This is a genomic window from Acinetobacter sp. WCHAc010052 (assembly GCF_002165295.2).
Taxonomy (GTDB): Bacteria; Pseudomonadota; Gammaproteobacteria; order Pseudomonadales; family Moraxellaceae; genus Acinetobacter; species Acinetobacter chinensis.
On record NZ_CP032143.1, the window covers coordinates 2,589,697 to 2,647,367 of the forward strand.

The window sequence follows — 57,671 nt, forward strand, 5'->3', positions numbered from 1 at the left end:
AACTCATCCCTAAAAATGCAGTAAACCACATCCAGAAAACAGCACCGGGGCCACCTATTGCAATCGCAATTGCAACACCTACAACATTCCCAACTCCCACCCGACTGGCAAGTCCGGTCACAAAGGCCTGAAACGGTGTGATCCCATGATCATCATCTGTCTCTTTACGACTGGATTTCATCACCTTAATACTGTGCAGAAACAGTCTGAACTGAACAACGCCAGTGATGGTGGTATAAAAAACACCAACAATTACAAGAAAAACTACCAGAAAATCCCAAAGCGGGTCATTGAAAAATTTGACCCATGACATCAATGTTGTACTTAATTGTTCATTCATTTTGATTCCCATCAATTAAAAAAGAAAAAAGCCTGATTCGGCTTTTTTCTTTTTCTTTTCGTTTTAAGCAACAAATTTCAGAATCATCTGAATCACTGTTGCGTTGATTAAATCAACAAAGAATGCACCACACAGCGGCACAATCAGAAATGCCTTGTGCGATGGTCCATACATGTTGGTAATCGCCTGCATGTTCGCAACCGCTGTTGGCGTTGCCCCCATACCGAAACCACAATGACCCGCTGAAAGTACAGCAGCATCGTAGTTTTTACCCATCACTCTGAATGTTACAAATGCAGCATACAGCGCCATTGTAATGGTCTGAGCCCCTAAAATTACAACCAGTGGACCTGCCAGGTCAGCCAGTTGCCATAATTTCAGCGACAGTAATGCCATTGCCAGGTAAAGTGACAGTGACGCATTACCAAAGACATCAATTGCACGGTCAAAAATACTGACCTTAAATACACCTTCCAGGACATTACGTAAAATAACCCCACCGCCAAGTGTCCAGACAAATGTAGGAAGTTCAAACCAGGTTCCTTTACTGAAGCCCGTCATAAATTCAGCAAAAGCAAGACAGGCTGCGAACATACCCAGAGTCGTAATCGCATTATCAGCTGTAATCAGACGAACCTGATGCGGATATTCAAAAGGAACAAATTCCTGTCCTTCCTGTTCAGCTGTGTGAAGATTATGGTCATCAGTCTGCTGATCTGTACGCGCAGTCGCAAGAGAATACTTTTTAATCAGAAGTCGTGCCAGTGGACCACCGATCAGACCACCAATGATCAGACCGAATGTTGCGCTCGCCATCCCCAGTGCGAGTGCACCCTGAATACCATGCTCAACTTCCAGAATTTCACCCCAGGCACCTGCAGTACCATGACCACCAGTCAGAGTAATCGAACCTGCGATCAGACCAATTAATGGATCAATGCCCAGTAAGGTTGCCAGGCTCATCCCCACGAAGTTCTGTACCACAATAAACGACGCAACACAGACCAGGAAAATAACCAGACCAATACCACCTTCACGCAGTTTTGCAAAATTGGCACTCAGACCAATGGATGCAAAGAAAATCAGCATGAAACTGGTTTGCAGTTCACTGCTGGTGGTAATGCTGTATCCCCATAAATTATGGACAAGCAATGAAATCACTGCTGCAACAAGACCACCGGCAACAGGTTCAGGAATATTGTATTTTTTAAGAAATTCAATATTGTTGACAAGAAAACGTCCAAGTAGAAGGACAATAACCGCTGCTATCAGCGTATAAAACGCGTTAAAAGTGAATTCCATGGGAAAGTCCCTTGTATATCATGAATACTTTTTGTTTCACAGTTTGACCAAATATGATTTCAGATGATCGTCCCTGTACTGCTTTTAATCACTTATGTACAGATTCAAATCTAAGTTATTCAGTGCATTCTGCAATTAGAATAATGTAAATCAGATCACATTTTAAATTTCTGTGAACAGATCAATTATTCCGTCATCAATTGAAAATATTTAATTTTTCCAGCTAAGTACTGACAAAAAAGTAAACGCTTTTACGCATATTGAGGAAGATGCGATACAGCAGTTTCAGTGCATGGGTATTCACTGTTCTTTGCTGTACAGGCTTAAAACTGAGGGATAATCTCATTATAAGCTCCTTACAAGTAAGATCCTTTTCAGTCTTGATTCGACTTAAGCAGGATAAATCTGAGGGTTAAAAAAGGTGTAAAAGGGCGACATTATGCAGTTTTTTTTCAAATTGTCTTCATTTTTTTACATTTTTTATTATAAATCTGACTTATTCATTTTTAATCTTAATACTTTTGCGAAATACTCTGCATTTGCATAAAAGTGACAGCCTGTACGTCCATCACTGTTTTCCAGATATAAAAAAGGAGTGACTGATCACCCCTTTTTTTGAACTTTAAAACTGCGGCAGCTTATTAGAAGCTATATTTAGCCATCAAGCCTACACGGTTATCCTTATAAGATTTACCCGCAAATGTTTCACGCTTACCATTGATATATTCAACGCCTAAGTCAATCGGTTTAGCTGGTGAATAAATCACGTTTAGCCATGCCTGTTGAACTTTTTCATTACCTAACTGATTTGCTTTTGCATAACCATTGTCATCATCAGCAAACATACCACCATAAGCCAGTGTTGTACGTAAGTTAGGCAGCACTTTATAAGTTGCGCCAACCTGAGCTGCATTAAACTCATTCTGTTTAATATTATTGTTTGCATCAACTACATAAGCCGAGTTACTGCCATACATATAATTGCTGTTACCTTTTACATGTGTAAAATCAGCAAATACTTTTAATGGATCTGTCAGCTGGTAATTTGCACCAACTGCAATACCCCAACCAGTTTTGTCATCCTTTGCAGTTTCTGACTTATAGTTTTCAGCCAGTACGCGCGCAGTTGCTGTACCTTTTCCATCTGCAAAGCCCTGAGTAAGCTTAGCAGTAAGTACAGGTAAACGATATTTCAAATCAGCTGCAGCTCCTTCGACATCAGCAAGAGTTGCCATGCCTGCCTTACTGTTACCTTCTTCGGCAGCAATAAATAACTGAGTTTGTGGCGCAAGATTAAGTCCATAACGAACCTGAGGAATACGCGTAGTACCACCACCAATGTTAGTTGCGAAGTCAATCATTTCAGGTGCATGACCTGCAAGGAAGTTCGACGTTGTCTGACCGAATAACCAGTTGTTTAAAGTTAAATAAGCGTGACGGATACGCAGATTTTCATTCGCACCGTTACCCGCAAAATCCACTTCAACCTTACCACCAACTTTGTCATCGCCTACTGGAGTGTTAAAATCAAGACCTAAACGGGTCGTTTTTGCTGTTGCACGTAATTTATCTTTTGTTGCACCAGTACTTTTGTGAACAGAGCCGAAGTCATCGTCTGCACCTTCAATGATGTAGTTTGCATCACCACGTACAAAACCGTACAGGTTAACTTCTGCACCGCCTTTAGATTTCATTGAAAACGGTGATGCAGGCTTAGTTGAAGGTGCTATAACCTGTGGCTGTGCTTTAACTTCAGCAATCTGAACCTGTTGCTGCTGCTGAACCTGATTCTGCTGTTGAACCATACTTTTCAGAGATTCAATTTCCTTACGCAGTTGCTGAATCTGCTCCTGCTCAGTTTTACCTGCATGAGCACCAGTTACCATCACAGCTGATACAGCAAGCGCAAGACCCTGCGCGATAAATTTACCGTTAAGTAAGTGACCCATTTTTGTCTCCAGAATTATAATCTTCGCATCCGTGCTTGATGACTTTTTGCTCTAAAATTAAATGAAAATTCACGATTAAATAAAAAATCCACCAACAAAAACCATCGCACTTTATGCATAACAGAACAGTGAAAAAGTTTTTAAAATTTGCTAAAAAAACACATCATGTGATCTACACACCCGTCAAATCTAACAACTTCCATTAATAATTAAAATCAGTTTTACCGAACAAAAATAAATAATTAATCCATTTTTCAGATTAATATTACAAAAATATTAATATATTCTGTAACTTATATTTTCTGTACAATTCTCTTAAAGTACATTTATTAGACTATTGTATATATTACAAACAGCTAAAAAACTCATTTTTAAAGGATTTTTTATGAATCTGGATCAGGTTCGTCTTGTCGACAACGCAATTTCATCCCGTCATTCTGTACGCGCTTTTTTAAATACCCCTGTCAGTTCTGAGACCATTAAAGACATTCTGACCGTTGCCAGCCGTGCTCCATCGGGAACAAATACCCAGCCATGGAAAGTCTATGTTGTCACCGGTCAAAAAAGGGCTGAAATGATCGAAAGAGTCTGTGCAGCTCAGATTGAATTATTTAATAACCCTGCCCTGGCATCAGAATATAAAGAGACTTTTTCCTATTATCCTGAAACATGGATTTCTCCGTATATCGACCGTCGTCGTGAAAATGGATGGGGACTGTATGGGTTACTGAACATCCAGAAAGGTGAAAAAGAAAAAATGGCTGCACAACAGTTACGAAATTATCAACTGTTTGATGCACCTGTCGCGCTGTTTTTTACGGTTAATAAAGCAATGGGAATCGGTTCAAAAATGGACATTTCCATGATGATTCAGAATGTCATGACTGCGGCTAAAGCCCGCGGACTGGATACCTGTCCACAAGCTGCATGGAACCATTTTCATCCGATTGTTATGGATGTACTGCAAGCACCTGAAGATGAAGAACTCGTCTGTGCTGTGGCACTGGGCTTTGCAGATCCTGACCATATTGTAAATACTTTTATCACTCCGCGGGTACCTGTTGAAGACTTTGCTGTTTTTCTGGATGAATAGATTCTGAGCCTGTTTTAGAACTTCATCAAAAATCCCCCTGCAGATAAAGGGGGATTTTTACTTTCAGATACAGTCTGATGAACTCATAAAACGGTTCCTTGCTGCTGATATCTTAAATTCAGTCTATATATGGCGTACAGTCCCGCTGAAATAAACAGCAGCATCAGCAGTCCCATATTGAACAACGCACTCCAGACCAGAAAATTCAGAATCACACCGCCCATTAATCCGCAGGCAAACTGAAAACTTCCCATAATGGCACTCGCTGTCCCTGCTCTTGCACCCTGCTCTGACATTGCCAGTGCCATGGCATTAGGTCCTGTAAATCCAATTCCTGATACAGCCAGAAACAGTCCACCCATTACAATCCACAAAGGAGCTGCCGGCAATACACCTGCAATGATCAGAGTCACTGCGCCACTCATCTGAATCGCACCGCCTGTTTTTAAACGCTGCAATATGCCAAATTTCCCTGCTAATTTTTTATTGAGGGTTGAAAGCAGCATGATACCAAAAGCATTGACACCAAATGCAATTGCAAAGTGCTGCTGACTCATACCATAACCGTCCATCAGTACAGCAGAAGACGAGCTGATATAACAGAACATTGCCCCACCGGTGAAACAGCCTGCAAGCATAGGCCATCTGAATCCAGGATCTTTTAAAATTGCAGCATAAAGCGTCAGTACCTGATTCAGGTTTAAATGCAGGCGACGTTCTGGTACCAGAGTTTCTTTAAAAAAGAAGTGGACACAGAACAGACAGACTGCTCCCATTACAATCAGAAATACAAAAATGGCATGCCAGCTGAAAAAGTTCAGTACCAGTGCGCCCAGACTCGGTGCAATCACAGGAGCTATCCCCATCACAATCATCATACTGGCAAAAGCCTGAGCAGATGCCTGTACATCCAGCCGGTCACGGATTGCAGCACGTGCAATCACCACACCAACACAGCCTCCCAGAGCCTGAAGAATACGGGCTGCAATCAGACTCCATTCATGACTTGCCATAAGGCACAGCAGACTGGCTGTAATATAGAGTATCAGCCCAAAATAGAGCGGTTTCTTCCGCCCGATTCTGTCACTGACCGGACCATAGATCAGCTGTCCCAGTGCAAGCCCCAGGAAATATGCGGGCAGCGTATTTGCCATCATCTGGGTACTGACACCGAAATCTGTTGCCATCTGCGGCAATGCAGGCAGATACATATCAATGGACAATGGTCCAAGTGATGTCAGTAATGCCAGCAACATGATCCATGATGTGGAATATTGTCTGTTCGGGCGTTGATCTGCTATATCCATATTTCTTTTTTAAATGGCTCTTGTGCAGACAAGATTACATTGTCCAGCGTATTATTTCTGCATACTCTAAGTGAAGTTTCACATATTCACAGACAAGCGCATAATTTACATACAGCCTAACACGAAGGATCTCTGGTGAAACCCTGGCTAAAAAGACTGAAACAGGCGACCTACAATACCACTTTCATGTATAACATCCGCATGATCATTGCCTTCTCAGGAACTGCTTTTGTCCCTTATTTCATGGGATATCAGCTGGCAACCATCCCACTGACTCTGGGCGTGGTAGCTGCTGGATTAAGTGATATTGATGACCGATTTTCGGTCAGGATCATGAACCTGATCTATACCTATATCGGCTTTTTTGTCACAGCCGCTTCCATTCAGTTTCTGTTTCCTTACCCTGTTCTTTTTGCTTTTGGTCTGATTGTTTCCTGTATTGGATGGATTCTGCTGGGGTCTCTGGGCAGGCGTTATGCCACGATTGCCTATGGCTGTCTGGTCATTTCTGTTTATTCCATGCTGGGGGTACATCTGTTTGATCAATGGTATGTACAGCCCACCCTGCTGGTTACGGGTGCAGCATGGTACGGACTGATCTCCACCATCAGTTTTCTGCTGTTTCCTGTCCGTCAGGTACAGGACAAACTGTCACAGTGTTATTCCTCACTGGGCGATTTTCTGTTTGCAAAATCCAACCTGTTTGATGTTGATATGACACCGGACAGTTATCAAAAAAGCATGATTGAGCTGTCCATGGAAAATGGTCGGTTGATCGGCATTTATAATGAAATGAAAACTGCACTGCTGACCCGACTGAAAGGTGACCGTGGGCAGAAAGATACCCGTCGCAGTCTTCAGTATTATTTTGTTGCTCAGGATATTCATGAACGGGCAGACTCTGCTCATATTGATTATCAGAAACTGGCAAAAATCTTTGAGCACAGCGATATTCTGTTCCGCTTTCAGCGCATTCTGTCCATCCAGGGGAAAGCCTGTAAAGATTTGAGCGAGAGCATCTTAAACCGAGAGATTTATCAGCATAATCATCGCTTTAAACACGCCTTTGAAAACCTGAAATATTCACTTGAAAGATTGAGAAAAGATCCTCAGTACGATCAGGTTTGGGTCAATGCCCTGTTTTCACTGTACCAGAACCTGAAATCTGTCGATGCCCAACTCAGAAACCTGGAAACTGAACGCAATATCAGTGCAGACAAAACCCGACATATTGAACACCAGCTCAAAGACGATGACTTAAAAGGCTGGGATGATATTGTCATCCGTATCAAACAGAATCTGAGTCCAGAATCCGTACTGTTCCGACATGCAATACGGGTATCCATTGTGCTGTTCATCGGCTATATTTTTGTACAGCTGACCAGTATTGAATATGGTTACTGGATTCTCCTGACTGCCCTGTTTGTCAGCCAGCCAAACTTCAATGCAACAAAACGCCGGTTAAGACTGCGGATTACCGGAACACTGTCCGGCATTATTATTGGTTATGCCATTCTGTATTTTGTACCTTCCATCGAAGGTCAGCTGGTGATTCTGATTTTAAGTGGCGTGCTGTTTTTTGAATTACGCAGTAAACAGTATGCCCAGGCAACAGCATTCATCACCATTCTGGCATTAATCAACTTTAATCTGGATGGACTGGGTTTTGCTGCGGCATTCCCGCGTATGCTCGATACACTGATTGGTTGTGCACTGGCCTGGTTCGGTGTCAGCTTTATCTTTCCAGACTGGAAATTCCGCAGATTGCCACGAACCATCCGTCGCTCTCTGACAGCTCAGTGCGACTATCTTGCTGAAGTGATTGAACAGTATAAAAATGGCAGAAATAATGGTCTGAAATACCGTATTGTCCGTCGTGCTGCACATAACACCGATGCCGAAGTTGCCTCACTGATTTCCACACTGGCGACTGAACCTGATTTTGATCCCGTTCAGAAAACCCATGCTTTTGAATTTCTGTGCCTGAATCACACCCTGATCAGTTATATAGCCGCATTAGGCGCACATCGTGAAAAAATTGAAGACACTGAAATTCTGCAATTACTCGATCAAGCCTTTGAGGATATCAAAGGAGCACTGCTGAATGATGAAGTCCCTGATCTGAGTGCGCAGAACATGCTGCAGACCATTCGCCAGCAGCTCAGCCAGAACCATGCCGAAGACCAGAAGTCACTGATTATTCTGCAACAGTTATCGCTGATGCTCGGCATACTGAATCAACTGAGTCAGCTGAAGCAGAATCTGAGTCATGAACGCGATCTGGATGCGACCGAATTTGCCTCATTGTAATCTGGGTAATTTTGGAACAATATACTCACTGAATTGCTGTATTTAATGCTAAACTTTTTAAAGTTATAAATTTGTTAGTTTACTATGACCACCAAGACCCAATACGCCTATACTTTACAGCCTGTTTCTTATGAAGTTTCTGAAGAAGAACAGCGCAATGCCCAGCTGGTACTGTCCCGCAGCAACTACAAAATTGGAAATAAAGCCTGGATGATCATGGGCGCAGTTGTTGCCCTGGCTCTGCTCGGACTGATTTTTATTAAAAACTATTCGACAGTTTTCTGTTGGGTAGCCCTCGTCTGTGTGGCTATTTATTTTCTGGTTCGTAAATTCGGTATCGAATGGTACGTCAAACGCAAAATTAAAGAAGTTCCTGTTCAGGAAATTAAAGGCATCCGCTTAGGCGTTCAACCTCACGGTTTATCCATGCAGCAACAGGTTGGTATGCAGCAAGGCACAATGACTGTGGGCTGGAAAGACATTTACGAATGGTACAACACGCCTGAATTCATCCTGGTCAATTTCAAAGTGAAAGGTCAGCAAGGTGCATATATTCTGCCAAAACGTATGGACTCCAAAAACTTTCCATTCACCACGATCCGCAAACATTTAAAAGAAACTGTAGGCGAACCGAAACAGGCTTAAACCTGCTTGCAGACTCTTTAAAAAGCCTCCTTCGGGAGGTTTTTTGTTTTCCGGTCAGCCCTGCTTAATAAAAATGATAATGAGAATACATATTACCTACAAAATCCACATTATCTTCTGATTCTTCGTTTATAATTCACCGCATTCCTCATTCTCAGTCATATTGTGTCATCATGCTGAAAAAAATATTCTTCCAGATTCACTGGTTTCTCGGCATTACAGCTGGTCTCATTCTTTCCATTATGGGTGTAACCGGTGCCATTTATTCTTATGAACAACCCATTCAGAAATGGATGAACCCCGCGAGCTATACTGTTCAGGCAGAAAGTCATGCCAAACTGAGCCCTGCACAGATTTATCAGCATTTTCAGACCACACAGCCTGAGATGAAAATCAACAGCATCACCATTGCAAGCAGCCCAACTGAATCTTCCAGTATCAACATTGAAAAAGAAGGTGCACGTAAGGGCTACAATATGATGATCAACCCTTATTCAGCAGAAATTTTACCGGAAATCAAGGGACGTGATTTTTTCCAGTTTATACAGCAGCTGCATCGCAATCTGACTGTAGGACCTGTAGGAAAACAGATTACAGGGGCATGTACCCTGATTCTGATCTTTTTTGTTCTGAGTGGTTTATATCTTCGCTGGCCAAAAAAACATTCCATAAAACAATGGCTCGCAGTCAAACCTAAACTTAAAGGTCGTAACTTCCTATGGGATCTGCATGCTGTTGCAGGCACCTGGGTCATTATTTTTTATCTGATACTGGCATGTACTGGTCTTTACTGGTCTTACGACTGGTGGCGCAACGGTATGTTTGCTGTACTTGGGGTTGAGAAACCTCAGGCTGAAATGCAAGCTAAAGGCGGTAAGGAAAATAAAAAAACGGATCAGCACAAACAACAGAATCATGAAAAAGACAAAAAAGGACTGGAGCCAGAACAGATCAGCTATGCTCTTACCCAGTCCTGGACAGGATTTAATGCACAGATTCAGCGTCCATACTCAACACTGACCCTGAATATTCCCAAAAAACCGGATGGCAATGTTGAGCTCAGCTTCGTCGATGCTGTTCCACAGCATGAACGTGCCCGTAACAAGGCAACTTATAACTATCAAAGCTCATCTGTTCAGAAAATTGAACTGTACGAAGACAAACAGCTGAATGAAAAAATCATGAGCAGTATGTTACCTGTACACCGTGGCAGCTTCTTCGGTCCTGTCTACCAGTTCCTGGCAGCCGTAGCCGCTCTGATCATGCCTTTGTTCTTTGTCACGGGGTGGATGCTTTATCTGAAACGACGCAAACAGAAAAAACTGACTCTTGCTGCCAGAAACAGCTCTGCTGCCGTTATGGTTGATCCAAACGCCAAGGCATGGCTGATTGCGTATGCCACACAGACCGGTGTTTCTGAACAGCTTGCATGGCGTACCGCAACCAGTCTTCAGGAAGCCCGCCAGCCTGTAACGGTCAAATCTGTCCAGCATCTGACCACTGATGATCTGAAGAATACTCAGCAGCTGCTGATCATTGCCAGTACTTATGGCACAGGTGAAGCACCTGATCTTGCATCGGGTTTTGTACGAAAAGTAATGAACCAGTCTGTAGATTTAAGCCATCTTCAATATGCAGTACTCGCACTGGGTTCAAAAGAATATGCAGACACTTTCTGCAGTTTTGGACACAGCATCGACCAGTGGTTAAGTCAGCAAGGTGCATCTGCATTCTTTCCTGCTATTGAAGTTGACAATGGGGACCCTGAAGCCATTCAACAATGGAATCTGGCATTAGCCAAAGTCAGTAAATTGGAACTTCAATCCATGCAGATCAGTAAAACGTTTGATCCATGGATTTTAAAACAGCGTACATTGTTGAATCCTGACAGCCTGGGTGCTCCTGCATTCAACATCGAACTGACGCCACAACACGAAGTCAGCTGGCAGGCTGGTGATATTGCTGAAATTCAACCTGGTAACAGTACAGAACGTATTCAGCAGTTCATGTTGCGCTATCAGATTTCATCGGGTCAGATGGTTGAGCCACTGAATATCAGCATCGAACAGGCACTCTGGGACAAAGATCTGACAGTAGAGATTGAACCTTTTGCCAATATGGAACACCTGCTGGAGCAATTACCTGCCTTGCCATCACGTGAATATTCCATTGCAAGCATTCCTGCTCAGCAGATTTTACGTCTCGTGGTTCGTCAGCAGTCCGACTCAAAAGGAAACACCGGTTTAGGTTCAGGCTGGTTAACCCAGCATGCAGCCGTCAACCAGCCTGTTGCACTGCGAATCCGCACCAATGAATCTTTCCACCTGATTCACGATAACCGTCCGGTTATCCTGATTGGTAATGGAACAGGCATTGCAGGACTCATGAGTCTGCTCAGTGCCCGTATCAGAGCGGATTACACCGATAACTGGCTGATCTTTGGCGAACGTCAGCGTGAACATGACTTTTTCTATCAGAGCACTATTGAGGCATGGCAGACTACAGGTATGCTGAAACATCTGGATCTGGCATTTTCACGTGATCAGGATGAAAAAATCTATGTGCACCATAAACTGCGTGAACAGGCTGCTGAACTGAAACAGTGGATTGATCAGGATGCTGTTATCTATGTCTGTGGCAGTATCAACGGTATGGCAAGTGATGTTGATCAGGCACTGATTGATATTCTGGGTGCGACACTGGTCGATCAGCTCCGTAATGACGGACGATACCGTCGGGATGTGTATTAACACCAATCACTGAACAACAAAATCCAGATAAAAAACCAGGCTTAGACCTGGTTTTTTATTATCCATATTCAGCATATCATCAATGCCAAAGCAGATTGATCAAATGATTAAGGTACAGGATGAAGTTTTTCCATTCACAGCATTCACGATTCAGACAGATAAGTTGCCTGCTCACAGGTCTTCTCCTGTTTGCAAATGGGACATATATGCTGATGCTGAAAAAAGTCCATCTAGGCACCCTGTTACCTTTATTCATCGGTATTTTTCTGATTGGATATGCTGTGTTTTATTCGATTATTCAGAAACAGCTGAACAGCAATAAAAAGCTCCGATCAACAGTTAAATCCTTATGGATACTGTTTTATCTGTGGATATTCAGTGTGCTGTGCTTCTTCAGTTATATTGCATTAAATATTGAGAACGCCAGTGAAATCCCCCCCTTGAAAGCCATTATCATACTGGGGAGTGGCACTGAAAATGGAAAACCGACACCAACCCTGGCTAAACGGCTGGACAGTGCTGCAGCAGTTGCTCTGAAACAGCCTCGGACGATTTTAATTCCCAGTGGCGGGCAGGATTTCGGAGAGAAATATACAGAAGCTGAAGTCATGCAGAATTATCTGATACAACAGTACCAGATCAGTCCCACACGAATTTTTCAGGAAAATAAAAGTACCAGTACAGAGCTGAACCTGAAAAACAGTCAATCCATTCTGCAACAGCAACAGATTTCAATGCACAGCCCTATTGGAATAGTCACCAGTGACTTTCACACCTTGCGAGCACGGGCAATTGCCCATAAACAGGGATACAGCAACACCGTGATGATTGCTGCTCCTACTCCCCTGTATAATCGCTATAACGCATGGCTCAGAGAATATTTTGCCTATATCAGTGGATGGGTTCTGAATGAATACTGATGAAATCAGTTAATACGGATTGAGCGTGGCAAAGGTAAACTGCCATCTTTGAACAGTTCAGGTTTCTGCACATACAGTTCATAAAGATAATTTTTAATATCCAGCAGTAACCGTTCAGGTGCAACTAAAATATTCTGCCCTTCAGGTGTCAGATCCAGAGACAGAACCGTGTTTTCCTGACGCAGATAAGGAATAACTTTTAACAGAAAACTGTTCAGGGCGATTTCCTGAATCTCATAACTCTCCCAGTTATCACGGATCAGTAATTTAGCCAGACCTTTATTCTGCCATACCGAAAATGCAGCCTGCCCCGTTGGAGTTGCACATAATGCCCACCCCTCTTTAAATAAAGCGGTTAAATACCCCTGGGCGACAATGACTTCAATAAATTTTTTATATAATTCCTGGGCACTTAAAGTGTTGGCCTGAGATCTGGTCGCAGCCTTTCGTTGATACGGATTTCTCATAAATCTGCAATATTTTAAAATTATTATAGAAAAGGGATTCTATGCAATTGAGAGTGTTTTAGCAAGGAGGATATGGTGGGCGCTGACGGGATCGAACCGCCGACATTCTGCTTGTAAGGCAGACGCTCTACCAACTGAGCTAAGCGCCCTGAACATGGAATAACAAAGCATGGCTTTGCTCAAATCGTTAAAAATAATTTTTAAGATTTGATTTTCTGAACAGAGTTTTGAAGTTTTTATATTTGGTATGGCGCAGCGGACGGGACTCGAACCCGCGACCCTCGGCGTGACAGGCCGATATTCTAACCAACTGAACTACCGCTGCATCACAAAATATGGTGGGCGCTGACGGGATCGAACCGCCGACATTCTGCTTGTAAGGCAGACGCTCTACCAACTGAGCTAAGCGCCCTCACTGAGGAACAAAGTAAACTTTGTCTGAAATGGTATCTGAAACACCACCCCTCTTTCAGAGGATTATTCTTTGAAATGGCGCAGCGGACGGGACTCGAACCCGCGACCCTCGGCGTGACAGGCCGATATTCTAACCAACTGAACTACCGCTGCATTTCAAAAAATGGTGGGCGCTGACGGGATCGAACCGCCGACATTCTGCTTGTAAGGCAGACGCTCTACCAACTGAGCTAAGCGCCCTCAAAAGATCTATCATGTAAATGGCGCAGCGGACGGGACTCGAACCCGCGACCCTCGGCGTGACAGGCCGATATTCTAACCAACTGAACTACCGCTGCATTACACAATGTCTCTATTGTGGTACAAACAACTTATTAAGATTTAAAGTGGCGCAGCGGACGGGACTCGAACCCGCGACCCTCGGCGTGACAGGCCGATATTCTAACCAACTGAACTACCGCTGCACTTAAATCTTAACGTAAAGGCTTGGTGGGCGCTGACGGGATCGAACCGCCGACATTCTGCTTGTAAGGCAGACGCTCTACCAACTGAGCTAAGCGCCCTTAACGTCTTCATCGTTTGTGAGGTGCATTATAGAGAATCTGTACCGCCTGTCAAACGCTTTTATGACTGTTTTCCACTTTTTACGATTGAGTGATTAAAAAATAGTTTATTCGATATAAAAACAAACAAATTCTGTATGTTATTTTATCTGTGAATGTAAAAAATATCTTTTTCAGAGGCTCTCTGAACTGTTTTCATGACCTGCGTGACACATTTATTTCACTGAACCATCCATTCAGACTGTTCAGAATCCTGTTTATGGATTTATTTTATGCTCAGAAATAAAGACCAGCGCATTTTCTGGAATCAGTTCAAATAATTCAACGACATCAAAGTTGCGCATACGGATACAGCCATGTGACTCGGGTATGCCCATCGGTTCTGTATCAGGAGTGCCATGAATATAGATATAACGGTTGAAGGTATCGCAACCCTCGCCCTGATTAAATCCTTCTTCAAGTCCACTGAGCCACAAAATACGCGATAAAATCCAGTCCCGTTCTGGAAACTGATCAGCCAGTTCCTGATCATAGATTTCGCCTGTTTCTTTACGTGCAATAAAAACCGTATTTAAAGGTGCTCTTTCACCAAATTTCACTGCAACTTTATGCCAGCCACGGGGTGTTTTCCCTGAATTTTCTGTTTCACCAATGCCATTCTTTCCAGAGGAAATGATATACAGCTTATGATGCTTAGGTAAAAACAGTGTCTGTTCAGACAGGTCAATCAGAATATCGGCCTGATCAATTGAATACTGCATAGATATCCCCTACTGATTTTCAATGGTCTGAGGTTCAGGTCGGAGCCACAACCAGACTGCAACGACCAGCATGGTCAGATCAGTAAAAATTTTGACTGCCAGTGGCGCGCTTGTAAACAGCATGATGACAGCACTGATCAGCATCATCACACTCGCAATCCATTTGGCTTTGCGTGGGACAGTTCCATTTTCCCGCCATGCACGCAAGGTTGCTCCATATTTAGGATGATTCAGCAGCCAGGCATCCATTTGAGGCCAGCCTTTGGAAGCTGCCCACGCAGCAAGAATCAGAAATACAGTTGTCGGCATTCCCGGTAAAATTGCACCGATAAAACCCAGGATGACAAAAATCACCACAAGGCTGCGCCAGAACAACGTTTTCATATGAATTTTCCAAACTGCGAAGACTGTAGTATAAAGTGTTTTCAGGATTTATCCGTTGTAATTCTGCACTTTTAGATAAGGATTCAACAATGCCCCTTTTCAGCCAGCCTGCCCACTTTGAAGAACCCTGGCTACAGTTTCAGACTCCATCAGTCAGGCACCTGGCATTCAGCTTATGCAGCCCTGACATTCTGGCTTCCATACCATCAGAACTGAATATTGTTCATGCCTTTGAACTTAAACCTCAGAACCACTGGCTGACTCACTTCCATCATTATTATCAGCGCCTGGTTTACCTGGATAACCATCCTGAAGAACTGGAAAATTTTCTTGCTCAGCTGAAAAGCACCAGACTGGGACTGCGCTTTGAAATGCTGATCTGGTTCTGGTTACTGGACGATGCCTATCATCCTTATCGCCTGTTGGGGCACAGCATTCAACAGATTGATGGTGCAGTGACTTTAGGTGAACTGGATTTTCTGGTTTTAAACTCACAGACAGGCGAAACTGAACACTGGGAAGTGGCTTTAAAATATTATCTGGGTGAAGGACATCTGAGCCTGCCTCAATGGTATGGTCTGAACCGCTCAGACACACTGCTCAGAAAGCTGAATCACTTCACTCACAAACAGTTCCAGTTTAAACAGGTTGGAAATCATCAGATTGACCGACATTTTGCAGTCATGAAAGGTCAGCTCTATCTGCCTCAGTCCAGTCACGAAAACCTTGCCCTCCCCACATGGTTAAATCAGGAACGTAGAATGGGTTTATGGGGAACAGATATTCCCAAGCAGCAGAATCTGCATCGCTTAAAACGACATGAATGGATCTGCCCTGAAAAAGAAAACTCATCGACATTCTGTAAATGGTGGACAAATGGACTTTATTATCAGCCAGATAAGGCTTTATTCTACATGTTCAGAAACAAGCCTCTGATCAGTTCCAGCCGGCACAGCTGTTTCCAAACACTCATCGAGCAACAACATTTCATTACCTAAAAATAATGAAAAATACATATTTTTTTAGAATTAAACTTTCTAATCTCTAATGACATCATAATAATTTTATGACATTAAAACGGAGATGAATGATGAAAAAAGTATTAGCAGCGTCATTGATGGTCGCTTTTGTTTTAACCGGTTGTAACACTGTTAAAGGCGTTGGTAAAGATGTATCCAAGGCAGGTGATGCTGTCACCAGCACTGCTGAAAAAACAGAAAATAAACTGTAATTTTCACTTTACTCCCCCAAAAACCTTATCCTTTGATAAGGTTTTTTTATTTTTTAATTCCCCTCACAGTAGTGATTCGCCTATTATATTGCTACTTTTCAGACAAATTAAACCGCTATGACTCAATCAGAAACCCTGGATCTCAGTTTACAGCTATTACGCCAGCCGTCCGTAACCCCCGTTGACCATAGCTGCCAGGAAATTATGGCAGAACGTCTGAAAAAAATTGGGTTCAATATCGAATCCATGCGCTTTGAAGATGTAGATAACCTTTGGGCACGAAAAGGAAATACCTCACCAGTTTTCTGCTTTGCAGGTCATACCGATGTTGTTCCCACCGGTAGTCCTGAATCATGGAATTCTGATCCTTTTGCGCCTGAAATCCGTGATGGAAAACTGTATGGTCGTGGCAGTGCTGATATGAAAACAGCCCTGGCTGCCATGGTGGTTGCTTCTGAGCGTTTTGTTCAGAAATACCCTGACCATAAAGGTTCAATTGCTTTTCTGATCACCTCAGATGAAGAAGGACCATCCATTAACGGAACAGTGAAAGTTGTGGAAGCACTCGAAGCCCGCAATGAAAAAATGACCTGGTGTCTGGTGGGAGAACCCTCCAGTACAGACCATCTGGGTGATATTGTCAAAAATGGTCGTCGTGGCTCTTTAAATGCCGTACTGACAGTCAAAGGTAAACAAGGGCATGTTGCCTATCCGCACCTGGCAATCAATCCGATTCACACCGCATCCAAAGCGATTACAGAACTGTGTGAAACTGTCTGGGACAATGGCAATGAATATTTCCCTGCTACCAGTTTTCAGATTTCCAACATTCAGTCTGGTACAGGAGCGACAAATGTTGTACCTGGTACAATGACTGTCACATTTAATTTCCGTTACTCAACAGAAGTTACGGCAGAAGAGCTGAAAGAACGGGTCATTGAACTGCTGGACCGTCATGGTGTTGAGTATGATATTCAATGGACACTGTCTGGTTTACCTTTCCTGACTCCTGTCGGTGAACTTGTCAATGCAGCCCGTACAGCCATTAAAAATGTAACTGGTACTGAAACTGAACTGTCAACAAGCGGTGGTACATCAGATGGACGTTTTATTGCACCAACAGGCGCACAGGTGCTTGAACTGGGCGTATTAAATGCAACCATCCATCAGGTCAATGAACATGTCAATGTTGCCGACCTGGAGCCTTTGGCAGAAATTTATGAACAGATCCTCGTTGAATTACTCAGCTGACTCATAGCTTGCAGACTGATACAGTATTAAGAATTACTTTTTTAATACTTCAGAATTAAAAAAGGAACCCATCAGAGTTCCTTTTTTAATCTGTCACAACTCAGCTCAACCCAAGTGAAGACTGGATACTGGCAAGATTGGGGATGTGAAATGTCTGATCACCCATGCGGACATACTGAAATACAGCATCATCAGTCACAGGACGGTCTTCATCTACAACCTCCGAAATACGCAAGCGGATTGTTTTCGGCATTTTATTACACATCAATGCAAAACGCTGGCTGACATCATCACCCTCAATCACCAAAGCAACACCAAGCTTTGTCTCAGGATCATTCACTGCATAAACAGGTAACTTTAACTCATGCCATTCCACATTCGGAACCTGAGTCGCACTGTCCAGAGCAGAAAGAACGATATTCTGAGGGAGCAGCATGGCTTCGCGCTTATAACATTCCACAATATAAGCATCAATAAATCCCGTAGAAACGGTAATCAGATGCTGAAGTTCCTGCTGACTGATCTGATCAACAGCAGGTTTTTTTACCTTTTTCTGGCTCATCCATTCACCTCATATTCAGCCGCCAACAGATTTTCAATATTGGTCAGCAATTCTGCTTCCTGGAACGGTTTACCCATATAATGAGTCACACCCAGACTGAATGCACGCTCACGGTGTTTCTCACCTGTACGCGATGTAATCATGATAATTGGCAGTTTCTGATGAATATCATGGTGTCTTACCAGGTTGGTCACTTCAAAACCATCCATCCGCGGCATTTCAATATCAAGCAGCATCAGATCCGGTTTGACATTTTCCAGCTGCTCCATCGCATCCACACCATCTTTGGCTGTCACAACATCATAACCCTGACGTTCAAGCAGACGTGAAGTTACCTTACGTACTGTTACAGAGTCATCCACAATCATCACCAGACGACGTGCATTACTGTGTCGTGATGACTCACGGTGTTCAGACGCATGTTTCGTACGCTGTGTTGCCAGAATCTGACGTGCAATACTTTGACCATCAAGAATCAGACAGACCTGACCATCACCAAGGATCGTTGCACCTGCAATCGCTGCAATACCGGAGAACTGTTGTCCAATCGGTTTTACAACAATCTGACCACGTGAACCAACCAGCTGATCGACCAGTAATGCAATACTCTGCCCCGTACTGCCTTTAATCAGCAGTACCGGTAATGAATGCGCGATACTGTGCAGTCGCGGTAATGGCTGATTTGCAACAAATTCTGAAATGTAGCGTAACTTATAGGATTCGTTGTCAATTTTGAAATAATCGTCATTGCCATCAAAATAAGTTTCAAGCGTAGATGGTGCAATCCGTACAATACGTTCAATCTGAGCCAGTGGAATAGCAAACTGCTGATCACCGGCTTTCACCATCAGGGCATCACTGACCGCAACCGTTGTCGGTACACGGATGGTAAAGGTTGTTCCTTTACCAATCTCAGAATCAACTGTTACCAGACCGCCTAAGGCTTTAATTTCGCTTTGCACGACATCAAGTCCGACACCACGACCCGAAATCTGTGTCACTGCTTTCGCAGTACTTAAACCAGGGTGGAAAATCAGCTGTAAAGTTTCTTCTTTACTGACTTTCTGATCAGGTTTAATCAGCCCCTGGCTCAGTGCTTTTTCAAGAATACGGGTATCATCAATACCCTTACCGTCATCACTGAATGTAACTACAACATCGGTTCCCTGACGGGTAATATTGAGTTCAATTTTACCGACTTCAGGTTTACCGGCTTCAAGACGCTGTGCAGTATCCTCTTCAATACCGTGGTCAATCGCATTTCGAAGCATATGCTCAAATGGAGTCACCAGACGTTCAAGAATAGTACGGTCCAGCTCGCCCTCTGTATTCTGTACCAGCAGTTCCGCAGGACGGTTCAATGTCGATGAGGTCTGACGCACAATACGCTGTAAACGGGGCAACAGTCTTGAGAACGGAACCAGACGTGTCCGCATCAGACTTTCCTGAATTTCTGCCTGAATACGGGACTGCTGTAATAAGAGACCTTCTGCATCACGGATTTTTTCCGCAATCGTGCTCTTAAAGTCCACCAGATCCGATGCAGACTCCGCAAGTGATTTGGATAACTGATTTAAAGATGAATACTGGTCCATCTCAAGAGGATCGAAATCTTCATAACGTGAGTTGTCAGTACCATGTTTTGCAAGAATCTGTGATTCAAGCTCACCATCCATTCGACGCAGCTGATCCGCCAGTCGCTTAATCGCAAGCTCCATTTCATTCAGCGTATTACCCAACTGCCCCAGATCCATCTCAATACGTGAACGGTTAATTGAGTTTTCACCTGACAGGTCAATCATCTTCTCAACCAGGTCGGCAGAGATACGGATCATTTCATTACTGTCATCACGGCTCGAGGTATCGCCCCACTCACCCATCATTGCAGGTGGTTCAGTACCGTCACCCTGAACAAACTCAAAGGTTCTGGACGGAGCAAGAATATCTTTGTGAGTCAGCCTGTCTGGTAACTGAGCCGTTACGTTGACATATTCAATGGACTCGAGATTGGATTTGAGGCTGTCGAAATTGGTGTAATCATGCTCAAATATCGCCTGACGTAACCATGCCAGTGTCGTCTGAAGCAACGGATCATAAGCATTTGAGTTGAACTGGTGTACAGCAAACTGCTCAAATATCGTTTCCAGCTCATAAGCAATAGACGCAACCGGCTCAATTTCAGCCATACGGGCACCGCCCTTCAAGCTGTGCGCGGCACGCTGTAACTGAAGCAGAATACTACGGTCTGAACGCTGTTCAAACCATTGAGCAAGTAACAGATCCGAAGAATCCAGCAGTTCTTCTGCTTCTTCAAGGAAGGTTTCTTCCACAATTGAACGCACACTTTCAAGATCTGCATGTTTCTGACTTTGTGCAGGTTCAGCGTACTCTGCAGCGGGCTGTTCAATCAATGTTTCAGCAGTGAGAGGTTCAGTCAGCTCAGGTTCAGACAAGGAAGGCTCAACCGCAATAATATCTGACGCAACACTGATGACATCATCCAGTTCTGGCAGCTCATCCTGATCGGATACTGCAAACGCCAGTGCATCATCAATATGCTCAGAAGCAGATTCAACTTTCGGCTCTGTAACTTCAGAGGTGGATGCAATACCACCTTTTGACAGTTCTGAAATATTTTTCAGTATATCCACTGCCTGAGCGGAAGAATAATCAATCTGCTCATCACGAATCGTCTGAATACGGTCAGCGATATCATCCTGAACAAGCCGGATAATACCGATCAATCCAGGAGTAACCGTAATCTGCTGGTTGATAATCCGTTCGTAAATCGTTTCTATTTCATGTGAAATCAGACCAATGTGTGTGGCCTGAACCATATTTGCACCACCTTTCAGTGTATGCAGATAACGCATCAGATTATTCAGTGCAGCAGTATTGGACTGTTCTGCTGTCCATGTATTCAGATCCTGATCCATCCCTGCAAGAAGTTCTTCTGCTTCTTCAAGGAAAATATCAAGCAGATCAGGGTCAAAATCAGTATTGGTATCAGCTGCACCAGACTGGGACTTAGCAGCCTGCAACTGTCGGGACAGTTTTGCAAGATCCAGACCCGCCGACTCGACAGATGCGGCCTGTACTGGTTGTGATTCCTGAACAGCGACCGAAATATCTTCAGCTTCAGCAGATTCAATACTCAGATCAGACTGAGCAGCTGGCTCGGATTCAAACTGTTCGATATCCTGCTGTACGAATGCTGCCAGCTCATTCAAAAGTTTCTGCATGTCATCTGTCAGGCTGACACGCTGTCCTGCTGCCAGTGTATCAAACAGATAGATAAATTCCTGATGTGCCTTTGCAAACAACTCATAGGCATAGTCAAGAGTCAGAAGTGCCGGCTTTTCAACCACACCATCGTAAGCAGACTTCAGTTCCAGTGTGAACTGATGAATACCTTCAGATGCACGGTTGTCTGTATTATTAATCAGATGCTCTGCCTGCTCGCTTAACTCCTGAATATATTCAGGGAATTCAACTTTGGCACGTTTATCAAACTCAAACTCAGCATCAAGCAGCAGATCAATATTGAGTTCAATCAGCCTGGAAACCAGACCTTGAGGATTTGCTTCATGTTCTCCAGACTGAACACTGAAACCGTAGTTATCCCACACATCGTTAAATGTCTGATAAATCGTATTCAGTCTTGACTGATCAGCTCCATTTCGAAGCGTAAGCAGATAATCACCCACAAACTCAGCATACTGAACCAGTAATGCTGTTTCTCTTGAAGTGGATACGATTTCATCCTGCAACAGGTTTTTAAACAGATTTTCCACATTGGAACTGGCATCAAAAATATGCTCAATCTGTGCCATGGACGAACTGCCGCGAAGCGTATGCAGAGCACGGATCAGCCCGTTATAGTCCTGTTTTGATGACTGCTCTTCTGCAAGAAAAGCTTCAATCGTCGCCAGATGCTCTTCTGCTTCTTCAAGAAAAATAGACATTGTTTCCTGAACAAAGATGTCATCCTGAACAGCAGGGAATTCTTCAGATACTTCAGCAAGCTCTTCCTGAACAGTTTCAGCTTCATCAGCTGCCGTTGCATCAGTCACTTTCGCAGTAACCGACTCATCATCTGCAAACTCAAGACCTGTCAGCGTATTCTCAGCAGACAGCGTTTCAGACAACTGAAGTAAATCTTCAAGTGCAGGTTCAGGACTGAGATTCTGCTGAAGCTGCTGTCCTAACAACACCAATGGTCTTAAATCAATTGCAGCTTCCTGAACATTTTTAAAATCAGGATAAAGTCTGAACTGAAAAATTTTATAAACCGTTAAAGCAAATTTCTGAATCGGAAGATTCAGAACCAGTGATCCCCCCATGACACGGTTCAGTATATCTTCTACTGTCCATGCCAGTTCACCGGCAGATTTAGCCCCGACCATACGCCCAGAACCTTTCAATGTGTGAAAGTGGCGACGGATAGTGATCAATGTTTCAGTATCGGAGGCATTTTCAAACCATGCCGGAAACTGCTCATCCAGTTCAGTGAAGATTTCTTCCAGTTCTTCGACAAAAATTTCAAGAATTTCTGCATCCTGATCAAGATAGCTATCTTCGGGAAGAGTTGTATTTTCAACTAAATTTTTTAATATTTCTTTCATAGCTAAGGCTTCTTACGTGTCCAGCACCCTCAGGTACCCAAACTTAATTGTAACCATCACGTTTGACCTGAACTGTGCGGTTCCCTGTCAACACTTTATCTTTGAATACAGTGTGTTTATTCCGGGGAATAAACACACTTATCAAGCCTTATTATTCAGGTAACTTAAAGTCAGTTACAGATTCACGTAAGGATTCCGCCATACTTGCAAGTTCAGATACCGAACGGGCTGTATCGAAAGTCGCAGTTGTAGTCTGAGATGTAATTTCCTGTACAACGTTCATCGTAGTTGCAATATGACCCGCTGATGCAGACTGAAGTTTCGCAGCATCCGAAATGTTTCCGATCAGTTTTGCAAGGTCAGAAGATACGCCCTGAATTTCATCCAGTGCAACACCGGCATCCTTGGATAAGCTGGCACCACGAACAACCTCCGAAGTTGTCTGTTCCATGGAAATTACAGCTTCATTAGTATCGGTCTGAATCGTTTTAACCAGTGTTTCAATCTGTTTCGTTGCTGAAGCAGAACGTTCTGCAAGACGCTGTACTTCGTCGGCTACCACGGCGAAACCACGACCGGCTTCACCCGCCATGGATGCCTGAATTGCAGCATTCAGTGCCAGAATGTTCGTCTGATCGGCAATATCGTTAATCAGGGCAACGATGTTACCAATTTCCTGTGAAGATTCACCCAGACGCTTAATACGTTTAGATGTTTCCTGAATCTGCTCACGAATAACATCCATACCTTCAATTGAACGGTTTACAACGTCAGCACCATTGGATGCAATCTGTACCGAACGCTGTGCTACCACAGCTGATTCTGCTGCGTTTGAAGATACCTGGTCAATGGACATTGCCATTTCGTTAATTGCGGCAGATGCACCGGCAATTTCCTGTGCCTGGTGCTCAGAAGCTTCAGCCAGCTGGTTGGTAATGCTTTGCGTGTTTGCCGTATATTGTGCAACTTCCTGAGACGTTTCTGTAATTCGGGATACAAGGTCACGTAACTGGTCAATTGCGAAGTTAATGGAGTCGGCAATCGCACCGGTAAAGTCTTCAGATACTGTTGCATATGAACGTAAGTCACCATCTGCAAGATCGGCGATCTCATCCAGTAAACGCAGAATCGCATTCTGGTTACGGTCATATTCTTCCTGTAAACGTGATACACGCTGTTTATCAGACTCACCACGTAAGCCAAGCAGTTTAAATACGCAGAACAGGAAGCCAAGCAGTGCAATGATCAGACCCAGTGCAGGAATTGCAGTTGCCCAACCTGTACCACCAGAAAGCTTATTCAGGTTTGTCAGCAGCGAATCCGACTGAGCAAAAATTGAAGAAGAAGCCTGACGTACTTTTACAATCTGATTTGAGTTCTTAAGTACCGTTGCAGCTGCTGATTTCAGTACGCTGTCATATTCACTCTTAATACCCTGTAGCGATTCACGCAATGCAGGATCAGCCAGACGTTCCACACCCAGTTCCGCACTACCGTTCAACTGAGCTTCAAGGTATGAACCAAATGTTTCTGTATCGGCACTGAAGTCATCTGCTGACTCACGAGAGTTATCCGAACCCGTCAGTACTGAGCTGATGGAACGTAAAATACGTTCTGCAATGAATACCTGGTTTTTCGCAATAACCACCTGGCTACTTGGCAGGTTCTGACGAGCCATCTGGTCAACCATCAGGTTATATTCAGCCTGAATACCCGGAATGGATTCGCCGATTGCGATGTTTGTATCATAAAGTTTGTTAATGATTTTTTGTTGTGATGCAATCAAATCAATATTTTCAGAAACTTTTTTCCATTCAGCATCCACATCTGTCAATGCTTTGGTTCTTGCATGAATATCTGTTACGGTTTCAAAGTTTGTTGCAAAAGCTTTCTGAGACTGCACCAGTTTATCAATAGACTCTTTGGTACCAGATGCTGTTGCTTCAGTCGCCTGACGAGAAATAGTCTGAGACAGCAATCGCAGTTCACCCAGGCTTCGGGTTAATTCGTTGTTCCGGGGAACACTGTAGAACAGATATAATAGTATCAGTGCTGCAACTGCCAGACATGCTACTGCGATCTTAATAAACTTTCTGGACTTGTCACTGTCACCGAAAACACGGGATAACTGATCCGTCTGCGATTGTACTTTTGCCAACAGACCCTGACCGTTTTTGCGATTACCGGCCTCACCTGCATTTTTCTTCTTAAGTTTAAAGCCCATACAGCCTTCTCCCCGAATTTCGCCTGTATAACTTGCGATTGTTAATTTATAAATTTTATAGATGCATTCATGTAGTTCGGATTTTTCAGTAAGCGACTGAACAGAAATACATGCCATTGCTGGTTATGCTGGTGAAAATATCCCTGGCAGTATTCTTCTAATCCTTGATCAAGATCAGGTGCTTTTGAAAAAAAGCTTTTCTTATTGAAATGCTGAATTCCCAGAACCTGATCAACTACAAGACCTACATAATGGTCCTGGTGACTGATGCACAGAACTTTCTGTGCCGGTGAAAACTGTGCAGGCTGACCAGATACATACTGAGCAAGGTCAGACACAGAGAGTAGACGTCCACGGATATTTGCAAGCCCGACAACCCACGACTGGGCATTGGGAACAAATGTGCATTTTGGTGGGTAAATTACTTCCGCCACTTCACCTAATGGAGCAACAAAGTATTGCCCCATCATTTCAAAAGCAATACCAGACCATCGGCTTACTTCACTCTCGGATGCAGCATAGCTTTTGTTTCCACGCTTGGACAGCCGAAGTAATTCGATAAATCCATTTGCAGCCATAGCTTATCCTGCATTCAGATGGTGATTGATCACATCAATAAGTTGTTTTTCATCTACAGGCTTAGTCAGATAGTCACGGGCACCCTGACGCTTACCCCATACTCTGTCTGTTGCCTGATCTTTCGTACTGACAATGACAACCGGGATATGCTTTGTTGTTTCCCCACGGGCAATCTGGCGTGTTGCCTGGAAACCGTTCACACCCGGCATCACAACATCCATCAACACAAGATCAGGTAACTCAGCCTGAGCCACTGTCACACCATCTGCACCATTTGCAGCCTCAATGACTTCAAACCCGTGTTTACCCAGAATCTCTCTGAAACGGAAAGTTTCTGTAGGTGAGTCATCAACAATCAGAATACGTGCCATGTTTTTCCCCAATACTTACGGTCTATATACTTTAACTTTATGCCGAAACGTGATTACGAATTGCGTTTAATAATTCATCTTTGCTGAAAGGTTTTGTCAGATATTCATCTGAACCGACAACACGACCTTTCGCCTGATCAAATAATCCATCTTTACTGGACAACATGACAACAGGAATATTCTGATAGTTCTGTGAGTTCTTGATTAATGCACAGGTCTGATATCCATCAAGACGCGGCATCATGATGTCCACAAAGACGATGTCAGGATTTGCATCTGCAATTTTGGACAGTGCATCAAAACCATCGACTGCCGTAATCACATCACACCCTTCACGCTGAAGTAGGGTTTCTGCGGTACGACGAATGGTTTTTGAATCATCAATCACCATTACTTTTAGATTCTGGAATTTATTGTCGTCCATTTAGTGACCCTTCCCATTTGTTTGTACAAACATAGATATGAATGAATTTTACAAGTTATTAACATTTTTAACATATCTTTACCGACTGTTTCAATGAGCATTTTCCGCTCATATTTACATTTTAAAACGAAAGCACTAACAGCTTCACACTTTTATTCAATCATTGTTTTTTTTTTGATGAACAGAGGGTTTCAATCCCTTCTTTTAGTTTTAATATAACATTATTATTACTTAAAAATAAGTAATTTAGTCGGCTTAAAACAGAACTCAAAGTTTGAGTTGATTTCAGTTTGGAAACACCATTTATGACCCTGCGAAAAACCGTTACCAGTTTTTTTCTGTTGATCTTTTTCAGTCTGTCCATGATTCAGACTTTTGCAGCTGATCCACAACCAAAAGCTGCCTGGTATCGCTATTATGACAGTCGTGGTGTTGCCAATGTCAGTACCAGTGTCACGCCAGCTCATATCCGTTATGGGTATGAGGCACTCGACCGCAACATGCAGGTGATCCGCAAGAACCGTCCGTACAATGCTGAGGCTGATGTCAAAAAAGCACCTGAACGTGCTGCTGTAGCCAAACGTAATGAAGCCGACCTGAAACTGAAAAAAGCGTATACCAACAGCACGATTGCAACACAGAAAAAAACCGCTGCCCTGCTGTACATCAAAAAGCAGATCAATTTTCAGCAGGATCAGCTGAAACAGCTTCAGGATGACCGGATCATGTTTAAACGACAGGAAATGGAGCATCTGCGTAAAGGTTCAACCATTCCTGTTCAGCTCAAGAATGTACTAGAATACAATCAGAGCAATATCACGATGAAAAAAGAGCTGATTCATTCGTTACAAACCAACTATCGAAATACACAGGCGGAATACGACAAAATAATCATAAGACTTAAAGCAATGGAATAACTTGATTTTTGTGATAAATATAAAAACTTAAGGGTACTGAACCTTTCAGACTGAACACAGGAAATGATGTATGCAAACAGTGATGTACCCGATGAAAGAGCGATCCATGGTGTTTTTTTCAGCTGTGCGGATCACCACGGTCTGCATCACACTTGCACTCAGTGCCTGCCAGAAACCGGAACCTGAAACCGGAAAAAATCAGGCACCACAAAAAATAGAACTGATTCAGCAGGATCTGGTCGCATTTCAGAATGGCAGTTCCGTTCATAAAACAGCATTTACAGGCACAATACGTGCGGTTAACCGCAGCAGCATACAGTCACAGGTCAGCGCAACTGCTTCCCAGGTCAGCGCTGAAGTCGGTCAACGTGTTTCCAAAGGGCAAGTTCTGGTCCGTCTGAACAATCAGGACAATGCAGCACGACTTGCTCAGTCCCGTGCAAATCTGGCAGCAGCTCAGGCACAGGAAAAAATGGCACTGAATATGATGCAGAGGAAACAGCGCCTTTTGAATCAGGGTTTTATTTCCAAAGTTGAATATGAACAAAGTGCTGTAGATTATCAGGCACAAAAAGAAAATACGCATGCGCAACAGGCAAATGTTGATATTGCACTGAAAGCAGACCGTGACGGTATTATTTTAAGCCCAATCAATGGCGTGGTCACAGTACGTCAGGTTGAACCTGGACAGACTGTTGCAACGGGTCAGACACTGTTTGAAATTATTGATCCTGAACATACTGAAATACAGGCAAAACTCCCCTCAGATCTGCAGTCCGCACTTAGACCTGGTCAAAAAATTGAATTCAGCATTCAGGGAAATCCTGCCCTGCTGAGCGCCACACTGAGTCGGGTCTCACCAGTTGCAGACCTGAACAGCCGACAGATTGAGTTTTTTGCTGTTCCTGACAGAGCTGTACAGTCTTTGAGTATTGGTGCCTTTGTTGAGGGAAATATTCTCTCGGCAACTCAGGTACAGGGACAGATCATTCCCCTGGATGTTATACAGAATATTGATCAGCAGCCTTTTGTCTGGGTGATCCGCAACAAGCGGATAGAAAAACAGAATATTCAGGTCATCGAACAGCGTTACAGCAATAACAGTGCTGTCGTACAGGGCTTAATTGCAGGAGATCTGATCAGCCGTGTGAAGTTCACCGATCAGGACAAACATAAAGAAGTGGCCATCAGCCCGAAATAAAAATTACAAAGGACTGTCGCCATGTGGTTTACCCGTATCAGTGTCAAATATCCTGTATTTACCATCATGATGATGTTCTGCTTGATGGTGCTTGGTCTGGCTTCATGGCAGCGCATGGGAGTAGAGGAATTTCCCGATGTGGACTTCCCCTTTGTCGTTATTTATACCAGTTATCCCGGTGCGTCACCCGAATCTGTCGAATCTGAAATTACCAAAAAAATGGAAGATCAGATCAACACCATTTCAGGATTGAAACAGGTTATTTCACAGTCCAGTGAAGGTCTGTCCACGATTATTACTGAATTTGACCTGGATGTTCCCTCTGCCGTTGCAGCACAGGATGTCCGTGACAAAATAGCCCCTGTCACTGCCGAATTCCGCGATGAAATTCAGGATCCGGTCGTTGAACGTTATGACCCGACAGCCAGTGCTGTCATGTCCATTGTCTTTGAATCAGACAGTATGCCTATGCGTGATCTGAGCTCATATCTGGATCAGCGGATTGTTCCTCAGCTTCGGACGGTTGCTGGTGTTGGAACGGTCAACCTGCTTGGAGATGCACAGCGCCAGATCAGAATTGAAATTGAGCCTGCAAAACTGAACAGTTACGGCATAGGTATTGATCAGGTACTGAATACTTTAAAATCTGAAAATATAGAAGTTCCAGGCGGAACATTAAAACAGCCTGCATCTGAACTGGTGGTCGAAATCAAGTCACGGGTCATTCACCCCCAGTCATTTGGTGACATGATTATTGCCACAAAAAATGGCGCACCCATTTACCTGAAGCAGGTTGCCAGAATTACTGACAGTCAGGCTGAACTTGAGTCCAGTGCCTACCTGGATGGGAAAACTGCAGTCGCAGTGGATATCCTGCGCAGTTCTGACTCCAACGTCATTGAAGTCGTGGATAACACCTATAAAACACTAAATGACATTAAAAAACAGTTGCCTGACAACATTACCGCCAAAGTCGTGGTGGATTCATCCAAAGGCATCCGTGGCAGTATTAAAGATGTTGCCCGCACCATTACTGAGGGTGCAATCCTCGCCATACTGATTGTACTGCTTTTTTTGGGTTCATTCCGCTCAACCGTTATTACAGGAATGACCCTGCCGATTGCACTGCTCGGAACACTGACTTTTATCTGGGCATTTGGGTTCTCCATAAACATGATGACCCTATTGGCACTGTCACTCAGTATTGGCCTGCTGATTGATGATGCAATTGTTGTGCGGGAAAATATTGTCCGTCACGCCAGCATGGGTAAAGACCATGTCACTGCGGCACTGGATGGCACTCAGGAGATTGGACTTGCAGTACTGGCAACAACATTGACCATTGTTGCTGTGTTTCTACCTGTTGCTTTTATGGGCGGTATCATTGGACGATTCTTCTTTCAGTTTGGTGTGACTGTCAGCACGGCGGTACTGATTTCAATGTTCGTCAGCTTTACACTTGATCCGATGCTTTCAGCGCACTGGGCAGAAAAACACAATCCAGATAAAAAACCAGGTAAAGTTAAACGCTTTTTCAACTGGATCTCCACGCGCCTGGATAACCTAAGCCATTATTATGAAAAACTGCTGAAACTGGCACTGCGCTTTCGTGCTGTGACTATTGCCATTGCAGTTGCATCGCTGTTTGGTGCACTGGCACTGTCAAAACTGATTGGTACAGAGTTTGTTCCTGTACCTGATAAAGGCGAACTGCGGGTTAAATTTGAAACACCAGTCAATGCTTCACTGGAATACACACAGGCAAAACTACTCCAGGTTGACAGCATCATTCAGAAACATCCCGAAGTCCGTGCAACTTATGGTGTGATCAACAGTGTCACAGACAGAGGTAAAAACCATGTCAGTATCCGGGTCACGCTGACACCAAGACAGGAACGGAAACAGACTCTGAATGATCTGACTAATGAATTCCGTCATCGCCTGAAAGATGTTGCAGGTATTACCATTACATCCGTTGCATCGGCAGATGAAACGGTGTCTGGTGGACAAAAACCGGTCATGATCTCAATTAAAGGACCTGACCTGGATGAACTTCAGAAAATTTCTGACCGTTTTATGGCTGAAATTGCCAAAGTGGATGGCATTGTTGACCTGGAAAGCTCCCTCAAGGAGCCAAAACCGACACTGGGGGTTCATATTAACCGGGTACTGGCAAGTGACCTGGGACTGTCAGTCAATCAGATTGCCAGTGTCCTCCGCCCCTTACTGGCAGGTGATGACATTACCACCTGGAAAGATGAAAAAGGTGAAACCTATGATGTCAATGTCCGCATGGTGCAGGACAAACGCAGTCTGCCCGCTGATGTTGAAAACCTCTATCTGAGTTCTCAGAAAACAGATGCCAGTGGACAGGCTGTTCTGATTCCACTTGCCAGTGTTGCCCGTTTTGAACAGACTCTGGGGGCTTCTCAGATTAACCGACGTGATCTGGCTCGTGAGGTGCTGGTCGAAGCCAATACCGCAGGACGCCCTGCTGGAGACATTGGTGCCGACATCAAAAAAATTCAGGACAGTTTTAAACTGCCACCTGGCTACAGTTTTGATACTCAGGGTTCAAACAAAGATATGGAAGAATCTGCAGGTTACGCAATGACTGCGATTACCCTGTCTATTGTCTTTATTTACATTGTACTCGGTTCACAGTTCAACAGCTTTATTCATCCTGCTGCCATCATGGCATCCCTCCCCTTGTCACTGATTGGGGTTTTTCTGGCATTATTCCTGTTCAACTCCACCATGAACCTGTTTTCCATTATCGGGATTATTATGCTGATGGGACTGGTGACTAAAAATGCCATTCTCCTGATTGATTTCATCAAGAAAAGTATGGATGCAGGTACAGAACGTTACGACGCGATTATTGCTGCGGGTAAAACCCGTCTCAGACCCATACTGATGACCACCAGTGCAATGGTCATGGGAATGGTGCCCCTCGCGCTTGGACTGGGTGAAGGTGGTGAACAGAGCGCGCCGATGGCACATGCGGTGATTGGTGGTGTCATCACCTCCACACTGCTGACATTGGTGGTTGTACCCGTCATCTTTACTTACCTGGATGACTTTAAAAACTTTATGATGCGCCAAATGAAAAAAATCATGTCATAATGAAACAGATTACCCTGGGGTGACATTACTGAATGTTCACCTCATTTTTTTACCGTATAATCTCTGCTTTAATGCTTAATAATTTAGGACAGTTTCCATGCGCGCGAGTCGCTTTTTATTTGCAACGTTAAGAGAAACCCCAAACGATGCTGAAGTCATTTCACACCAGCTGATGTTACGTGCGGGGATGATCCGTAAATTGGCTTCAGGCTTGTACACCTGGTTGCCGATGGGTGTACGTGTGCTGAATAAAGTTGAAGCGATTGTCCGTGAGGAAATGAACCGCTCAGGTTCTCTTGAAGTCTTCATGCCCGTGACTCAACCTGCAGGTCTGTGGGAAGAATCAGGTCGTTATGTACAGTACGGACCAGAGCTTTTACGCTTTAAAGACCGTCACAGCAATGATTTTGTGCTTGGACCGACACATGAAGAAGTGATTACAGATCTTGCCCGTAACGAACTGAAAAGCTATAAACAGCTTCCAATCAATTTCTATCAGATTCAGACTAAATTCCGTGATGAAATCCGTCCACGTTTCGGTGTGATGCGTTCCCGTGAATTTATCATGAAAGATGCTTATTCATTCCACGCAGATCAGGATTCCCTTCAGGAAACCTACGATGTGATGTATGAAACTTACTGCCGTATTTTCAGCCGTCTGGGTTTGAATTTCCGTCCAGTACAGGCAGATACAGGTTCAATTGGTGGTTCAGGTTCACATGAATTCCATGTACTGGCATCCAGCGGTGAAGACGATATCGCTTTTTCCACTGACTCAGATTATGCAGCAAACGTGGAAATGGCTGAAGCGGTACTGGTCGGTGAGCGTGCTGCTCCTGCACAGGAACTCAAAACCGTAGATACACCTGATCAGAAAACCATTGCAGATGTTTCTGCATTCCTGAACTCTGATCCAGCTCATTCTGTTAAAGCATTACTGGTTCAGGGTGTCGCAGATGAAAAAGGTCAGATTCCAGTGGTGGCGCTGTTCCTTCGTGGCGACCATGAACTGAATGAAATTAAAGCTGAAAAACACCCGCTGATTGCCGCACCACTGACGTTTGCAACTGAAGCGCAGATCAGTGAATACAATCTTACTCCTGGCTTCTGTGGTCCACAGGGACTGGTTGAAAAAGGTATTACTGTTATTGTAGACCGTGCTGCATCTGTACTTTCAGACTTCGTTGCCGGTGCAAATGAAACAGACAAACATGCAACAGGCGTGAACTGGGAGCGCGATGCTCAGTTTACTGAAGTGTATGACCTGCGTAATGTCGTTGAAGGCGATCCTTCTCCAGATGGTCAAGGTACAATCTTAATCAAACGCGGTATTGAAGTTGGTCATATCTTCCAGCTGGGCAAGAAATACTCTGAAGCACTGGGCTGTAAAGTATTGGGTGATGACGGCAAACCACTGGTCGTGACTATGGGCTGTTATGGCATTGGGGTAACCCGTGTAGTGGCTTCTGCAATTGAGCAGAACTTTGATGACAAAGGTATTATCTGGCCATCTGCAATTGCACCTTTTGAAGTGGCTATCGTTCCTATGAATGCACAGAAATCACCACGCACACTGGAAGCTGCTGAGGCACTGTATGCAGAACTACAGGCTAAAGGCTACGATGTACTGCTGGATGACCGTAATGAACGTCCTGGCGTGAAATTCTCTGACCTTGAGCTGACTGGTATTCCGCACCGTATTGTGATTGGTGAAAAAGGACTGGACGCAGGTACTTTTGAATATAAAGGTCGCCGTGATGAAGAGTCTGTAAACCTGAGCAAAGATGAATTACTTGCAAAAATTGCAAAATAATTTCAGTTAAATATAAAAATCCCGCTTAATGCGGGATTTTTATATTTTGAATGTTAATCAGCAGAATTTCATACCGCCGTAGCAGTTAGGTATAACGTTCTGGTTGGCAAGAATCTGAGAACTCAATGCCAGTTTTGCATGCGGTGAATTGGATAAGTCGATATAACGTAAGTTTGGATCATTTGGATCCTGCAGTCCAACATTCTGTTTAATTGGTAAACCAAATGCAGAGCCCAAAGCCCCTCCAGTTGAAACCGTAATCCGATTTGCCAGGAGCCAGTCAGAAACCTGAGACGCCACCTGAGGCAATACATCTTCAATAGATGTCGCTTGTATCACATCCAAAGTTCCCAATTGCACAGGTTTTGCAAATGACATCCACCACCCTGGCTGTGCGATATCATCGCTGTTGGCACCTAACCACTTAATGGCAGATTTCTGAAGTGAAAGATAACCCCCATTACCATCCAGCTCAATATTATGGATCATGCTCAATGCCTGAGTAAATTCAACATCAATCTTTAGATTACGGATAGCTGTTTTAGTATCATTGTATTTGCCTGACCAACAAACACCTGCCCACAAATCTTCTTTACAGGTTCCTCCACCATTTTTCCCCATAAAAAATGTAACGTCATTAACCCATAGAACATTATCAGGTTCATTTATATTATCTTCTTTTCTCAGATCAACAACAATACTACCACTGTCTTCACTCAGAATAATATCCCCAACACTTGCCACTACACTCGGAGGTTTAACTACTGTCTGCCTTTTACCCGTTAATGTGAAAGCCCCTATTTCAAAATTGGCAGTCATTTCAGGCATAGCAAAGCCTTTACCTGCTGTTGCTGCAAGATTTGTCATAATTTTATGATTCCCCCCCAGAACTTTAACGCTTCCCTTTACTTCCTGACCTGCAACAGCACCAAAGTTCGTTGGTACTGTTTTAGTTGAACCACTGGTTCCTGAGACCTGCATATAGCCACTGAATGAGCGGAGACCATCTGATGGATTATCAATATTTTCTGCACCAAGTGTCAGTAAACCTAAAATTGACTCTGCGCCTAAACGAAAACCTTCCACTTCACGCGTTGCTGCAGAGTTACCTTTAATTGCAAACTCTATAAAAGGATTAGTAAGCTGAGCTGAAGTATCAGCCCGGGAACCATTAACCGCCTTGCCGGAAAGCGAGAGATTACCAATATCAATATCACAGCCCCCAGAGCCGTTGGAACCACCACACCCAAGTTGTAATGATTTAATGTTACTGTTCAGCTCCATTACAGCTCCCAATCCCAACTTAAAAAAATTGAGATTCTGTGATGCATCCGCTGTACTTGTTAGATTAAACAAAGCCTGTCCTTCAACCTGTGACAACTGCTGATCATCCAGCTCTGTCATTGCATTTGCATTTCCAGCTGCACAGGCAATTGCAACCATAGCCCCAAGAATACTTTTTTTCATTTTTATTCCCTTAAAATATTAAAAATTATTAATTTTATTCAGTAACATCATCGTGTTACTGTGAGCACTTCAAAATGATTCCCCATAAATATACTGATCAGTTCTGAACCCGTGTTTAAAAGAGCACATGCCTGCTCAACATGCTGACTTATGTTTCCGTCTACCCCTCAGACACCCCTTATATTTCAAAACCCCGGATTAAATTCATTTTTGATTAAATCTGTTTTTATCACTCAAACCATCTGTCTGTTCAGCTCACTCAGAACTGAACAATCCCAGGACATTAACGTGGTGTAATACCAAAATTACTACGCATCACTCCTCCAGTAATGGCGATATCCGCAACTTTCTGCATTCCCCCCATTGGTGAGATTGCCATTTCTGCACGGAAAGGCGTTGCTATGCTGTTAGTCGGATTAAAATTAACCTGACTGTCCATGCTGACAGTATCTTTTTTCATACGGATACGCGACTCAAGCGCCAGATTACCCTGTATCTTATTCAGGTTAACACTTGAACTGCTTTTCAAAGTGCTGACATCACCTGATTTGGTATAGTCATCATTGATAATACTCAAGTAGCTGCCTTTTTCTGCTTCATTGGCTTTCTGCTCTTTGGTCAGTTCATTAAAATTGAACGACGCTTTAACTGTCAGGAAGTTACTGTCAGGATTTGCTACAGTTGCATCCACACCCGGTATAATGAACAGCTCACCATTACCATCCAGTTTAAAAGCAATAGAAGACAACACATCATCAGGTCGACCAAAATTATCTATCGGTACAACTTTTTTCTCACAGGTTGTCGTGCCCACACAGTTATATAAAGACCCCGGCAACTGTCCAATAGCAATTTCAGCTTTTGCTGCAAGTAACAGGTTACTGGCTTTGACATAGATCCCATCTTTTTCATAGCCAATTACACCGTTTGTCTGAAGATAAGCATCAATATTTCTCAAGCCTGCATAGTAGTTAACTTCTTCTTTCCCAGTTCCTGAGATTTTATTATGTGAGCCATCTCCACCATCAATCAGAAGAACAGAAGTCGTACTTGGTGCATTGGTTTTTTTATCAATCCCATAGCCATCTGTAGACATAGTCAGACTGAAACCTAAACCATTTTTTATTTCAGTCTGATTTCCAGTCTTGTATGTATAGCTCTGCTGAAATAACCCTAAATTTGCATTCAGGTTATAAATCGGCAGACCCAGACCCCAGCTACCCTGTACCGTGTCGTTCTTAGCCATTGAGTTATCAGAAATAAAACGGGCTTTACGGGCAATCGCCTGAAAATCCATACCACGAATGGATATCAATGCAAAATTCTGCGATGTTTTCGTCGCATTCATATAATTTGTCAGGTTTTGGCTTGCAGCACCCAGCACATTCTGCAACTTTTTACTGATAACAAACTCAAGACTTGTTGCCTGCATGGTATTTAAATAGACATCACCCAGATCCAGATAAGCATTCTGAGTATTTAAGACAGAAGGATCATTACTGGTCCGAATGTTCAATGGAGACAGGTTTGAAAATTCAATGGCATAGTTACCGTTTCCAGTTCCACCCAGTTCAAGCGTCGTTGCTTTCTCACCTGCTTTAATCAGTGAGTTCCCATCTTTAGTGAACTCAGCACTTAAACCTGTATGTATACCGGTATTTGCCTTTTCATAGCCTTTCGCTGTAACTGCAACACCATTTGCGTCAGTAACGTTAAAATTACTGATACCGGTCTGATCAGAGTTTACAAATATTTTCCCGTTTGCAAGTGAACCTGATGCCCCCATACGGATGATATTTTTCTGCTCAGTACCATAACGCAGGTCAATATTCACCCCTGGGTTTGTAGCATCATCGCCTGTACGGCTTGCATGAACCGCTGTTGTATCTGAAACACGCCCAAGGTTGATTACATGATCTGAATTGCCATTTTTAGTTGTTAAAACGATTCCTTCTTTTGGGTCTATATACATATAGCCGTCAGCAGCAAAGTTAAAGTTAAAATCTTTCAGAGTTAACTGCTGGTCATTCAGTTTATGTGTAATCGAAGCATTCTGAAGCTGAAAATTCAGATGTGACAAAGAGTTTTTATCAAACAGACCTTTTGTTGTTTCCAGATAAAAACTTAAGGGTGTACTGGTTGCCAGCATTAAAGAACCCAGGCTCTGTCTGTCTGCACCTGTAGCACCAACAGTACAGACCGTACACAACATCACATTCTGTATCGTTGCTTCAAATGGTGAAATGGTTGTTTCTAAGCGTATGCCTGCACCATTTGTCGTTCCTGCCACATCCAGATCAATCTGGCTTTTAATATTGGAATTATTGACGCCTTTTACTTCCACGCTATGCAGACCTAAACGCATACTGGAGTTATCAGAAAAATCCACCCAGTTTGCCTGGTCTATTGTTATTTTAGAGACTTCATGCGTGATGGTAATACCGTCCTGCCCCGTGACAGAACTCAATGTCGAATCAGACAGCTGCTCAAGCGCATAACTGTGCTGCGCAAGTAACATACACGCCGTCAACATTTTCAGTTTTGTTATTTTTTTCATTCCAACTTCCTTATTATACTGCTCAGCTTAACAGCGGCTGCCTGCCGCCCCAGTACAGTTATAACTGAACACTTTCAGGTTTCCTGACATCTGAAGGTTTCCATGAACATTCATTCCCATAAAACCTTTTTCTGTACCCGTATCAAATGTTGCAGCATTGGTTGCATATCCACCCTGACCGTAGACTTTATTATTTGCATAACCCTGCTCAGCACCTGCTGCTCCCACTTCAATGGATGCACTTGTAAACCCTAAATTCCTTATTTTTAATGGCTTATCATCTAAAAAAGTCAGTTTCATAGCGGACTGCTGATTGCCGTCCTTATTCAGGATGGTGGTACCGTCCAGCTGAAATTTATCGACCTGTAAAGTTCCCTGAAATTTTTTCAGAACCAGCCACTTCTGTTGAGCATTTCCATTTTTGTCCAGATCAGAAACTTTCTGATTATTAAATGCCACAGCAACACGACACAGAATGTCTGAAACACACTGTGTTGAATAATATGCCTCGGTAACCTTACCATTTGCATCCATTTTTGAAATACTGGACAGGCTCATATCATTGGCATACTTATGGTTCAAGGACAGCGTCCAGCTCAGATCCGCCCCACCCTGACCTGTCACCTGAGTTAATGCATCATTGTCCAGGTCTACCAGTCCTGCATGTGAAAAAGCAGAAACCGCCATGAACAGAGTGAAAATTATGCGTTTATTCATGATCCACTCTCCTACAGTCCAGTTGTTTTAAATTTAAGATGCTGAATAAGGACACCATCAATTGCCGCTGATCCAAGGTTTACATTCCCTGTAGGACCTCTGAATACTACACCGGTAGAATTTGCATCTGTTTTCGCTTTCAACAGGTTTGTAACAGGATCCAGAGCCACACTCCCCACTGAAATACTGCTGTGTGTTGCATTTGTGCCCTGATATTTAGTGGTAACAGTACCTGCTGTAATGGATGCTCCATTGGTTCCACAGGACGCCACGTTACAGGTTGATCCTTCATAAGATTTTTTAAGATTGGTTAAATCTGTTGAGCTGTAAGCCTTGAATGCAGTTCCATTCATTTCCAGCTGGACATAACTGTTACCTACCCGAACATAACTACCAGTCGTACTGGCAGTATATTTCCCATCCGTTCCTTTGTTATAACGGTTAGCATTACTTATATCCAGACCAGGCGTATACTTTCCATCAATTACTTTATAGTACGTTGTATTTGCTGCTATATTTCCTGTCGATATTTCAGCATCATCGTAAAACGTATAAATTTTCTTATAGATTGCAGGAACATTTGGAATACGGGTCACTTCCAGTGCAATATTGTTCCCTTCAGAAGACAGAATATAAGGCTGATACATATTTCCAAGCACAAGGTTTACATTGGGACTGTATAAATACACTCCTTCAGTTGCATGAAAGAGCGGTGCTTTGCTTCCATCCAGTGCTGGTGTCGAATATGTACCATCAGACTGATCATCCTTAGCAGCAGTACCGATACGGATACCTTTCTGACCCAGAAGTTTACGGTTAGCTTCCGTATCTTCATAAATCAGACCTGAAGGATCATCATTGGTGTTAATTCTTAAAATTGCTGCCATTCCCAGGGTTTTATTATAATCTGCATTACTGGATCCCATCGTCTGGAACAGTCTGAGCTGAGTACCGTTCAGACTTAAACCATTGGCTACATACTGAAGACGGATACGCTGATTTTTATCAAGATTTGTATCATTTGTCGGGTCACCACTTACAGGTGAAGCAATCGGAGCACCTGTAATCGGATTAAGTGTGTTGGCTGAACCCCATGAGCGGGAGAAAGCATCCAGCCAGAAACCCTGTTTAATAACATTGTCTGCCTCATCCTTATCCACAGTTGCCAAAGGCGCTTCCAGAGCCAGATAACCGACATTGCCTGCTGCTGAGTTGAACTGCTGAGTATTCTGAGTACCTGCACGGAACAGCCAGGGGTTTGCGGTTGTCCCCCAGTTAAACCCTGTGTTGCTGTAACGCTGATTCAGATCATCATTACTTTTGGACAATGCCAGACCATAGATAAAAATATCGGCTTTTGTCCGACGTTTATCCAGATCCGCCTTAGTGGCTGAAGTCAGTGCGTCGTAGTTTTCACCTGTAGGAATAATCCGGATAAAACCAGTGTCATAGCTGGAAGGGTTTGCCAGACCCAATGCATAGCTCGAGCCTTTGGAAACATCATTTGCGCCCTGAAACACCATTTTAAAATCTTCAGGCAGCAATGCAATACCCTCACCCGTCGTTTCAGACAGTGATTCATCAGACATTGGCTTTAAGGCATGACCCGACTGTGCTACTGCCAGTCCAATCAATGTCGCAAGCACAGACTTTCTTAATCCGTGGCTATTCCAACTTTGAGTCATCTCGACCTTCCTTTTATCAGATGCTCCGCATCATTATTTTATTCTGTCCCTGACCTGGCTTTTACATTTTTCATTTAATACAGATCCGTTGCTGAACCACAGCCACAAAAATGCCAAGTCGATCTAGTTTTTCATTATGCTGAATATTCGCGCAAATGCAAAAAAATCCAGCCAAACTGCGCTGTTTTCCGATGAATGAATTGTAAAAAAAAGCAGACTTTAAGTCTGCTTTAAAATAAATCTTTATTTATTATGCCTTTGGCAGTGTTACACCTGTCTGACCCTGATATTTACCACCACGGTCTTTGTAAGAGGTCTCACAGACTTCATCAGATTCAAAAAACAGCATCTGAGCAACACCTTCACCTGCATAAATACGGGCAGGTAGATTGGTTGTGTTAGAGAATTCCAGGGTAACGTGACCTTCCCATTCAGGTTCAAGCGGCGTTACGTTGACGATAATACCGCAACGTGCATAAGTCGATTTACCCAGGCAGACAGTCAGTACATTTCGTGGAATACGGAAGTATTCAACAGTACGCGCCAGTGCAAATGAGTTTGGCGGAATGATGCAGACATCTGACTCGATATCAATAAAGCTTTTATCATCAAAGTTTTTAGGGTCTACAATTGCAGAATGTACGTTGGTGAATACTTTGAACTCACGGGCACAGCGAACGTCATAACCATAACTGGACACTCCGTATGAGATGAGCTTTTCACCATGTTCATCAAAACGAACCTGATTTTCAGCATACGGTTCAATCATGCCGTGTTTTTCGCTCATTTCACGAATCCAGCGATCTGACTTAATTGCCATTTATCTTCACCTAAAAAACTTGGAATTGATTACTGCCAGTACTTTAACTTAAAACTGTAACAATGAAAACACACGACTTCGAAGCTTATAAAAACCGATGCTTAGCACTCTGATAAAAAGGGTGCAGGCTGCTGCTTTTATCTGAATATCCAGCCGCGACCTGTGCCCCTGTCTGAGACTTAGAGATTCAGAATTGCAGAATAACTTAATGGGATAGAGAAACTGACCAGTACCAGCGATGCTGTTTTTTGAAGATTGGACTGATTCAGCCATCTGACTCTGTTTGAAGCCAGCAATGAACCGATAAAAGTCCAGAAAAAAGCGATTGGAATCAGCAGCAGAACAAAGACCAGCATATGTGCCACATAGGCATTTGTGCTTTTCCAGGCAATCACTGGAAAAATAGCCGAAGCAAACAGCAGTGCTTTAGGGTTCAGCAAGGTTGCCGTAAACAGTTCACGTGCGCGAATTGTTGGCTGGTCGAAGGATTCTTCTATGTCTGCTGTTTTCCATAAACGGATAGCAAGATAAATAATATAACCTGCACTGAACAGCTTCAGGACTGTTGGAACAGCAGGAAACTGGACAGAAATACTGCCAATTAAACCACCCCATACAGAAATGGAAATCATATAGCCAAATGCTTCAGCAGGAATAAGTCTGAATGATTTCCTCACACCTACCTGAATACCAGAAGATGCAAGTAAAGTATTTGTTGGACCAGGCGTCAGTAAAATCGTGACAACCAGACCAATAAAAAACAATGAAACCATACTCAGACCTCTCAATAGAGTGAGCGAAGAGTAAATGAGTTCATTAAACTTAGCAAAAAAATATTTGTAAGATGAAATATTTCAAAAAACTGAAAATCAATTCACATTATTGATTTATAAAATATTTAATCCAGAAATGATTCAATTCTGCACAGATACCGTTCAGTCATTTCCTGGTGATTGTTTTTGAAAATGAATTTCCATACTGAACATGCGAATCTCAGCTCATGCTCAAAATTATAAAAATTAATTTTTTCAGTATATTGAAACAAAATACAGCTGTTTGATCCATTTTATTTCTTTAAGGATTTACATTCCTTAAAAGATGGAACTGTCTCTTTTAAGAATAATCATGCACAATAGATTTTGTCCTGTCTGTACACACCCTTTTATGCCAAAACAGTTTTTTCAATCCTGGCTGCCTTCACCCGAGAAAGTGGCAAGTATGAAATTTATGCGTATTTTTGGAAAACACTCCTTAAATCCAGTGCTTTGGTATATCAACCGTAAATCCATTTCTAAAGCTGTCTTTATTGGAACCTTTTGGGGCATTCTCCCCATTCCGTTCCATACCGCTTTAATTGTACTGACTGTTCTGATTATGGAGGTCAATCTTCCTGTCAGCATATTACTTGCATGGCTGACCAATCCATTGACACTCGCTCCAATTCTGCTGGGGGCATTCTGGATCGGCAGTCAGATATATCAGGTCAATATGATTGATCAGGATATGCTGCTGGGGGTTCTGCATCAGATGACCCACTGGGTGACCAATATGGGACAGGGACATGTTGATCTGAGTCTGGCTAAGATTCTGCTTTCGGGGCTGATTGTCGAAGCTTTATTTTTTTCCGTACTTTTTTTTCTGATGACCCGACTCTTCTGGCGTTTCAGTATTATCCGTCAGTGGAAAAAAAGAACGGTCACTGCTGATAAGCCCCTCGATGACTGAAACAGTATGATTCACTCATAACTGTGCAGATACCCTCTTACACATAAAAACAAATCAGCTTTCCTGAAGAAAACTGACCTGCTGAACTGAGCCTTAAATAAAAGACTTAAGAACCGAATACGGCTGATTTCATTTTTTTGAAGAAACCAGTTTTCTGTTTTACTTCAGCTTTCTTTTCAACTTTAGCTGCAATCTTTTGCTGTGCCTGAACCTGTTTTTCAACAGCAGCTTTCTGTTCAGCTTCAACCTTGTTTACAGCATCCTGTTTCACAGTTTCAGCTTTCTCTTTCAGCTGTGCAGATGGCTTAACTGCCTGTTGCTGAGTAGCCATAGTTTTTGCTTCCACACCAGTTTTTAACTGAGCTGCTTTCGCTTTGGTATCAGATACTTTTGTATTAGCTGCTGTTTTGGTTTCTGCAACTTTTTGCTCTGAAACTTTTTTAGTATCTACAGCTTTGATCTGAGCCTGCTGAGCTTTAGCTTCTTCTTTCATTTTCGCCTGAGCCACCTGCTGTGCTTCATGCGTATTTTCAACTTTTTGCTGAGCAACCTGAGCTGCCTGTTTTAAAGTTGCCGGCGCTACAGTTTCAACAGCAGCCATCGCAGGTACAGCAACAGCTGTAGCCAATGAAACAACCAGTGATTTAGCGATAATTTTCATGAATTTCCCCTTGTTTTGAAACAGATTTTTTAAACCTGGAGAATTAAGCCCCTCAAATAAGTACAAGATGTGAATGTTATGTAACCCTATTGTTAACAAGGCGTTCAACTGCCTTCAAATACAGCGTATCACCTGATGATCAGATATTTTACAATCAATACAGCATAAAAAAAGCCCAGCAGTCGCTGAGCCTTTTTAAGCCTGTCTGGGTGCAGGATCAGAAAATACGGCTTTTGTCTTTTTCAGCTTTCGGCAGTTTTTCAATCAACTGCTGAGCGATTGTTATATAGCTTTCAGCAGCAGCATCTTCTGCAACCACTGAAGGTTTACCCGCATCAGCATTTTCACGGATCTGCACATTGAGCGGTAAACGCCCAAGTAATGGAATGTCATACTGTTCAGACAGACTGTCTCCACCACCTGTACCAAATATCTGTTCTTCATGACCGCAGTTTGAACAGACATGCGTCGACATGTTTTCCACCACCCCCATCACAGGAATCTGAACACGGTTAAACAGTTCAATTCCTTTGACCGCATCCATCAGAGCGACATTCTGAGGTGTCGTCACAATGACCGCACCCGTCACAGGTATACGCTGTGCAAGGGTCAGCTGAATATCTCCTGTACCTGGCGGCATATCAATCACCAGTACATCCAGTTCAGGCCACAAGGTCTGATTGAACAGCTGCATTAAAGCACCCGTTGCTTTTGCACCACGCCAGGCAACCGGTGTATTTTCTTTTCCAATCAGATGCCCGATGGATAATACCGCCATCCCATAAGCTTCAAGCGGCACAAAATTTTCCGCTTCGATCATTGGTGTCTGACCAGCATTTCCCAGCATGGTCGGAATACTTGGACCATAAATATCAGCATCCAGTACGCCTACTTTCAGCCCAAGTTTCTGCATAGCCAGGGCAAGGTTGACAGTCGTGGTTGATTTCCCCACACCGCCTTTGCCTGATGAAACCAGAATGACATGCTGAATACGCGGATGCTTTGGAATATCACGCTGCTGTGGTGCAGCTTTGGTAATCGGTGGGTTATTAGGATCAACTTCTGCAGGTGCTGCCTGAGCCACCTGACCTGATGCATCTGTAACAGGAGGCAGTTCAGTTTTTGCAGCTTTCGGCTGACTTGAACAGCTTTCACCTTTCTCGTGATCATGTCCACAGCCGGCATGACCTGTTTTCTGCTGAATCACGTGCATATTCAGTTCTGTGATGCCACATTTTTCCAGGGCATCTGCCAGATCATCATGAATTTTCTGCAAATGTTCTGCTTCTTCAGGATAGGTATTGACCGTAATCTGTAAGACCTGTCCCTGAACATTAACCTGTTCAATTCTGTCTTTTAACAGATTTTCAGATGCAGGCAGTACATAAGACTGGAGTACATTCTGAACAGCTTCTTCGTTGACCTCTTTCGATGGCGAAAAGACAGATTTTAGTGAAGAAAGCCACGACATATAATTACTCCAGACCAGAACATACGGTTTTGACCGTATAGTTTAACGGTAAACCGCGTCAAGGTTAAGCGCAGTTGCATGAAGCTTTCTGAATGTGAATATCATTCTGAGTGATAAACCTCACATTTATGATCGGTCTGCACATCAGAAATACAGGAACTGCGTCCAGTTAATTCCCTGAAAAATACAACCTGACCGCTGTTAAGGCTTTGAATCATTTGCAAACAGAAACAATTAAATCAGTGCTTTCATGTATTTAGAGCGATATATTAACCGGATTCAATACGCTTTATTCAGAATAAAATACGGGAAAATATATGAAATACATTCTTTCTCTGGCACTGTCACTGTGCGTATCCACTGCTGTATTTGCAGCGACTGAAAGTTCAAGTGTCAGAACACCTACCGGACAGCTTGTCAGCATAGGCGACACACTGACTGAAATGGAAGAACGTATGGGACAGTCTCCTGAATCCATGAATACCTATGAGCTGAAAGAGAAAGATCACAGCCATATTGCTTCTGCCTACGTCTATGAGATCGACAACTCCATTTACACCCTGACCATTGTAAACAATCAGGTCAAAAAAATAGAACGGATCAATAAAACCCCTTAACTGAAAATAAATAAAGGCAACCCTGAGATACACGGATTGCCTTTATTCAATTCTACCTGATCATTCAGGCAGATCATCATTTCCAGAACTTCAGATTTTCAGCTTTAAGCCTGATCATCCTTTTTAAATTTGCTTAATGTTTCGGATGCTTTTGCTTTTAAAGCATCAAATTTTTCTGCTGCCTGATCTTTAAGCTCACTGGCTTTCTGTTTTGCTTCATCCAGCTTATGACCCGCTTCTGCTTTCAGCCGGTCAAACTTTTCATGCGCCTGATCCTGTAATTCAGCAGCTTTATCTTTGACACTATCCAGATGGCTTTCAAATGCTGCCTTTTCTTCTGAATGTGCCGCACTGACATCATGTTTCAGATCATTCAATGCTTTCTTGCCTTCCAACTTTGTTTCTTCGGCACTGTGCTTTAAATCATCCAGTGCTTTTTCCCCTTGAAGTTTTGCTTCTTCAGCTTTAAGTTTCAGATTATCCCCAGCTTCAGACGCTTTTTGTTTCAGGTGATCAAGTTGATTATCGGTCATGGTCTTTTCCTCTTAATTCATTGTGAAACTACTGAAAATCACGAGTTCAAGGCTGAACTTATGTTTTATTTATAGCCGATTTACTTTGAGTTTGAATGTAAAACTGCAATTTGCAATAAATGCCATACGCAATGTTACTTTTGATATTTTTGATCAGTTCTACTTATGTATAACCTGATTTCAGAGCTGATGCGAATTGTAAATAATGCTGTATATTTCACAATTTGTGATATTCAACCAAAACCCAGACGGAATGAGATAACGACCTAATGACACCTGACCTTAAAACTAAAATCATTCAGATCTGTGATACTAAAATTGCCAAAAAGGGAGAAAATGTCGGTATTTCTTTTTATGCTTTTTTTGCCAACAAAAATACTGACCCTGAAAGTCTGATGCAGGTTGCCACCTGGTGGATTCAGACCCATCAGCTCGATCATTTTGAAAAAGCAGTGAAAATTAAACAGCTTATTCTTTCAGAACATGAGTATTAAGCCTGGTGTGCTGAAAACTTTCAAAAGTCTGCAAATGGGTAAATACAGGATTTTTACAGATATACTGATCAATCAAAGGAACCAGTCGCTGGAAGTGCTCTGACTGAACGTGCGCATCCAGAGCTGCACGATCAATCCATTCCTCAATAAAAACAAAATGTCCTGGTTCTTTCAGATCATGAAAAAGCGCATAGGAAATACAACCTGGTTCCTGTCTGGTTTTATCAATCAGTTCCTGATACAGCGGTAGAACCACATCAATTTGATCGACCTGAATAAAGTCTTCGGCTATCAGTTTCAACATTGGTCATACCTTCAGAATCATGTCTTTACATTATTTCCAGCTGTCTTACGCTTTCAGAACATTACGGATCTGAATTTAATCAACCAGCTAAGTTCAGCTCCTCACTGTACTCATAAAATTCACTGCATTGAACAACCAGACCCACAACACAAAACAACGCCCCTGATTAAAATAATTTAACTCTGTGCCATGCAAAATATTATGACGAGTTGCTGTCACAGTCGAACTATTATCCATTTTATAGGCCGCCAGTTCTGAAAAGTACGGATTCAGTTCATGCGCAATTTTAGCTTTATGCCACAGACTTTTAATTTCATTGCCTTTTAAACCAGGTACGATTTTATAGACATCGACAAACTTGGTATCCTGTTGTTTTAAATAACCATGTTGAATTAAAACATCCGTTAATAACCCTTCCAGTTGCGCATAAAGAATCGGAGCACAACCTGCATATAAACCCAGTTCATACAGTTTAAACGCTTCTTCAATCACGCTCTTACGCAAAGCTTTATTTTCACCCACTTCAAGTGCTTCAAATGCCTCAAAAAAATCAGCCTGAAAGCGTTGTTCATTAATCACTTTTAAAAGACTGAATTTTTTTAAATCTTCAGCTTCATGAACATCCTGCCAGAAATACAACAGATTCAAAGCATCATTGGCAACTTTGGCACCAAGCTCCTGATTTAACTCATCGGCAAGTACATCAAAGTAAGGCTCCTGCTCTGCCAGCTGATGCAGGGTTTTCTGTAAATACGCATGCTCATCTTCTGCAATGTCTTCAAGATAGCGTTCAGCCTGTTTGAGAATATTATTTTCCAGCTGCTTTTTTGCATTTTTATTTTGAGGAATACGGGTAACTTCACGACCGGACTCATCGTCAAAATCATCATCAAGAGTGTCATTATTAAAGGTATTTTCATGAATCATGTTTAGATCACTCTCTGCAATTACAAATCTGGAAACAGGCAACGACATTCTATATGAATGCACCACTGAAAATGTGAAATTGTATAAAAATCTACATTTGAATAGATTTCACCTATTCTATTGTGCATCTTCACAGCAATTACGTTAAAATCAATGCCCTTGCATTAACTTGAGAAAGAGAGTTATATCCGTGCGAAATATTTTAGTCACTAACGCCCTTCCCTACGCAAATGGTCCTATCCATATGGGTCACCTACTCGGCTATATCCAGGCAGATATCTGGGTTCGTGCCATGCGTGCAATGGGTCATAACGTGACTTATGTCTGCGCGGATGATGCACACGGTACAGCGATCATGCTACGTGCTGAAGCCAATGGCATTAGCCCTGAAGCGCAAATCGCCAATGTTCAGAAAGAACACATCCGTGATTTTGATGGTTTTAATGTTACTTTTGATCATTATGACTCTACGCATAGCGAAGAAAATAAAAATCGCTCATCTGAGATTTACATCAAAAACCGTGAAGCAGGCAATATTGCGATTCGCCCTGTAACACAGTTGTTTGACCCTGAAAAACAAATGTTCCTGTCTGACCGTTTCATCAAAGGCACATGCCCTAAATGTAAAGCGGAAGATCAGTATGGCGACTCATGTGAAGTCTGCGGTACAACTTATAATGCAACTGAATTACTCAATCCAAAATCGACTTTGAGTGGTTCAACGCCTGTTGAAAAATCATCAGATCATTACTTCTTTAAACTGCCAAACTTTGCAGAATATTTGCAAAAATGGACACGTGACGAAGGTCGTCTCCCTGTTTCCATCGCAAACAAGCTGGATGAATGGTTTGAAAATGGCTTGAATGACTGGGACATTTCCCGTGATGCGCCTTATTTCGGCTTTGAAATTCCAGATGCGCCAAATAAATATTTCTACGTCTGGGTCGATGCACCAATTGGTTATATGTCTAGTTTTGAAAACTATGTAAAAACCAAGCGTCCTGACTTAAGTTTTGATGATTACTGGAAAAAAGATTCTAAAAATGAAGTTTATCACTTCATTGGTAAAGACATTGTGTATTTCCATGCGCTGTTCTGGCCTGCAATGCTTGAAGGTGCAAACTACCGTACGCCTACAGGTTTGTTCGTGAATGGTTTCCTGACTGTAAATGGTCAAAAAATGTCAAAATCTCGTGGGACATTCATCAAAGCTGAAACTTATTTAGATCATTTAAATCCCGAATATTTACGTTACTACTTTGCGTCTAAACTTTCAGATAAAGTTGAAGACTCTGATTTGAACTTAGATGACTTCGTTCAAAAAGTAAACTCAGACCTTGTTGGTAAAGTGGTGAATATTGCCAGCCGTTGTGCAAAATTCATTAACACCAAATTTGACAATAAACTGTCTGCAACCTGTGCAGAACCTGAACTCGTTCAAAGCTTTATTGATGCAGGCGATTCGATTGCTAAGTCTTATGAAGCTCGTGAATTTTCTGCTGCAATCCGTGAAATCATGGCGCTTGCAGACAAAGCCAATCAATATATTGATGAGAAAAAGCCTTGGGCTTTAGCCAAAATTGAAGGCGAAGAACAACAGGTTCATGATGTATGTTCTGTCGGTATTAACCTATTCCGTCAATTAACGGTGTATCTTGCGCCAGTATTGCCGACTTTGGCTCAACAAGTTCAGGATTTCTTAAAACTTGAATCTTTCGACTTTGCTTCAGCAAAAACTGTATTGGCTGATCATGAAATTGCATTGTTCCAACCGTTAATGCAACGTGTTGATCCTAAAGCAGTAACTGCGATGGTTGATGCTTCCAAAGATTCTTTAGCTGCTGCTGCCGAAACTCCAAAAGTTGAGAAGAAGAAAGAAAAAGCTAAAGAGAAAAAGCCTGAGCCTAAAGTGGGTGAGGCAGAGATCATCGGTATCGAAGATTTTATGAAAATTGATCTTCGTGTAGCAGAAGTTTTAGATGCTGCAACGGTTGAAGGTTCTGATAAGCTTCTTCAATTGACTTTAAATGTCGGTGAAGCTGAACCACGTAATGTGTTCAGTGGTATTCGTGAGTTCTATGAGCCTCAAGACCTTAAAGGTAAATTGGTGGTGATGGTGGCAAACCTTGCACCTCGTAAAATGCGTTTTGGTATTTCGAATGGTATGGTTTTAGCTGCGGGCAATGGTGAAGGTGTCTGGGTGATTTCACCTGAAAGCGGTGCTAAACCGGGTGATAAAGTGTCTTAAGATTTTGAATCGGAGATAAGAAAAGCCTCTACATTGTAGGGGCTTTTTTACTTCATAACGTACATATCATTTCTTTAAGATAGGATCACAAAGTGTAGGTACAAAATTGTATCTATCATCTTTTTTAGTCACAACTATAATTTCATCACCTGTAACTGCTAGAACCTTAACTCCTATGGGAGTAACACATCTAGAAAAAACTTTCGCTTCAAAGTTATAAATATATGATTGTGCAGTCTCAGATACTAAGTTTGCATATTTATCTTTGGATTGCTCTCCAAATGTAAATAGCATAGAAAAGATAAAAGGGTAAATTAAAAATCTAGCAGCGCAACTCCATCCCGAATAACTTTCATTAAAACTCCCCCTATCCTTAGCCCAAATAACGTAGACAATATAAAATTGACATATAAATATAAGAATTAGAAAAAGAATAAATGTTGCTAAAATAAATATAACAGGGATTAACATTATCGCCACGAAGTTAGTAACTCTGTTAAGTCCACCTGATTCGTAACCAACGATTTGATTGACTATCTGATCCGCAAAGCCGTATGTAATATTTGTTAATAACGCATATAAAATGATGAGAAAAACTTTTCCTAAAGTCATTCCCCAGATCTTATGATAGACATATAGGAAATCCGAAGTTATACCAGCAACCCAGCATAGACTTAAAAGAAATAAACTGGTTTTGAAAAAATCATTAGCTGGCGTTAAATACCAAAAAAAAGTATTCAAAGCTAATAGACATCCAACCAAATAAAATTTCTGGCTACGGTTCAATTGATGATATATATCCCCAATTTTTTGTTGCACTTGAGCCATCATGTTTCAATACCTTATATTTTTATAAATTTATTATGAAGATAGAGAACTTTAATTTGAATATATTATGTCCAAATGTACGTCTTAAGTTGTCGTTCAAAATTTATAGGGATTATGATAAAAAGAGATATTCCTTTAATAAAACTTATAAACATCCCATGAACACTTTAAAGCTCATATTCATAACACTAGCTCTAAGTACCACTGCCTTTGCCACCCAAGCTGCTGAATCAACAATCATCTCAATGCCTGAACAAGTCTCAGGTTACTATCAACATCAGGAGGGCAATATCCAAATTACTGCCCTCCTCGATGGCACAAACTTCATGTCACCAACATTGTTTCAAGACATTTCCCAAGACCAAGTGCATGAAATTTTAAAGAAATATCATGCAGATCAAGCCAAAGGCGTACAAACTTCGATTAATGCCTTTTTGGTTAATACAGACAATTCACTCGTTTTGGTCGACAGTGGAACAACTGATTGCTTTGGTGCACATTTAGGTTCTGTCCTGAAAAATTTAAAAGCAGCAGGTTATCAACCTGAACAAGTCGATACGATTTTACTTACCCATTTACATCCTGACCATTCCTGTGGTGTAAGTAAAAATGGTGTGGCAAATTATCCGAATGCCACGATTTATGTATCAGAGGATGAAGCGAATTATTGGTTAGATCCAAACCAGGTCAATAAAGTTCCTAAAGAAAAGCAAGCTGGCTATGTAGGTACAGTAGAAAAAATTAAGGCAGCACTTGCACCTTATCAAGCAAGCAAACAGTTTAAAACCTTTAAACTGGGTGACAACATCAAAGGTTTTGAAGTGATTTCAACCGCAGGACATACCCCTGGACATTTCAGTTATAAACTCAAAACGACTGATGAAGATGTTGTGTTCATTGGCGACATTGTGCATTCACATACTGTACAGTTTGATCGTCCTGAAACAGCGATTGATTATGATATTGATCCGAAAAAAGCAGTACAGACCCGTCTAAAACAATTCCCTGTACTTGCCAAAAGTGGTGTAACTGTTGCTGCGCCACATTTGCCATTTCCAGGAATTGGGCATATTTACAGTGCTGATGGAAAGAGTTATCAATGGATTCCTGTGCATTTTAAGGATTAAATTTCAAAATTTTAAATATAAAAAGCGACCTGTATGGTCGCTTTCCTGTATTACTTCATCCCAAAAATTAACTTTAACCCAAGCAAAGTCATCACCCCACCTGCAATGCGGTCAAACACTTTCTTCGACTTCAGATATACACGGCGCGGACCTTCAGCAGACAGAGCAACGGCAACCAGAGAATACCATCCTGCATCAATAAAAAAGCACAGCACAGGTAAAACCACATAAAAATATGAAGGAATTTCTTTGGGTAAAAGTGCAGTAAAAATACTCGCCAGAACAATCGCAATTTTCGGATTACTCATTTGAGTGATAAAGCCCAGACGGTATGCCTGAGCATAGCTCATCTGTTGAGCCCCACCATCTACAGCCTGCATCGGCTCTTTGGCATGTTTTATAATTTTATAAGCCAGCCACAGTAAATACAGACCGCCACAGATTTTTAAAGCCAGATAGGCAGAAGGTACAGCCAGTAAAATTGCCTGTAAGCCCATCACTGCAAGCAGTCCAAACAGCGCAGCACCTGTGCCTGTTCCCAGTGCAGTAAACAGACCATGTTTACGTGAAATTGCTATCGAATTTTTTGCTACATAAATAAAGGTTGGACCAGGACTGATCGCACCCAGCATCAATGCCAGAGCGATTGAGCCTATAATCAATAACGATTCCAAAGTGCCACCTGAACAAAAAATTATGCTGCCGATTTTACGCCTGAATGCGTTATTTTTCTTTAAAAATTTACACTAATGAGCTTAAAAATAATTTTACTGATCAAAAGACTTCTGCCCAAAACAAATATACTGAAAAACACAGTCTCACTGTTCAGGTCATTCAGCACCGAACGCAGAGACCAGCTATGGTGTCTCACCCACAGGCAGGTTTTCACGAACACGCAGTTCTGCAACCTGATAATCCTGATCATGTACAGGAACACCACCAATAATCATGGTTCGAGCTGTGGTTCTGGGTTTGTTCAGATCATCTTTGACATCACACGCCATCAATAAAAATATGCTGCTGAACAAAACAGGGAACAGCTTTTTCATGATCTGCCCTCTTATCATTATCTGTATATCAACATAGCACACTGAGTATTTTTTCACCATTATTTAATCCTTAGCCAGTGAAGCGGATAAAAAGTACTTAAATTCACTCAAGTATTTTTAACCTGAAATCATTCACTTAATGACTGTTAACAATTCAGCACAGACATAAATATTTACAACGGACAAAAATGTCCGTTAAATACACTCTATTCCCTGAACTGTTTAAAGCCGTTTTTCATGCAGCCTGTTATCCCGAAAAGACAATTACAAGCCAGCCAGAACCGTGAAGATTTACTGGAAGCAGCATTAAAAATTTTCCGCCTGCATGGTATCCGTGCGCCCCTGCAGCTGATTATTGAAGAAGCAGGTGTGGGCAGAGCCACTTTTTACCGTAATTTTCAGGACAGACGTGCGTTGGTCATCGCCTTGATGGAGCAGGCACTCGACCGTCTGGAAATTCGGGCAGCCAGATATGCGCCCTATCCTGATGGCTTTTTACGTCTGATCCAGAACCATGTCGACAATCTGCCCTATCTGACTGCACTGATGGAATACTGGCGTGTGATCAGTTATGACGACCCTGTTCTGGTTGAGATTTATCAACGACGGGATCAGTTATTACAGCCCCTGATTGATCAGGCAATTGCGCACGGCGTGTGTCGAGCCGACTTCAGTTCTAAAGACTACGCCATGATTACTGCTATTTTGCGTTCATCGTTCCAGGGAATGGATGATGAGGCACAGCGTGCACTGGCAAAACGGGCACTGGATCTACTTATTCACGGCATTCGACCGTAAACGGGGGCTCAATGGACAAAATGCCACGGCTGCTTGAACCTGCCCCCGACTGGACAGCTGAAGAAAAACCAACACTACCAGGCTCACCTGCAGCAATTGCACATCCTGCACATAAGCGCTATCTGTATTTTATCATTGGGCTGTTCGTTGCCATCTGCGGGAGTCTGAGTAACGGTTTTATTACTGCCAATCTCCCTGTTATTCAGGGTGAATATGCACTGACACCGAGCCAGACGGCCTGGATTCCGGCTGTCTATGTCATGGCAAATATCAGTTCAAACCTCATTCTGTTTAAAGCCCGTCAGCAATATGGTCTAAGACTTTTTTCAGAAGTTGGACTGGTGCTTTTTATTGTTGTGCTGGTTTTACATATTTTTGTGCATACCTATGAAATGGCTCTGTTTGTCCGTTTTATCAGTGGTCTGGTTTCAGCTCCCCTAAGTTCCCTGGGGATGTATTACATTATGCAGGCATTTCAGCGGGCGCATTTCGGACGGGCAATTTATCTGGCGCTGGGTTTTCAGCAGCTGGGGATTCCTCTTGCCTGGATCATTTCTCCGTACATTGTCGATGTAAATGACTGGAGTGTGCTGTATACATTTGAACTCGGACTGGCGCTGTGCTGTCTGGCCATGGTGGTGTCCTTAAAACTGCCACGCAGTCTGAGAATTGCTGTTTTTGAAAAGCAGGACTTCTTCACCTTTGCCCTGCTCGCACCTGGTTTTGCCATGCTCTGTATTGTTCTGACTCAGGGACCTGTGCTGTGGTGGTTTGAAGCGCAATGGCTGGGTTATGTGCTGATCGCAGGTTTCTGTCTAGTCTGTATTGGGCTTACTTATGAACATTTTCGGGTTAATCCACTGATCATTACCCGATGGCTGGGTACATCTTCAACCCTGAAGTTTATTTTTGGTGCATTAGCCATCCGCTTTTTAATGTCTGAACAGACTTATGCTGCTGTCAGTTTTCTGAAAACCATGGGAATGGGACCTGATCAGTTTGTATCGCTGTATATGGTGATTTTCCTGGGGATTGTCTCTGGTACTGTTTTCAGCGCCATGACATTCAAGCGTGAACGTATGATCATTCATCTGATTGCCGCAGAGGTGCTGATTTTACTTGCCTGTGCGCTGGATTATCATCTGACCAGTGACGTCCGTCCTGCCAGTTTTTACCGCAGCCAGTTCCTCGTCGGTTTTGCCAGTGGCATGTTTATTGGTCCATTACTGCTGACAGGCATTGTTCGTGCACTGCAAAAAGGACCCTCACATATGGTCACTTTTGTGGTGCTGTTTTCTGCGACACAAAGCTTCGGTGGCTTACTTGGAAATTCTTTTTTCTCAACCTATCAGCAGATCCGGACGCAGAACTACCGTACAGAACTGGTCAGTAATCTGTCTGATACCAATCCTGTTGTTGCTCAGCGAATCTTAAGCTATCAACAGGCTGCAGCCAGATACACCCTCGACCCGTCACTTGAGCAGAATCAGGCAGTACGTGATCTGAACCAGGTGATTTTACGTGAAGCACAGGTTCGTGCTTATAATGATGTGATCGCCCTGAATGGCATATTTGCAGTTCTGCTGCTGCTCTGGGGTACCTACAATATTGCAGTCAGTAAATATCAGCTCAGAAAACAACAAAGGTCTGAACAACAACAGCCCACACAGACGGTAAACAGCTCCTGATAAGTTTCAACCGAACATTATTGAAGTAAATATATTTTGCCCTGACCTAAAACTGATTTTGAGAATGACCATGCCACAAGATGAAAATAAGCCTGCTGACCCTGAAAATACACAACAGACAGATGCCACTCCTGCACTGACACCACCACCGTCCAGTAAACTGATTCCAACAGCGAAACGGACATTGATTCTGATGTTCTTTGTTCTGCTGACCGGGATTTTAATCATTATGTGGGCATGGAAAATCGGACCATTCAACACCAGTCTTGAGTCAACGGAAAACAGTTATATCAAAGGCAAAACCACTGTGCTCTCCTCACAGATCAACGGCTATGTGAAAGATGTACTGGTGACAGACTTTGATCATGTCAGACAGGGGCAGGTACTCATGCACATTGACACCACCACCTATGATCAGAAAGTCACTCAGGCGGAAGCAGGTGTGGATCAGGCAAATACCACACTGGCAAATCAGACTCAGGCAATTGAACAGCGTAAAGCAGATATTGTGGCAGCACAGGCAAAAGTGGAACAGTCTCAGGCGAGCTATGATTTATCGGTTGCTCAGCTGAACCGTTACCGTCAGCTGGGGAACAGTGGTGCAGCTTCCAGAACCGAACAGGACAATGCAGCAGCAGATGTAAAAAATAATCTGGCTCTGCTGAAACAGGCAAAAGCAAATGTGCTGGTCGCACAGGCAGCATTAAAAACAGCGGAAGTCGCGCAGTCGGGTCTTCAGGCACAGGTCACCAACGCAAAAGCACAGCTGGATCAGGCCACCACCACCAAAGACTACAGTGTGATCACAGCACCTATGGATGGTCAGCTGGGTGAAGTCAGTCCACGTGTCGGGCAGTATGTTGCTGCCGGTACACAGCTGATGTATCTGATTCCCCGACAGACCTGGGTCACAGCAAACTTTAAGGAAACCCAGATCAGCCAGATGAAACTGGGGCAAAAAGCAACTTTCAAGGTCGATGCATTAGGACATAAGGAATTTACAGGTCATGTCGAAGAAATTTCTCCTGCTGCCGGTTCTGAGTTCAGTGTCTTAAAACCCGATAACACGACGGGGAACTTTACCAAAGTGGTACAGCGCATCTCTGTACGCATCGCAATTGATCCCAATCAGCCAGGCATGGAAAACTTACGTCCTGGCATGTCTGTGGTGACTTCTGTAGATACATCCTCCAGATAGCACTGTTTCAGGTGTCTGTTTCCGCTAAAATAGTGTTATGTTTTTCATGCAAAAGCCTGAACGATGTTCGACCAGATTGCGCAACGTATTCCAACCCAGACCATATGCTTTGAAGATGCCCCAACGGTTCAGATCGCCATTAAACGACTGGATATGGTTCATCCGCGTATTTCGGGCAATAAATTTTTTAAACTGAAATACAACTTTGCAGAAGCACTCCGGCTCGGAAAAAAATGCATCATCAGCTATGGTGGTGCTTATTCCAATCATATTGCTGCCACAGCATACGCAGCTCATCTGCACGGTTTTCAAAGCATCGGTATTATCCGTGGTGAAGAACTTGCCCATAAAGCTCTCAACTCAACCCTGCAAACCGCGCAGCAATATGGCATGCAGTTTCAGTTTGTTTCACGTGAACAATATCGATCAAAAGACACAGCAGACTTTTTACATGCATTAAATCTGCAATATCCAGATGCGTATATCATTCCCGAAGGTGGTACCAATACACTCGCCATCCAGGGCTGCTCAGAAATCCTGACTGACTTTGATCGACAGCATTATGATGTGATCTGCTGTGCGGTGGGCACTGGCGGCACCATTTCAGGGCTGATTGAAGCCAGTGCATCGCATCAGCGCATTCTGGGGTTCTCCGCATTGAAAGGTGATTTTCTGCAGAACGATATTGCTCAGTGGACTGAAAAGAAAAACTGGAAAATTATGGATGACTACTGCTGTGGGGGCTATGCCAGAACTTCTGCGGAACTGTTGCAGTTTATGCATTTTTTTGAAATGCAGTATCAGATTCCACTGGAACAGGTCTATACCGCAAAAATGCTGATGGGACTGTCCGACTTACTTAAAAAAGATTATTTCCCGGCAGAAACCCGTATACTGGTGATTCATACCGGTGGTTTACAGGGACGCAACATGCCTGAAAATACCTGACAGACCTGTATCTGTTCAGAATTGAAGGCTGATGATTTTTCAAAATTTCCATATCAGCCTGTCGATGCGAATAGTCCTGAAAATTACATTAAAAATGACTATAATGCCCTGCTTTCCATCTCCCCCTAAGAGTTTAAGATGTCCTCACCTTATTACGATGTCGTTGTCCTTGGCGCAGGCGCTTCTGGCTTAATGCTGGCAGCAAAGGCAGGTGTCCGTGGCCGTAAAGTACTGGTGCTGGAAAAAGCCAACAAAATCGGCAAAAAAATTCTGATGTCGG

At 42.9% G+C, this 57,671-nt stretch carries 49 protein-coding genes and 8 tRNA genes (2 of these 57 only partly in view); 22 read left to right on the forward strand and 35 right to left on the reverse strand.

All coding sequences use genetic code 11. The features are described from left to right. From CDG61_RS12695 to CDG61_RS12705, 3 genes are all read right to left on the reverse strand, one after another. Positions 1–340, reverse strand: the 5' end (the start) of a protein-coding gene (locus CDG61_RS12695; RefSeq protein WP_087549649.1) for an alanine/glycine:cation symporter family protein. Its footprint begins 1,136 nt before the window's first position; 340 of the gene's 1,476 nt are visible here — the first part of the coding sequence; the start codon lies at positions 338–340; its stop codon lies beyond the left edge, outside the window. Between the two features lie 63 nt (positions 341–403). Further along, positions 404–1,642, reverse strand: a complete 1,239-nt coding sequence (gene gltS, locus CDG61_RS12700) for a sodium/glutamate symporter (protein WP_087549433.1) — start codon at positions 1,640–1,642, stop codon at positions 404–406. Positions 1,643–2,283: 641 nt separating this feature from the next. Further along, positions 2,284–3,591, reverse strand: coding sequence for a DcaP family trimeric outer membrane transporter (locus CDG61_RS12705; protein ID WP_087549434.1), 1,308 nt, complete (start codon positions 3,589–3,591; stop codon positions 2,284–2,286). A 385-nt stretch (positions 3,592–3,976) separates the two neighbouring features. Here CDG61_RS12705 and CDG61_RS12710 point away from each other — a divergent pair, with 385 nt between their 5' ends. Next, positions 3,977–4,684, forward strand: a complete 708-nt coding sequence (locus CDG61_RS12710) for a nitroreductase (protein ID WP_087549435.1) — start codon at positions 3,977–3,979, stop codon at positions 4,682–4,684. 83 nt (positions 4,685–4,767) lie between these two features. Here CDG61_RS12710 and CDG61_RS12715 read toward each other — a convergent pair whose 3' ends face one another. Beyond that, the gene (locus tag CDG61_RS12715) at positions 4,768–5,991 is read right to left on the reverse strand and encodes a multidrug effflux MFS transporter (protein WP_394357223.1); all 1,224 of its coding nucleotides are present in this window, start codon (positions 5,989–5,991) and stop codon (positions 4,768–4,770) included. Between the two features lie 135 nt (positions 5,992–6,126). On the opposite strand from CDG61_RS12715, the gene yccS reads away from it, so the two are divergent. From yccS to CDG61_RS12735, 4 genes are all read left to right on the forward strand, one after another. Continuing rightward, positions 6,127–8,301 carry a YccS family putative transporter gene (gene yccS, locus CDG61_RS12720; protein ID WP_087549436.1) on the forward strand — a complete coding sequence of 725 codons (2,175 nt, stop codon included), beginning with the start codon at positions 6,127–6,129 and terminating at the stop codon, positions 8,299–8,301. An 84-nt stretch (positions 8,302–8,385) separates the two neighbouring features. After that, a complete protein-coding gene (locus CDG61_RS12725) occupies positions 8,386–8,946 on the forward strand; it encodes a YcxB family protein (RefSeq protein WP_087513344.1) in 561 nt (186 codons plus the stop codon). A gap of 173 nt (positions 8,947–9,119) precedes the next feature. Beyond that, positions 9,120–11,696 (forward strand): PepSY domain-containing protein, encoded by a 2,577-nt coding sequence (locus CDG61_RS12730; protein WP_087549437.1) that lies wholly within the window; start codon positions 9,120–9,122, stop codon positions 11,694–11,696. A gap of 119 nt (positions 11,697–11,815) precedes the next feature. Further along, entirely contained in the window at positions 11,816–12,616 is an 801-nt protein-coding gene (locus CDG61_RS12735; RefSeq protein WP_087549438.1) for a YdcF family protein, read from the forward strand. A gap of 5 nt (positions 12,617–12,621) precedes the next feature. Here the strand turns inward: CDG61_RS12735 and CDG61_RS12740 are convergent, their stop codons facing one another. The 11 genes from CDG61_RS12740 to CDG61_RS12790 form a co-directional block, all read right to left on the reverse strand. Next, complete coding sequence (locus tag CDG61_RS12740) at positions 12,622–13,083, reverse strand: DUF2750 domain-containing protein (RefSeq protein WP_087549439.1); 462 nt, start codon at positions 13,081–13,083, stop codon at positions 12,622–12,624. 73 nt (positions 13,084–13,156) lie between these two features. Next, positions 13,157–13,232: transfer RNA gene (locus CDG61_RS12745), tRNA-Val, on the reverse strand. Positions 13,233–13,331: 99 nt separating this feature from the next. Further along, positions 13,332–13,408 (reverse strand) — tRNA-Asp (locus CDG61_RS12750). Between the two features lie 11 nt (positions 13,409–13,419). Beyond that, positions 13,420–13,495 (reverse strand) — tRNA-Val (locus CDG61_RS12755). Between the two features lie 78 nt (positions 13,496–13,573). Next, positions 13,574–13,650: transfer RNA gene (locus tag CDG61_RS12760), tRNA-Asp, on the reverse strand. A gap of 11 nt (positions 13,651–13,661) precedes the next feature. After that, a tRNA-Val gene (locus tag CDG61_RS12765) sits at positions 13,662–13,737 on the reverse strand. Positions 13,738–13,758: 21 nt separating this feature from the next. Then, positions 13,759–13,835, reverse strand: a tRNA-Asp gene (locus CDG61_RS12770). 49 nt (positions 13,836–13,884) lie between these two features. Then, positions 13,885–13,961 (reverse strand) — tRNA-Asp (locus CDG61_RS12775). A 23-nt stretch (positions 13,962–13,984) separates the two neighbouring features. Then, a tRNA-Val gene (locus CDG61_RS12780) sits at positions 13,985–14,060 on the reverse strand. 257 nt (positions 14,061–14,317) lie between these two features. Then, positions 14,318–14,821, reverse strand: coding sequence for a cell wall-recycling L,D-carboxypeptidase ElsL (elsL, locus tag CDG61_RS12785; RefSeq protein ID WP_087549440.1), 504 nt, complete (start codon positions 14,819–14,821; stop codon positions 14,318–14,320). Between the two features lie 9 nt (positions 14,822–14,830). After that, entirely contained in the window at positions 14,831–15,205 is a 375-nt protein-coding gene (locus CDG61_RS12790) for a YbaN family protein (protein ID WP_087549441.1), read from the reverse strand. Between the two features lie 89 nt (positions 15,206–15,294). On the opposite strand from CDG61_RS12790, the gene CDG61_RS12795 reads away from it, so the two are divergent. The 3 genes from CDG61_RS12795 to dapE all read left to right on the forward strand — a co-directional run bounded on the left by CDG61_RS12795 (position 15,295) and on the right by dapE (position 17,687). Further along, entirely contained in the window at positions 15,295–16,203 is a 909-nt protein-coding gene (locus CDG61_RS12795; protein ID WP_087549442.1) for a DUF1853 family protein, read from the forward strand. A gap of 89 nt (positions 16,204–16,292) precedes the next feature. Next, the gene (locus CDG61_RS12800; RefSeq protein WP_171405459.1) at positions 16,293–16,436 is read left to right on the forward strand and encodes an entericidin A/B family lipoprotein; all 144 of its coding nucleotides are present in this window, start codon (positions 16,293–16,295) and stop codon (positions 16,434–16,436) included. A 117-nt stretch (positions 16,437–16,553) separates the two neighbouring features. Further along, positions 16,554–17,687, forward strand: coding sequence for a succinyl-diaminopimelate desuccinylase (gene dapE / locus CDG61_RS12805; RefSeq protein WP_087549443.1), 1,134 nt, complete (start codon positions 16,554–16,556; stop codon positions 17,685–17,687). Positions 17,688–17,787: 100 nt separating this feature from the next. Here dapE and CDG61_RS12810 read toward each other — a convergent pair whose 3' ends face one another. From CDG61_RS12810 to pilG, 6 genes are all read right to left on the reverse strand, one after another. Next, a complete protein-coding gene (locus tag CDG61_RS12810) occupies positions 17,788–18,249 on the reverse strand; it encodes a hypothetical protein (RefSeq protein ID WP_087513336.1) in 462 nt (153 codons plus the stop codon). Continuing rightward, positions 18,246–22,874, reverse strand: coding sequence for an Hpt domain-containing protein (locus tag CDG61_RS12815; RefSeq protein ID WP_087549444.1), 4,629 nt, complete (start codon positions 22,872–22,874; stop codon positions 18,246–18,248). The genes CDG61_RS12810 and CDG61_RS12815 overlap by 4 nt, the downstream gene beginning before the upstream one ends. A gap of 151 nt (positions 22,875–23,025) precedes the next feature. Then, the gene (locus CDG61_RS12820) at positions 23,026–25,098 is read right to left on the reverse strand and encodes a methyl-accepting chemotaxis protein (RefSeq protein WP_087513334.1); all 2,073 of its coding nucleotides are present in this window, start codon (positions 25,096–25,098) and stop codon (positions 23,026–23,028) included. 41 nt (positions 25,099–25,139) lie between these two features. Beyond that, on the reverse strand, positions 25,140–25,676 hold the full coding sequence (locus tag CDG61_RS12825; RefSeq protein ID WP_087549445.1) for a chemotaxis protein CheW: 537 nt from the start codon (positions 25,674–25,676) through the stop codon (positions 25,140–25,142). Between the two features lie 3 nt (positions 25,677–25,679). Continuing rightward, positions 25,680–26,048, reverse strand: a complete 369-nt coding sequence (locus tag CDG61_RS12830) for a response regulator (protein WP_087513332.1) — start codon at positions 26,046–26,048, stop codon at positions 25,680–25,682. A 37-nt stretch (positions 26,049–26,085) separates the two neighbouring features. Then, positions 26,086–26,472: a twitching motility response regulator PilG gene (gene pilG, locus CDG61_RS12835; protein ID WP_087513331.1), complete on the reverse strand. Its 387-nt coding sequence runs from the start codon at positions 26,470–26,472 to the stop codon at positions 26,086–26,088. A gap of 362 nt (positions 26,473–26,834) precedes the next feature. On the opposite strand from pilG, the gene CDG61_RS12840 reads away from it, so the two are divergent. The 4 genes from CDG61_RS12840 (at position 26,835) to CDG61_RS12855 (ending at position 33,529) form a co-directional block, all read left to right on the forward strand. Next, positions 26,835–27,389, forward strand: a complete 555-nt coding sequence (locus CDG61_RS12840; protein WP_087549651.1) for a hypothetical protein — start codon at positions 26,835–26,837, stop codon at positions 27,387–27,389. 91 nt (positions 27,390–27,480) lie between these two features. Next, positions 27,481–28,590, forward strand: coding sequence for an efflux RND transporter periplasmic adaptor subunit (locus CDG61_RS12845; RefSeq protein WP_416240716.1), 1,110 nt, complete (start codon positions 27,481–27,483; stop codon positions 28,588–28,590). Positions 28,591–28,611: 21 nt separating this feature from the next. After that, positions 28,612–31,716, forward strand: coding sequence for an efflux RND transporter permease subunit (locus CDG61_RS12850; RefSeq protein WP_087549447.1), 3,105 nt, complete (start codon positions 28,612–28,614; stop codon positions 31,714–31,716). Positions 31,717–31,813: 97 nt separating this feature from the next. Then, positions 31,814–33,529, forward strand: a complete 1,716-nt coding sequence (locus CDG61_RS12855; RefSeq protein WP_087549448.1) for a proline--tRNA ligase — start codon at positions 31,814–31,816, stop codon at positions 33,527–33,529. Positions 33,530–33,586: 57 nt separating this feature from the next. Here the strand turns inward: CDG61_RS12855 and CDG61_RS12860 are convergent, their stop codons facing one another. The 6 genes from CDG61_RS12860 to CDG61_RS12885 form a co-directional block, all read right to left on the reverse strand. After that, a complete protein-coding gene (locus tag CDG61_RS12860) occupies positions 33,587–34,996 on the reverse strand; it encodes a hypothetical protein (RefSeq protein WP_087549449.1) in 1,410 nt (469 codons plus the stop codon). Between the two features lie 283 nt (positions 34,997–35,279). After that, a complete protein-coding gene (locus tag CDG61_RS12865) occupies positions 35,280–37,553 on the reverse strand; it encodes a DUF6160 family protein (RefSeq protein ID WP_087549450.1) in 2,274 nt (757 codons plus the stop codon). A 27-nt stretch (positions 37,554–37,580) separates the two neighbouring features. Next, positions 37,581–38,270: a hypothetical protein gene (locus tag CDG61_RS12870; RefSeq protein ID WP_087513325.1), complete on the reverse strand. Its 690-nt coding sequence runs from the start codon at positions 38,268–38,270 to the stop codon at positions 37,581–37,583. Between the two features lie 11 nt (positions 38,271–38,281). Then, complete coding sequence (locus tag CDG61_RS12875; RefSeq protein WP_205671790.1) at positions 38,282–39,955, reverse strand: hypothetical protein; 1,674 nt, start codon at positions 39,953–39,955, stop codon at positions 38,282–38,284. A 250-nt stretch (positions 39,956–40,205) separates the two neighbouring features. After that, on the reverse strand, positions 40,206–40,775 hold the full coding sequence (gene dcd, locus CDG61_RS12880; protein ID WP_087513324.1) for a dCTP deaminase: 570 nt from the start codon (positions 40,773–40,775) through the stop codon (positions 40,206–40,208). Positions 40,776–40,954: 179 nt separating this feature from the next. Continuing rightward, the gene (locus CDG61_RS12885; RefSeq protein WP_087549451.1) at positions 40,955–41,548 is read right to left on the reverse strand and encodes a LysE family translocator; all 594 of its coding nucleotides are present in this window, start codon (positions 41,546–41,548) and stop codon (positions 40,955–40,957) included. A 391-nt stretch (positions 41,549–41,939) separates the two neighbouring features. Here CDG61_RS12885 and CDG61_RS12890 point away from each other — a divergent pair, with 391 nt between their 5' ends. After that, positions 41,940–42,500, forward strand: coding sequence for a DUF2062 domain-containing protein (locus CDG61_RS12890; protein ID WP_087549452.1), 561 nt, complete (start codon positions 41,940–41,942; stop codon positions 42,498–42,500). A 106-nt stretch (positions 42,501–42,606) separates the two neighbouring features. Here CDG61_RS12890 and CDG61_RS12895 read toward each other — a convergent pair whose 3' ends face one another. Continuing rightward, the gene (locus CDG61_RS12895) at positions 42,607–43,161 is read right to left on the reverse strand and encodes a hypothetical protein (RefSeq protein WP_087549453.1); all 555 of its coding nucleotides are present in this window, start codon (positions 43,159–43,161) and stop codon (positions 42,607–42,609) included. Positions 43,162–43,378: 217 nt separating this feature from the next. Further along, complete coding sequence (apbC, locus tag CDG61_RS12900) at positions 43,379–44,632, reverse strand: iron-sulfur cluster carrier protein ApbC (protein WP_087549454.1); 1,254 nt, start codon at positions 44,630–44,632, stop codon at positions 43,379–43,381. Between the two features lie 317 nt (positions 44,633–44,949). On the opposite strand from apbC, the gene CDG61_RS12905 reads away from it, so the two are divergent. Next, complete coding sequence (locus tag CDG61_RS12905) at positions 44,950–45,249, forward strand: hypothetical protein (RefSeq protein ID WP_087549455.1); 300 nt, start codon at positions 44,950–44,952, stop codon at positions 45,247–45,249. Between the two features lie 104 nt (positions 45,250–45,353). Here the strand turns inward: CDG61_RS12905 and CDG61_RS12910 are convergent, their stop codons facing one another. Beyond that, positions 45,354–45,782 carry a hypothetical protein gene (locus tag CDG61_RS12910; RefSeq protein WP_087549456.1) on the reverse strand — a complete coding sequence of 143 codons (429 nt, stop codon included), beginning with the start codon at positions 45,780–45,782 and terminating at the stop codon, positions 45,354–45,356. Positions 45,783–46,051: 269 nt separating this feature from the next. On the opposite strand from CDG61_RS12910, the gene CDG61_RS12915 reads away from it, so the two are divergent. Further along, positions 46,052–46,276, forward strand: coding sequence for a DUF6500 family protein (locus CDG61_RS12915; RefSeq protein ID WP_087549457.1), 225 nt, complete (start codon positions 46,052–46,054; stop codon positions 46,274–46,276). On the opposite strand, the gene CDG61_RS12920 is transcribed toward CDG61_RS12915, so the two are convergent. Both CDG61_RS12920 and CDG61_RS12925 read right to left on the reverse strand, forming a co-directional pair. After that, entirely contained in the window at positions 46,251–46,580 is a 330-nt protein-coding gene (locus CDG61_RS12920; RefSeq protein WP_087549458.1) for a putative quinol monooxygenase, read from the reverse strand. The two genes, CDG61_RS12915 and CDG61_RS12920, sit on opposite strands and share 26 nt — an antisense overlap. 93 nt (positions 46,581–46,673) lie before the next feature. After that, complete coding sequence (locus CDG61_RS12925; RefSeq protein ID WP_087549459.1) at positions 46,674–47,507, reverse strand: hypothetical protein; 834 nt, start codon at positions 47,505–47,507, stop codon at positions 46,674–46,676. A 190-nt stretch (positions 47,508–47,697) separates the two neighbouring features. Between CDG61_RS12925 and metG the strand changes: the two genes are divergently transcribed. Continuing rightward, positions 47,698–49,755, forward strand: coding sequence for a methionine--tRNA ligase (gene metG, locus CDG61_RS12930; protein WP_087549460.1), 2,058 nt, complete (start codon positions 47,698–47,700; stop codon positions 49,753–49,755). A 66-nt stretch (positions 49,756–49,821) separates the two neighbouring features. Here metG and CDG61_RS12935 read toward each other — a convergent pair whose 3' ends face one another. After that, positions 49,822–50,586 carry a hypothetical protein gene (locus CDG61_RS12935; RefSeq protein ID WP_087549461.1) on the reverse strand — a complete coding sequence of 255 codons (765 nt, stop codon included), beginning with the start codon at positions 50,584–50,586 and terminating at the stop codon, positions 49,822–49,824. A gap of 155 nt (positions 50,587–50,741) precedes the next feature. Between CDG61_RS12935 and CDG61_RS12940 the strand changes: the two genes are divergently transcribed. Beyond that, on the forward strand, positions 50,742–51,710 hold the full coding sequence (locus CDG61_RS12940; protein ID WP_087549462.1) for an MBL fold metallo-hydrolase: 969 nt from the start codon (positions 50,742–50,744) through the stop codon (positions 51,708–51,710). 50 nt (positions 51,711–51,760) lie between these two features. Here CDG61_RS12940 and CDG61_RS12945 read toward each other — a convergent pair whose 3' ends face one another. After that, positions 51,761–52,384 carry a LysE family translocator gene (locus CDG61_RS12945; protein ID WP_087513310.1) on the reverse strand — a complete coding sequence of 208 codons (624 nt, stop codon included), beginning with the start codon at positions 52,382–52,384 and terminating at the stop codon, positions 51,761–51,763. A 183-nt stretch (positions 52,385–52,567) separates the two neighbouring features. Beyond that, the gene (locus CDG61_RS12950) at positions 52,568–52,759 is read right to left on the reverse strand and encodes an NF038215 family lipoprotein (protein WP_087513358.1); all 192 of its coding nucleotides are present in this window, start codon (positions 52,757–52,759) and stop codon (positions 52,568–52,570) included. Between the two features lie 237 nt (positions 52,760–52,996). Between CDG61_RS12950 and CDG61_RS12955 the strand changes: the two genes are divergently transcribed. From CDG61_RS12955 to CDG61_RS12975, 5 genes are all read left to right on the forward strand, one after another. Then, complete coding sequence (locus tag CDG61_RS12955) at positions 52,997–53,557, forward strand: TetR/AcrR family transcriptional regulator (protein ID WP_416240690.1); 561 nt, start codon at positions 52,997–52,999, stop codon at positions 53,555–53,557. An 11-nt stretch (positions 53,558–53,568) separates the two neighbouring features. Continuing rightward, positions 53,569–55,245, forward strand: coding sequence for an MFS transporter (locus tag CDG61_RS12960; protein ID WP_087549463.1), 1,677 nt, complete (start codon positions 53,569–53,571; stop codon positions 55,243–55,245). A gap of 70 nt (positions 55,246–55,315) precedes the next feature. Then, complete coding sequence (locus CDG61_RS12965; protein WP_087549654.1) at positions 55,316–56,443, forward strand: HlyD family secretion protein; 1,128 nt, start codon at positions 55,316–55,318, stop codon at positions 56,441–56,443. Between the two features lie 63 nt (positions 56,444–56,506). Continuing rightward, positions 56,507–57,391, forward strand: a complete 885-nt coding sequence (locus CDG61_RS12970; RefSeq protein ID WP_087549464.1) for a 1-aminocyclopropane-1-carboxylate deaminase/D-cysteine desulfhydrase — start codon at positions 56,507–56,509, stop codon at positions 57,389–57,391. A 138-nt stretch (positions 57,392–57,529) separates the two neighbouring features. Next, positions 57,530–57,671 carry the 5' end (the start) of an NAD(P)/FAD-dependent oxidoreductase gene (locus CDG61_RS12975; RefSeq protein ID WP_087549465.1) on the forward strand. Its footprint extends 1,058 nt past the window's final position, so 142 of the gene's 1,200 nt are visible here — the first part of the coding sequence; it begins with the start codon at positions 57,530–57,532; its stop codon lies off the right edge, out of view.

What these genes read in the sequence shown, in the direction of transcription:
- CDG61_RS12730 (WP_087549437.1), top strand. Translation starts at nt 9,120, where the DNA reads ATGCTGAAAAAAATATTCTTCCAGATTCACTGGTTTCTCGGCATTACA.
- CDG61_RS12830 (WP_087513332.1), bottom strand. Translation starts at nt 26,048, where the DNA reads ATGGCACGTATTCTGATTGTTGATGACTCACCTACAGAAACTTTCCGT.
- CDG61_RS12735 (WP_087549438.1), top strand. Translation starts at nt 11,816, where the DNA reads ATGAAGTTTTTCCATTCACAGCATTCACGATTCAGACAGATAAGTTGC.
- elsL (WP_087549440.1), bottom strand. Translation starts at nt 14,821, where the DNA reads ATGCAGTATTCAATTGATCAGGCCGATATTCTGATTGACCTGTCTGAA.
- CDG61_RS12965 (WP_087549654.1), top strand. Translation starts at nt 55,316, where the DNA reads ATGCCACAAGATGAAAATAAGCCTGCTGACCCTGAAAATACACAACAG.
- CDG61_RS12850 (WP_087549447.1), top strand. Translation starts at nt 28,612, where the DNA reads ATGTGGTTTACCCGTATCAGTGTCAAATATCCTGTATTTACCATCATG.
- CDG61_RS12960 (WP_087549463.1), top strand. Translation starts at nt 53,569, where the DNA reads ATGGACAAAATGCCACGGCTGCTTGAACCTGCCCCCGACTGGACAGCT.
- CDG61_RS12810 (WP_087513336.1), bottom strand. Translation starts at nt 18,249, where the DNA reads ATGAGCCAGAAAAAGGTAAAAAAACCTGCTGTTGATCAGATCAGTCAG.
- CDG61_RS12870 (WP_087513325.1), bottom strand. Translation starts at nt 38,270, where the DNA reads ATGAATAAACGCATAATTTTCACTCTGTTCATGGCGGTTTCTGCTTTT.
- CDG61_RS12790 (WP_087549441.1), bottom strand. Translation starts at nt 15,205, where the DNA reads ATGAAAACGTTGTTCTGGCGCAGCCTTGTGGTGATTTTTGTCATCCTG.
- CDG61_RS12860 (WP_087549449.1), bottom strand. Translation starts at nt 34,996, where the DNA reads ATGAAAAAAAGTATTCTTGGGGCTATGGTTGCAATTGCCTGTGCAGCT.
- CDG61_RS12885 (WP_087549451.1), bottom strand. Translation starts at nt 41,548, where the DNA reads ATGGTTTCATTGTTTTTTATTGGTCTGGTTGTCACGATTTTACTGACG.
- CDG61_RS12920 (WP_087549458.1), bottom strand. Translation starts at nt 46,580, where the DNA reads ATGTTGAAACTGATAGCCGAAGACTTTATTCAGGTCGATCAAATTGAT.
- CDG61_RS12705 (WP_087549434.1), bottom strand. Translation starts at nt 3,591, where the DNA reads ATGGGTCACTTACTTAACGGTAAATTTATCGCGCAGGGTCTTGCGCTT.
- CDG61_RS12950 (WP_087513358.1), bottom strand. Translation starts at nt 52,759, where the DNA reads ATGAAAAAGCTGTTCCCTGTTTTGTTCAGCAGCATATTTTTATTGATG.
- CDG61_RS12840 (WP_087549651.1), top strand. Translation starts at nt 26,835, where the DNA reads ATGATTCAGACTTTTGCAGCTGATCCACAACCAAAAGCTGCCTGGTAT.
- CDG61_RS12715 (WP_394357223.1), bottom strand. Translation starts at nt 5,991, where the DNA reads ATGGATATAGCAGATCAACGCCCGAACAGACAATATTCCACATCATGG.
- dapE (WP_087549443.1), top strand. Translation starts at nt 16,554, where the DNA reads ATGACTCAATCAGAAACCCTGGATCTCAGTTTACAGCTATTACGCCAG.
- CDG61_RS12710 (WP_087549435.1), top strand. Translation starts at nt 3,977, where the DNA reads ATGAATCTGGATCAGGTTCGTCTTGTCGACAACGCAATTTCATCCCGT.
- CDG61_RS12725 (WP_087513344.1), top strand. Translation starts at nt 8,386, where the DNA reads ATGACCACCAAGACCCAATACGCCTATACTTTACAGCCTGTTTCTTAT.
- CDG61_RS12800 (WP_171405459.1), top strand. Translation starts at nt 16,293, where the DNA reads ATGATGAAAAAAGTATTAGCAGCGTCATTGATGGTCGCTTTTGTTTTA.
- gltS (WP_087549433.1), bottom strand. Translation starts at nt 1,642, where the DNA reads ATGGAATTCACTTTTAACGCGTTTTATACGCTGATAGCAGCGGTTATT.
- CDG61_RS12925 (WP_087549459.1), bottom strand. Translation starts at nt 47,507, where the DNA reads ATGATTCATGAAAATACCTTTAATAATGACACTCTTGATGATGATTTT.
- apbC (WP_087549454.1), bottom strand. Translation starts at nt 44,632, where the DNA reads ATGTCGTGGCTTTCTTCACTAAAATCTGTCTTTTCGCCATCGAAAGAG.
- CDG61_RS12910 (WP_087549456.1), bottom strand. Translation starts at nt 45,782, where the DNA reads ATGACCGATAATCAACTTGATCACCTGAAACAAAAAGCGTCTGAAGCT.
- CDG61_RS12955 (WP_416240690.1), top strand. Translation starts at nt 52,997, where the DNA reads ATGCAGCCTGTTATCCCGAAAAGACAATTACAAGCCAGCCAGAACCGT.
- CDG61_RS12740 (WP_087549439.1), bottom strand. Translation starts at nt 13,083, where the DNA reads ATGAGAAATCCGTATCAACGAAAGGCTGCGACCAGATCTCAGGCCAAC.
- CDG61_RS12970 (WP_087549464.1), top strand. Translation starts at nt 56,507, where the DNA reads ATGTTCGACCAGATTGCGCAACGTATTCCAACCCAGACCATATGCTTT.
- CDG61_RS12845 (WP_416240716.1), top strand. Translation starts at nt 27,481, where the DNA reads ATGAAAGAGCGATCCATGGTGTTTTTTTCAGCTGTGCGGATCACCACG.
- CDG61_RS12905 (WP_087549455.1), top strand. Translation starts at nt 44,950, where the DNA reads ATGAAATACATTCTTTCTCTGGCACTGTCACTGTGCGTATCCACTGCT.
- pilG (WP_087513331.1), bottom strand. Translation starts at nt 26,472, where the DNA reads ATGGACGACAATAAATTCCAGAATCTAAAAGTAATGGTGATTGATGAT.
- CDG61_RS12935 (WP_087549461.1), bottom strand. Translation starts at nt 50,586, where the DNA reads ATGATGGCTCAAGTGCAACAAAAAATTGGGGATATATATCATCAATTG.
- CDG61_RS12795 (WP_087549442.1), top strand. Translation starts at nt 15,295, where the DNA reads ATGCCCCTTTTCAGCCAGCCTGCCCACTTTGAAGAACCCTGGCTACAG.
- CDG61_RS12815 (WP_087549444.1), bottom strand. Translation starts at nt 22,874, where the DNA reads ATGAAAGAAATATTAAAAAATTTAGTTGAAAATACAACTCTTCCCGAA.
- CDG61_RS12895 (WP_087549453.1), bottom strand. Translation starts at nt 43,161, where the DNA reads ATGAAAATTATCGCTAAATCACTGGTTGTTTCATTGGCTACAGCTGTT.
- CDG61_RS12875 (WP_205671790.1), bottom strand. Translation starts at nt 39,955, where the DNA reads ATGACTCAAAGTTGGAATAGCCACGGATTAAGAAAGTCTGTGCTTGCG.
- CDG61_RS12855 (WP_087549448.1), top strand. Translation starts at nt 31,814, where the DNA reads ATGCGCGCGAGTCGCTTTTTATTTGCAACGTTAAGAGAAACCCCAAAC.
- CDG61_RS12820 (WP_087513334.1), bottom strand. Translation starts at nt 25,098, where the DNA reads ATGGGCTTTAAACTTAAGAAGAAAAATGCAGGTGAGGCCGGTAATCGC.
- CDG61_RS12865 (WP_087549450.1), bottom strand. Translation starts at nt 37,553, where the DNA reads ATGAAAAAAATAACAAAACTGAAAATGTTGACGGCGTGTATGTTACTT.
- CDG61_RS12940 (WP_087549462.1), top strand. Translation starts at nt 50,742, where the DNA reads ATGAACACTTTAAAGCTCATATTCATAACACTAGCTCTAAGTACCACT.
- dcd (WP_087513324.1), bottom strand. Translation starts at nt 40,775, where the DNA reads ATGGCAATTAAGTCAGATCGCTGGATTCGTGAAATGAGCGAAAAACAC.
- CDG61_RS12915 (WP_087549457.1), top strand. Translation starts at nt 46,052, where the DNA reads ATGACACCTGACCTTAAAACTAAAATCATTCAGATCTGTGATACTAAA.
- CDG61_RS12890 (WP_087549452.1), top strand. Translation starts at nt 41,940, where the DNA reads ATGCCAAAACAGTTTTTTCAATCCTGGCTGCCTTCACCCGAGAAAGTG.
- CDG61_RS12825 (WP_087549445.1), bottom strand. Translation starts at nt 25,676, where the DNA reads ATGGCTGCAAATGGATTTATCGAATTACTTCGGCTGTCCAAGCGTGGA.